The following is a 54,927-nucleotide window of genomic DNA, read 5'->3' on the forward strand; positions in this document are numbered from 1 at the left end:
CAACTTCATTTCCCTAAAGGAAAGCTTTACAGGGGCGTCTCATTTGATATGATGCGCCCCGCTTCCAGCAGGAAGCAGGCCAGTAAAAAGTATTACCCCGTGGTGGGGTTCCCGAGCGGCCAAAGGGAGCAGACTGTAAATCTGCCGTCATCGACTTCGAAGGTTCGAATCCTTCCCCCACCACCATCTCTCAGCACGACCTCAAAATTTGAATTACCCCTGGTGGGGTTCCCGAGCGGCCAAAGGGAGCAGACTGTAAATCTGCCGTCATCGACTTCGAAGGTTCGAATCCTTCCCCCACCACCATCACTTCCCCAACATAAAAAAACCGAGTCCGCCCTTGTAGGCCGGGTAAGGCGCAGACGCCACCCGGCGACAGAAACCTACATCGGAGGCAAGCGACGCCTGACCGGCGAACTCTTCACAATCGACGTATTACACTGGGCATGTTCCGCCAGGCCGTCCAGCAGCGCATCAAGCTGTTCGATTGACCGCACCACCAGCCTGATGACGAAGCAGTCCTCCCCGGTGACTTTGTCGCTCTCAATACACTCCGGCATCGCCTGAATATACTTATCCACCTTATGCAACAGCCCTGGCAACGGCCGTACGCGCACCAGCGCGTGCAGCGTATACCCCAGCGCCGCCAGATTCACCCGTGCACCATAACCCTGAATCACACCGCGCTCTTCCAGCCGCTTCAGGCGCTCTGCCGTACTGGGGGACGTCAGACCGATGCGGCCGCTGAGCACCTTCAACGACATGCGCGCATCCTCAACCAGGCAGGCTAAAATTTGTCGGTCGATATCATCGATAAGGCATTCCATTCTTTTCACCTAATTTTAAAAAGTCATTTACCTTTTCAACCTTATCTCACCCCTGTAAAACCCGACAGCGATTTTCGACAATAGCGTCATTAATCAGGAGGTGGATGATGCGTGATTTCCATAAAGGCGTGTGGCAAATGAGCCTGGCGATGTTAATTTCCGGCTCTATCGGCGCGTTTGTTTTGCTCTCCGGTCTGCCGGTGACGGAAGTGGTGTTCTGGCGCTGTCTTATCGGGGCTATGGCGCTTTTTATTTTTATCCGGGCAAGTCAAAAGCCCTTCAGCCCCCTCACCCGCACCACGCTGCTGCTGGCTATTCTTGGCGGCGTGGCGCTCGTGGTGAACTGGGTGCTGCTCTTCGCGGCCTATGAGCGTATCTCAATTGGTCTTTCAACCGTGGTCTATAACACCCAGCCTTTTATGCTGGTCTTGATGGGGATGTTTCTGGGCGAACGCGTCAGCCTGGTGAAATGGGGCTGGCTATTCCTCGCCTTTGGCGGCGTGGTGATCCTGCTCTCCAGCGAGCTGACCGGCGCGCATGGCAGCGAATGGCTCACCGGAATAGGTTTGGCCATGGCCGCGGCCTTCTTCTACGCGCTGACGGCAATCATTGCGCGCAAACTGAAAACAATCGCACCGCAGCATATTGCCTTTATCCAGGTGCTGACCGGCGTCGTGATGCTTTTGCCGTTTGCCAGCCTGCCGTCATTTTCCGGTGATTTCCCCTGGCCGATGCTGCTGACGCTCGGCATTGTCCATACCGGCATTATGTACCAGCTGCTCTACAGCGCAATTCAGAAGCTGCCTACGCCCATCACCGGCTCCCTGTCGTTTATCTATCCGGTGGTGGCAATTGTTGTCGATAATCTGGTGTTCGGACACGCGCTTAACCTGACGCAGCTGGCGGGCGGCGCGCTGATCCTGTTTGCTGCCGCGGGCAACAACCTGGGCTGGGGCGAAAAAAAACCCCGCGAGCGCGGGGTTAGTATCAAAACGGCGAATTAGCGACGGGCGCGTACAATCTGGTATTTGCGCGTCAGGTACTCCACCGGCGCGCTCCAGATGTGGACCAGGCGTGAGAAAGGAAACAGCACAAACAGCGTCATCCCCAGCACCAGGTGAACGCGGAAGATAAACGCCACGCCGTCCAGGTGCTCAGATGCTCCGCCGTGGAAGGTCACCACGGACTGCGCCCAGCCGACCAGCTTCATCATTTCGCTTCCGTCCATATGCTGCGCCGAGAACGGAATGGTCAGCAGACCCAGCGCGCACTGTACCATCAGCAGGGAGAGGATCAGGATATCCGCTGCGGTTGTGGTCGCACGCACGCGCGGGCTGAACAGACGACGCTTGAGCAGCAGCAGGCCGCCAACAAGGGTCATCACGCCGCAGGCACCGCCCGCGATCATCGCCATCTTCTGCTTCACCTCAATCGGCAGCCACGCTTCATACATCCAGTGCGGCGTCAGCATCCCGAGGAAGTGACCGGCAAAAATGCCCAGAATCCCGATGTGGAACAGGTTAGACGCCACGTGCATCCCCTTGCGGTCCAGCATCTGGCTGGAGGCGGCACGCCAGGTGTACTGGCCATAATCGTAACGCAGCCAGCTTCCCACCAGGAACACGGTGCCCGCGATATACGGGTAAATGTCAAAGAAGAACATATTCAGGAAGTGCATTAGTGCCGTCCTCCGTTAGAGATATTCAAATATTGCGGGGCAACCGCGCCGGCAAAACGGCGCTGGTGAGCAGCGATTTCAGACTCGCCGCAGTTCTGGTCAGCAAAGAATTTGACCTGCTCTTCTTCCCAGACCGCATCCAGCGCCTGTGGCGTATCGTCACGGGCCTCATCGGCGATTTTCTCCGCCACTTTTTCACTGTCGACAGAGGCGTTGGCGAGCTTCACCAGCAGATCGAACAGCACCGCGTAGCGGCTCTCACGCTGCTGAAGACGCGCGCCGAGCAGCGCCAGGATCGGCGCGATGTCCTGCAGACCGCCCAGCGCCTCTTCTTTTGGCAGCTGCGCCAGATATTCCAGATAGAGCGGCAGGTGATCCGGCAGCTCGCGGCTGTCGAGCTGCAGACCGTGCTGCTCGTACTGTGCCATCAGGTCGACCATCGCCTGACCGCGGTCGCGGGATTCACCGTGAACGTGTTCGAACAGCAGCAGCGAGGTCGCACGCCCCCGGTCAAACAGCTGGCTGTAGTCCGCCTGCGCATCAAGAAGATCGCGCGCCAGCAGATCGCGGAGGAAAACGCCCAGCTTCTGGGCATCTTCTTTATCCAGGTTTTCAGATGCCGCAAGCGCATCAAAAAGTTCCTGCTGGTGCTGCGCCAGCGCAGCATCCGGGTACTCGAGCAGACGCGAAACAATGACGAGTTCAATCATGAGTGCGGCTCCGTTTTACTGGTCACATCCATGGCGTCGATGCGGCGGCTGTTGAACAGGTTGAATTTGCTGTCTGACCCGTGGCAGCCGTCGCCAAAGGTAAAGCCACAGCCGTTTTTCTCCGGGAAGGCCTCGCGGGCCAGCTCACGGTGGCTGCTCGGCACCACGAAACGGTCTTCGTAGTTGGCAATCGCCAGATAGCGGTACATTTCCTGCGCCTGCGCTTCGGTCAGACCGACCTCTTCCAGCGCGCGGGTGTCGGTTACGCCGTCCACGGTTTCGGCACGCTTGAAGTGGCGCATCGCCAGCATACGCTTCAGCGCCAGCAGTACGGGCTGGGTATCCCCTGCGGTCAGCAGGTTGGCCAGGTACTGAACCGGAATACGCAGGCTCTCCACGTCCGGCAGAATGCCGTTGCTGCCCAGCTCACCCGCGTCAGCGGCAGACTGAATCGGCGACAGCGGCGGCACGTACCAGACCATCGGCAGCGTGCGGTATTCCGGATGCAGCGGCAGGGCCAGCTTCCAGTCCATCGCCATTTTGTACACCGGAGACTGCTGCGCGGCGTCAATCACGCTCTGCGGAATGCCGTCCTTCAGCGCCTGCTCAATCACTTTCGGATCGTTCGGGTCGAGGAAGACATCCAGCTGACGCTGATACAGATCCTTCTCGTTCTCGGTGCTCGCGGCGTTTTCAATCGCGTCCGCGTCGTACAGCAGCACGCCGAGGTAGCGAATACGGCCTACGCAACTCTCGGAGCAGACGGTCGGCATACCGGCTTCGATACGCGGGTAGCAGAAGATGCACTTCTCGGACTTGCCGCTCTTCCAGTTGAAGTAGATCTTTTTGTACGGGCAGCCGGTGATGCACATGCGCCAGCCGCGGCACTTGTCCTGGTCGATCAGCACGATGCCGTCTTCTTCACGCTTGTAGATGGCGCCGCTCGGGCAGGTCGCCACGCACGCCGGGTTAAGGCAGTGCTCGCACAGGCGCGGCAGATACATCATGAAGGTGTTTTCGAACTGGCCGTACATCGCCTTCTGCATGTTCTCGAAGTTCTGGTCTTTGGCGCGTTTTTCGAACTCGCCGCCCAGAATCTCCTCCCAGTTTGGACCGCTGGTAATTTTGTCCATGCGCTGACCGGTGATCAGCGAGCGGGGACGGGCGATCGGCTGGTGTTTACCTTCCGGCGCGTTGTGCAGATTCTGGTAGTCGTAGTCAAACGGCTCGTAGTAATCCTCGATGCCCGGCAGGTGCGGGTTAGCAAAGATTTTTCCCAGAAGCCAAGCGCGGTTACCCATGCGCGGCTGCAGCTTGCCGTTGATTTTGCGGATCCAGCCGCCCTTCCACTTCTCCTGGTTTTCCCAGTCGGTCGGGAAGCCGGTGCCCGGCTTGCTTTCCACGTTGTTGAACCAGGCGTATTCCATACCTTCGCGGCTGGTCCAGACGTTTTTACAGGTGACCGAGCAGGTATGGCAGCCGATGCATTTATCCAGATTCAGCACCATGCCGACTTGTGAACGAATTTTCATTTTACGCTCTCCTGTACCTGGTCATTACCTTCGCCGTCTAACCAGTTAATATTCTTCATCTTACGTACCACCACGAACTCATCGCGGTTCGATCCTACGGTGCCGTAGTAGTTAAAGCCGTAGGCCAGCTGCGCATAGCCACCGATCATGTGGGTCGGCTTCGGCGTAATGCGGGTCACGGAGTTGTGGATCCCGCCGCGCTGTTCGGTGATCTCTGACCCCGGCAGGTTCACGATACGTTCCTGCGCGTGGTACATCATGGTCATCCCGGCCGGTACGCGCTGGCTCACCACCGCACGCGCCGTCAGGGCACCGTTGCTGTTGAACACTTCGATCCAGTCGTTATCTTCAATACCCAGATCTTTGGCATCCGTTTCGCTCATCCAGACAATCGGACCGCCGCGCGACAGGGTCAGCATCAGCAGGTTGTCGCTGTAGGTGGAGTGGATCCCCCACTTCTGGTGCGGCGTCAGGAAGTTCAGCGCCTTCTCCGGGTTACCGTTCGATTTCGCGCCCATCACCGCTTTCACGGAGCGGGTGTCGATAGGCGGACGGTACACCAGCAGGCTTTCACCGAAGTCGCGCATCCACTGGTGATCCTGATACAGCGACTGGCGGCCGGACAGGGTGCGCCATGGGATCAGCTCGTGAACGTTGGTGTAGCCCGCGTTATAGGACACATGCTCGTCTTCCAGACCTGACCAGGTCGGGCTGGAGATAATCTTGCGCGGCTGGGCCTGAATATCGCGGAAGCGGATTTTCTCTTCCTCTTTATTCGTCGCCAGATGCGTATGGTCGCGACCGGTGAACGCGCTCAGCGCCGCCCAGGCCTTCACCGCGACGTGGCCGTTGGTTTCCGGGGCCAGGGTCAGGATCATCTCTGCCGCATCAATCGCCGTGTTCAGCATGGGCTGGCCTTTCGCCGGGCCGTCCGCTTTGGTGTAGTTGAGCTTGCGCAGCAGGTCCATTTCGCTCTGGGTGTTCCAGGCGATCCCTTTCCCGCCGTTACCGATTTTCTCCATCAGCGGGCCGATAGAGGTAAAGCGCTCGTACGTTGCCGGGTAGTCACGCTCAACCGGAATGATGTGCGGTGCGGTCACGCCCGGGATCAGGTCGCATTCGCCTTTTTTCCAGTCCTTCACGTCCAGCGGCTGCGCCAGTTCGGCGGCAGAGTCGTGCTGGATAGGCAGCGTTACCACGTCAGTCTCTTTGCCGAGGTGCCCCACGCAGACTTCGGAGAATGTCTTCGCGATGTCTTTGTAGATTTCCCAGTCGCTTTTTGATTCCCACGCCGGGTCAACGGCCGCAGACAGCGGATGAATAAACGGATGCATATCCGAGGTATTCATGTCGTCTTTTTCGTACCAGGTGGCGGTTGGCAGCACGATATCGGAGTACAGGCAGGTGCTGGACAGACGGAAGTCCAGCGTCACCACCAGATCCAGCTTGCCGTCCAGACCGTTGTCTTTCCACTCCACCTCTTCCGGCTTCACGCCGCCCTGCTTGCCGAGATCTTTCCCCTGGATGCCGTTTTCGGTACCCAGCAGGTATTTCAGCATGTACTCGTGACCTTTACCGGACGAGCCCAGCAGGTTGGAGCGCCAGATGAACAGGTTGCGCGGATGGTTTTTGCCGTTCTCAGGCTGTTCTGCCGCGAAGCGGATGGAGCCTTCCTTCAGGGATTTGACGGTGTAATCCACCGGCGACATGCCCGCTTTCTTCGCCTCTTGTGCAATGCGCAGCGGGTTAGTGCCCAGCTGCGGCGCAGACGGCAGCCAGCCCATGCGTTCAGCGCGCACGTTGAAGTCAATCAGATGGCCGCTGTAGCGGGATTTATCCGCCATCGGCGACAGCAGCTCCTGCGCGGTGACCGTCTCGTAGCGCCACTGGCTGGAGTGGTTATAGAAGTAGGAGGTGCTGTTCATGTGGCGTGCCGGACGCTGCCAGTCAAGGGCAAACGCCAGCGGCTGCCAGCCGGTCTGCGGACGCAGTTTTTCCTGACCCACGTAGTGCGCCCAGCCGCCGCCGCTCTGGCCGACGCAGCCGCAGAAGATCAGCATGTTGATCAGACCACGGTAGTTCATATCGAGGTGATACCAGTGGTTAAGACCCGCACCGACGATGATCATGGAGCGACCGTGGGTCTGGTCGGCGTTTTCCGCAAACTCGCGGGCGATACGCACGATCTGCGCGCGTGGAACGCCGGTGATCTGCTCCGCCCATGCCGGGGTATAAGCCTTCACGTCGTCATAGCCGGTGGCGCAGTTTTCATCACCCAGACCGCGTTCCAGGCCGTAGTTCGCCATGGTCAGGTCATAGACGGTGGTGACCAGCGCGGTAGTCCCGTCGGCCAGCTGCAGGCGTTTCACCGGCAGCTTGTGCATCAGCACGTTTTTCAGCTCAACCTTGTTGAAGTGCTCGGAACCTTCGCCGCCAAAGTACGGGAAGCCCACATCCGCAATCTCGTCCTGGCTACCCAGCATGCTCAGACGCAGTTCCGTCTCTTCACCGGTCGTGCCGTTACGCTGCTCAAGGTTCCACTTGCCCTTCTCGCCCCAGCGGAAGCCGATAGAGCCGTTTGGCGCCACCAGCTCGCCGTTGCTGTTATAGGCGACGGTTTTCCACTCTGGGTTATTTTCCTGGCCCAGCGCGTCCACCAGATCGGCGGCGCGCAGCGTACGGCCTGCGGCGTAGTAGCCGTCACGCTCTTCGAGCATCACCAGCATCGGCATGTCGGTGTAGCGACGGACGTAGTCGGTGAAGTACTGGCTTGGTTTATCCAGATGGAACTCGCGCAGCATGACGTGGCCCATCGCCATCGCCATCGCGGCATCGGTCCCCTGTTTCGGTGCTAGCCACAGGTCACACAGCTTGGCGATTTCCGCGTAGTCCGGGGTCACCGCAACGGTTTTGGTGCCTTTGTAACGGACTTCGGTAAAGAAGTGCGCGTCCGGCGTACGGGTCTGCGGCACGTTTGAGCCCCAGGCGATGATGTAGCTGGAGTTGTACCAGTCGGCGGACTCCGGTACGTCGGTCTGTTCGCCCCAGGTCTGTGGAGACGCTGGCGGCAGGTCGCAGTACCAGTCGTAGAAGCTCAGGCAGGTACCGCCGATTAAGGAGAGATAGCGCGCGCCGGAAGCGTAAGAGACCATCGACATCGCCGGGATTGGCGAGAAGCCTGCCACGCGGTCAGGACCGTAGGTTTTCACGGTGTAGACGTTGGAGGCGGCAATCAGCTCGTTCACCTCTTTCCAGGAAGAGCGAACGAAACCACCGCGACCGCGCGCCTGCTTGAAGCTTTTCGCTTTGTCGGCGTCCTCGATGATGGATGCCCACGCATCAACCGGATCGCTGTGCTGCACTTTCGCTTCACGCCACATTTTCATCAGGCGTTTACGCATCAGCGGATATTTGAGACGGTTGGCGCTGTAGAGATACCAGGAGTAGCTGGCGCCGCGCGGGCAGCCGCGCGGTTCATGGTTCGGCATATCCGGACGGGTGCGCGGGTAGTCGGTCTGCTGCATTTCCCACGTCACCAGACCGTTTTTAACGAAAATCTTCCAGCTACATGAGCCAGTGCAGTTTACGCCGTGGGTAGAACGGACGACTTTGTCATGCTGCCAGCGCTGGCGGTAACCGTCTTCCCAGTCCCGGTTGGTATCCAGAACCTGGCCGTGCCCATCGGCAAACGTTTCGCCCTTCTGCTTGAAGTAGCGAAACCGGTCCAAAAACTTGCTCATCGGGTATCTCCTGTATGGAGCCTGTGGCTCTCTAAATCGACATTGCTGATTTGCAGCGAAGGTAACGCCCTGAAAGAGAGGGAGAATTGATAACGATCAAGACGACGAGGGACTTTCAGGCGAGGGATTACACCGAATACCACCAAAGCGGTATCTTTATAAATTTCATATCTATATGAAATATAAGGTTATTTTAATTTCATCCTACAAAAGACCAGGCAAAATTTAACATCTCAGGTATTAAGGGGTAGAGCGCCCTGGAAAGCGATGGCGATCACAGTGTTGCCTGCGGATTTCCTGAGAAGAGCTTTCAGTATGTTGTAACTATTTTGACCCCAAAAAAACGCGGCCCGAAGGCCGCGTAAACGGATAATCACACTTACTTATTTTTTTTGGTATTACGGCCATATACCAGCCACGTAATCACAACGCAGGCGATATAGAAGATGAGGAAGACCTTCATTGCACCCGCCGGAGAGCCGGTCAGATCCAGTGAGATGCCGAACGCTTTCGGAATAAAGAAGCCACCAATTGCGCCAATCGCAGAGATAAAGCCCAGGGCTGCAGCCGTATCCGTTGCCGCTTCACGCATCGCCTGCTCTTCGCTTCCGCCCTGCGCCTTCACGCGGTCCATCGTCAGCTTGCGGAAGATCACGGAGATCATCTGGAAGGTAGACGCACTCCCCAGCCCGGCCGTCAGGAACAGCACCATAAACACGCCGAAGAAGGCGATGAAGCTCCCGCCCTGTCCGTCAGCAGGCAGCGTCAGGAACAGCAGCGCACAGAAGACTGCCATCACGACGAAGTTAACCAGCGTCACGCGGGTCCCGCCCAGACGGTCGGAGATCATGCCCCCCAGCGAACGCGCCAGTGCGCCAATGAAAGGACCGAAGAAGGCGAATTGCAGGATCTGCACGTCCGGGAACTGCGTTTTCGACAGCATCGCGAAGCCCGCCGAGAAGCCGATAAACGAACCGAAGGTCGCCAGATACAGCAGCGCCATCACCCAGAGGTGTCCACGCTTCAGCACCGGCAGCTGTTCGCTCAGCGACGCCTTCGACGCGGACAGGTCATTCATAAAGAACCAGGCTGCAAGGGTGAAGACCACGAGGAACGGCACCCAGATCCAGGCTGCGTTTTGCAGATAGAGGGAAGAACCATCCGCCTGCTCAACGCCACCGCCGCCAAAGGCTGCAAAAATGGAGACCGAGATCGCCAGGGGAGCGATCAGCTGCATCACGCTCACGCCCATATTGCCCAGACCGCCGTTAATCCCCAGCGCGCCGCCCTGCTTCGCTTTCGGGAAGAAGAAGCTGATGTTCGCCATGCTGGAGGCGAAGTTCGCCCCGGCAAAGCCGCACAGCAGGGAGATAATCACGAACACGCTGAACGGCGTGGAGGTATCCTGCACCGCGAAGCCGAGCCACACGCAAGGGACGATCATGATGCCCGTACTGAACGCCGTCCAGCGACGGCCGCCGAAGACCGGCACCATAAACGCGTAAGGGACGCGCAGCAGCGCGCCTGACAGCGACGGCAGTGCGGTCAGCATAAACAGCTGATCGGTTGTAAACGTAAACCCGACTTTGGGCAGGTTTACCGCCACCGCGCTAAACAACATCCAGACGCAAAACGCTAACAACAAGCACGGCACGGAAATCCACAGATTCCGGCTTGCTACACGATGGCCGCGCTGTTGCCAGAACGCCGGATCCTCTGGACGCCAGTCAGTAATAACGGCACCATTTTCCCTTTCGGGAGCGGATGAGTGACTCATAGACACCTCTGATTCTCGAATGATGCTGCAAACATTAGGGTTTTAGGGCGGCGGTAAGTTGATATAAATCAAAGGAAAAGTGGGAGGATTTGCGGTGTAAAATAAGGCCTCATCCTTAGTGAGTAGGCTAATTCGGTAAAAAAGACGTGGTTTTTCACGGCACTGACGGTTCCCTGCAGCGCCCACCTCTTTCCCCCTACTCCGTTGGCAATTTAGGGGTAATCCTTTATTGGTATGGGTATACTCCAGGGTATGCACCAGAATAGCGCCATTCCTGCAAGCAGGCCACGTCAGGAGCACGCCCACTCTATGTTAAAAAGATGCTTATCTCCGCTAACGCTCGTGAATCAGCTCGCCCTGATTGTTTTGCTGTCCACCGCCATCGGCGTGACCGGCATGGCGATCTCCGGCTGGCTGGTACAAGGGGTACAGGGTAATGCGCATGCCATCAACGAGGCAGGCTCGCTACGCATGCAGAGTTACCGTCTGCTGGCGGCGGTTCCGCTGACGCAGGACGATCGGCCTTTAATCGATGAAATGGAGCGCACGGCGTTCAGCCCCGAGCTGGAAAATGCCGCCATCCGTGCCGGTCAGCAATCCCAGTTGAAAGCCCTTCAGGGGTACTGGCACACCCAGCTGCAGCCGGGCCTGAAACAGGCGCGCAGTACAGAAGCCGTTGCCCAGGACGTGGCGGGGTTTGTCTCCCGCATTGACGCGCTGGTCTCAGCGTTCGACCAGACGACCGAATTACGCATCGACCGGGTGGTGATGGTGCACCGGGCCATGGCGCTGTTTATGGGGCTGCTGCTGATCTTCACCATCGTCTGGCTCCGCGCGCGTCTGCTGAATCCCTGGAAACAGCTGCTGGCGATGGCCCGCGCGGTCACCGCACGCGATTTTACCCAGCGCACGCACATTAGCGGGCGCAACGAGATGGCCATGCTCGGCCAGGCACTCAATACCATGTCGGCCGAGCTCTCCGAGAGCTACGCGGTGCTGGAGCAGCGCGTACAGGAAAAAACGGCCGGGCTGGAGCAGAAAAACGAGATCCTCTCTTTCCTCTGGCAGGCCAACCGTCGCTTGCACATGCAGGTGCCGCTATGTGAACGTCTCTCACCGGTGCTGAATGGCCTGCAAACGCTGACCCTGCTGCGCGATCTGGAGCTGCGGGTCTACGATGTGGAAGACGAAGAGAACCACCAGGAATTTACCTGTCAGTCCGATATGTCCTGCGATGACAAAGGCTGCCATCTTTGCCCTCGCGGCCTGCCGCCGCTGACCTCCGGCGGCACGACCCTGAAGTGGCGCCTTACGGACAGCCACACTCAGTACGGCATTCTGCTGGCCACCCTGCCAACCGGACGCCACCTGAGCCACGACCAGCAGCAGCTGGTGGATACGCTGGTTGAACAGCTGACGGCCACGCTGGCGCTCGACAGGCATCAGGAAAAACAGCAGCAGCTGATCGTCATGGAAGAGCGCGCGACCATCGCCCGCGAGCTGCACGACTCTATCGCCCAGTCGCTTTCCTGTATGAAAATGCAGGTGAGCTGCCTGCAGATGCAGGATGCGGAGATGCCCGACAGCAGCAAGCAGCTGCTCAGCCAGATCCGCAACGAGCTGAACACCTCCTGGGTGCAGCTGCGCGAGCTGCTGACCACCTTCCGTCTGCAGCTGACCGAGCCGGGCCTGCGCCCGGCGCTGGAATCCAGCTGTCACGAATTTAGCGCCCGGCTGGGGTTCCCGGTGAAGCTGGATTACCAGCTGCCGCCGCGCTTTGTCCCCTCCCATCAGGCCATACATTTACTGCAGATCGCCCGCGAAGCGCTGAGCAACGTGCTTAAACACGCTGAAGCAACGGCGGTCACGGTCACCGTCAGCCAGCACGACAATCAGGTGAAACTGACGGTTCACGATAACGGCCGCGGCGTGCCGGAAAATGCCGAACGCACTAACCACTATGGTTTAATCATTATGCGAGACCGCGCCCAAAGCCTGCGCGGTGATTGCCAGGTTCGCCGGAGAGAGACGGGCGGCACGGAAGTTGTCGTCACCTTTATTCCCGAGAAACCGCTTACAACTGCTCAAGGAGATACCCATGACTAATCAGGAACCGGCATCCATCCTGTTGATCGACGACCATCCGATGCTGCGTACTGGCGTGAAACAGCTGGTCAGCATGGCGCCCGATATCACCGTGGTGGGCGAAGCCAGCAACGGCGAACAGGGCATTGAGCTTGCCGAATCCCTCGATCCCGATCTGATCCTGCTCGATCTGAATATGCCGGGCATGAACGGACTGGAGACCCTCGACAAGCTGCGGGAAAAATCGCTTTCCGGACGCATCGTCGTCTTTAGCGTGTCGAACCATGAAGAGGATGTGGTCACGGCGCTGAAACGCGGGGCGGATGGCTATCTGCTGAAAGACATGGAGCCGGAAGATCTGCTTAAGGCGCTGCAGCAGGCGGCGGCGGGCGAGATGGTATTGAGCGAAGCCTTAACGCCGGTGCTGGCCGCCAGCCTGCGCGCTAACCGCGCCACCTCTGACCGTGACGTCAGCCAGCTCACGCCGCGCGAGCGCGACATTCTCAAGCTCATTGCCCAGGGCCTGCCGAACAAAATGATCGCTCGCCGCCTGGACATCACCGAAAGCACGGTCAAAGTGCACGTGAAGCATATGCTGAAGAAAATGAAGTTAAAATCTCGCGTTGAAGCCGCCGTGTGGGTGCATCAGGAACGCATTTTCTAAGGATTACTCCTCCGGCAGCAGCTTCCAGCGCGGGTCGTCATCAGGCAATGCGACCAGCGGCTGCACCACAGCAAGCGTGATCTCATTGGACGAGACGCGCTGGCCTTTCTCATCTTCTACCACTGCCGAGAGGTGCCAGCGGTTTGTCGCACCTTCCTGTTCATTCCAGGCAGGTATAATTACGCTCCAGCCGTCTGCGCTGTTACTTTTGGCCGGCGACGTCAGGCTCAATGCCTGCGTATCCCCCTGCCAGTGGATCTGACGGATGCCGTGCGTGCTGCGAACCTGCAGCTTCAGCATAACGGTCTCGCCCCCTTTCAGATCCCACGGCGGCGTGGCCAGCCAGACGGACAGCGTTTTACGCTGGCGGAATTCCATCACCGGCAGGCTAGTGCGCTCCGGTGAATCGTAGCGGCTGCCGCGCAGGGATCGCGTCGCGGCAACCTCATCGGCGGAAAGCTGCTTTGCCAGCGGCACGCCAAAGCGATAGTTGAGCTTCAGTCCGAGGTTATTCTGGCTCTCACCGCTTTCGCCCTGCTTGTGCCCGGCGGTCAACGTCACCAGCGGAACGGGGGTATAGTTAAGCCCCAGATTGACCGCAACCGGGTTGTGGTACCCGGTGCCGCTGTTGAACAGGTCGACGTTATCGCCAAAGTACTGCTCAACGCTGACGCTGGTGTTCAGGTGATGGAACCACGGCAGCCAGGCTTTAGCGGTCACGTCATATCCGCTCGCCATGCGCTGCTCCTGAACGTCAGATCGCGCGCGCCATCCGGCAAAGGGCTGATAGTAGTTCGCTGAGAGGCGCAGATTTTCCCCCCACGCTTCCGCGCCCAGCCCGGCACGCTGCAGGTTTTCATCGAGAAGATTATCGTAAAAGGTGTTGTAGCCCAGCAGCCATTTCCCCGCGACCCAGCGCTGACCGATTCCGGCGTTACTGACCAGGCCATCCGTCTGCTGCGTCAGGCCAAGCTGGCTCCAGCTGAGGTAACGGTTAGTATCATTCCACGGAATAAACCAGCTCCCGCTGCTGCCGTTAAATTTGCCGTCATTATCCACCAGCACGTTCACGCTGGCGTTTCCCCAGGGCGACAGCCAGGACTCAATCTGCTGGTTCACTTCCCCGCTTACCGCGTCGCGCACCTGACCAAAGGCAAACTGACGCGCCTGCTCGCCGGTCGTCAGCCCGTTGTCGGTCATGCTGGCTTCACCGAAGGCTTTCGCCATTTCGGCGAGGTGTTTCTCCCCTTCGCCCGTTGGCGCCGCCAGGCCGAGATCGGGCAGACTATCCCCATTATTATCAAAGGGGTGCTGCGCCTGATGCATAAAGGAATTCGGCGCACCGTGAACGGCTCCGGCCGTAAGAAGGGGGAGTAAAAACAGCAAACGAATGCGGGACGATACAACCATCAACGTCGTCAATAAGAACCTGTGTTTATGAATAAACTCTTATTATGTTAACGCGATAAGCCCTGAAATACAGTTCTGGCGGACATTTCAGGATTATCCTGAAACAGCCCTTTCAGCTCCGGCACGCAGGAACCACAGTTCGTACCACAGCGCAGCTTCGCCCCCAGCGCGGTGACGGAATCACACCCTCCGGCAATCGCCTCCCGTATCGCCTCTTCCCCGACGCTGAAACAGCTGCAGATAATGCGTCCCGGATCCGTCCCCCTCCCGACGCTCTGCCCGTTCAACAGGGCGTGGCGTTCTGCGGGCAGCACGGGGGGTGAATGAAAAGCGGCTTCAATCACCGTATGCGCCAGCGCCGGTAACGCGGTACCTTCCCAGAAACCCAGCATAAGCTGGCCTTCATGCCAGGCCAGCACGCTGCTGCGTTCACCGGTCTGCGCAACCTGCAGCTGCCAGCCCCGGCCGCTGGCGTGTTCCATTACCCACGACAGCAGCGGTTTATCGCACGCCACCGTCAGGCGTAAAGCTTTACGCCACCAGTAAACCGAAGAGGGCATTTCCAGCCCTTCGCGGGCATAGAGTTCTCCCTGCCAGACGGGCTGCCAGGGCTGGATTCTGACGGCGGTTTGTTTACTCTCAGGCTGGCCCGAAACCGGATCGCAGCGCCCTTCCACCAGCGCATTCACCTTTCCCTGGCGGGCAAACGCAGCGTTCCAGTGCATCGGGGCAAAAGCGTTCCCTTCACGCTGGGCGTCGCTGATGCGCACTCTTGCTACCATGACGCCGCGCGGCGAACTGATGCGCGCCAGCTGGCCGTCGCACAGGGAAAACCGAACGGCGTCTGCGGGGCAAACCTCAACAAAGGGTTCGGCGATATGCTGCATCAGTCTGGCCACATATCCTGTTCGCGTCATGGTATGCCACTGATCGCGGATGCGCCCCGAGTTGAGAATCAGCGGGTACAACGCGCTGACCGTCGCACCGTGCGACAGAGGGTTAACGGGAACAATGTTACGGCGCGGAAAATCCCCCCCAGGCCACTGCCAGGGCTCAAGCCGCTCCCACTCCTCACGGGTAAGCGTAGCCAGGTCATGAAGGTTTAACGCCCGCGCGCCGTCATTTTCAAAGGCCGTCAGCGCCGCATGCTCGCAAAAAATCTCGTGAGGATGCAGCCAGGCAAAGGCGTCGCCGTGCCCCAGCCGTTTCGCCACCTGCGCGACGATCCACCAGTCCGGCTTTGCCTCACCGGGCGCGGGCAGAAACGCGCGCTGGCGCGAAATGCGTCGCTCGGAATTGGTTACCGTGCCGTCCTTCTCTCCCCAGGCCAGCGCCGGAAAGCGAATATGGGCAAACCGGCTGGTGTCGGTATCATTCATCACCTCAGAGACAATGACCAGCGGGCAGCGCCCCAGCGCCTGACACACCGCGTGGCTGTCCGGCAGCGAGACGGCAGGATTGGTGCCCATGATCCACACTGCCTTCACCTCGCCGCGGACAATGGCGTCAAACAGCTCCACCGCCATCAAGCCCGGCGTCTGCGCAAGCCGTTCCGTTCCCCAGAAACGCGCCACCCGCGAGAGATCGTCCGGCTCAAAGTTCATGTGCGCCGCCAGCTGATTTGCCAGCCCGCCCACCTCTCTTCCGCCCATCGCGTTTGGCTGTCCGGTCAGCGAAAACGGGCCGCAGCCCGGACGGTTAAATTTTCCGCTGGCAAGGTGCACGTTAATGATGGCGCTGCATTTGTCGCTGCCGCTGGAGGACTGGTTGATTCCCATGGTGTAGAGCGTGATGGCCCGGGGCGCCGTCACAAACCAGTCGTAAAACGTACCGATATCCTGCGGCGAGAGGCCGCAAAACGCCGCCACGCGGGATATCGGCCACGCGTCCGTTCCCTGAATGATATTAAGCAGACCGACGAACAGCCCGGCGTCGCTGCCGGGAGTGAGCGCCAGATGCAGGTCAGCAATATCACAGGAGGCGGTTCTGCGCGGATCGATGACCACCACTTTCATCTCCGGATTGTTGTGCTTTGCCTGTACCAGGCGCTGATACAGCACCGGATGCGTCCAGGCCGCGTTTGAGCCCACCAGCACCACCAGATCGCTGTTTTCCACATCCTCGTAGCTGCACGGCACGACATCTTCACCAAAGGCGCGCTTGTAGCCAACGACCGCCGATGACATGCAGAGCCGGGAGTTGGTATCAATGTTCGCCGCGCCGATAAACCCTTTCATCAGCTTATTGGCGGCGTAATAATCCTCGGTAAGCAATTGCCCAGACGCATAAAACGCCACCGCCTGCGGCCCCCATTTGTCGATAATGTCCTGGAGGCGCTCGCCTGCGGCTCCCAGCGCCTGCGCCCAGTTCACCTCAGCACCGTCAACAACGGGGCGCAGCAATCGCCCCTGTAAGCCCATTGTTTCCCCCAGGGCCGATCCTTTCACGCACAAGCGGCCAAAGTTCGCAGGATGGGTTTCATCCCCCCGAACGCTGACCGTTTCACCGTCCACGCGGGCGACCACGCCGCAGCCGACCCCGCAGTAGGGGCACGTTGTCCGGGTTTCCGTCATGAGGCCTCCGCACGCATTACCAGGGCATCATTACCGACCCACACCTTGCCGTTCTCAATTTTGACCGGCCAGGCGCGCACCGCGGGTTCGCCGTTCTCCACCTGACAGCCGTCGCGCAGGCGGATACGCTGCTTGTAGAGCGGGGAAATCACCACCGGCTCCCCCGCCGCATCGCCAAGAATGCCGCGGGAAAGCACGTTCGCGCTGCTGCCAGGCTCCCGATCGTCGAGGGCGTAAACGGTTTTGCCAAAACGGAACAGCGCGATCGGCTTACGCCCGAGCCGCGCGCCAATGCCCGCCTGCTCGGGGATATCGTCGATGCCGCAGATTTCCTGCCAGCGTTTACCTTGATCCGCTGCGGTGTCGTTCACCATCGTGCGGAACAGCGCCAGACGGTTCGGATCGTTAAGCGTGGTTTGCCATTCGCACTGGTAGGTTTCCACCACCCGGGCCATCTCCTGCTCCAGCCCGTGGGCGATGCCCAGGCTGTCGTTGAGGATCACCTCCCGCAGGTAGTCGAGACCGCCTTCCAGGTTGTCCATCCAGGTGCTGGTGCGCTGCAGGCGATCCGCCGTGCGGATGTAGAACATCAGGAAACGGTCGACGGTGCGGATCAGCGTGTCATCATCGAGATCGCTGGCGAAGAGATCCGCATGGCGCGGCTTCATGCCGCCGTTGCCGCACAGGTAGAGGTTCCACCCCTTATCGGTGGCAATCACCCCCACGTCTTTACTCTGCGCCTCGGCGCATTCGCGGGTACACCCTGAGACGGCCATTTTGATTTTATGCGGCGCGCGCAGGCCTTTGTAACGGTGCTCGAGCCTGACCGCGAGGCCGGTGGAGTCCTGCACGCCGTAGCGACACCAGGTCGACCCGACGCAGGATTTCACCGTGCGCAGGGATTTGCCGTAGGCGTGCCCGGTTTCAAATCCGGCTTCCACCAGCGCCTGCCAGATCTCCGGCAGCTGTTCGAGCGTGGCGCCAAACAGGTCGATACGCTGGCCGCCGGTGATTTTGCTGTACAGGCTGTAGCGTTTCGCAATCTGGCCGATGGCGATCAGCCCGTCGGCGGTCACTTCCCCCGCAGGCATGCGCGGCACGATGGAGTAGGTACCGTCCTTCTGGATATTGGCGAAGTAGCGGTCGTTGGTGTCCTGCAGCGGCAGGTGTGCCGGTTTCAGCAGATACTCGTTCCAGCAGGAGGCGAGCACTGACCCCACCAGTGGCTTACAAATTTCGCACCCGTGTCCCTGACCGTAGCGGCTAATGAGCTGGTCAAAGGTGCGGATATGGTTGACGCACACGAGGTGGTAAATCTCCTGACGCGAGTACGCGAAGTGTTCGCAGATGTCCTTTTTCACCTCCACGCCCTGCGCCGCCAGCTGGAACTCCATCACCTGCTTCACCAGTGCGCTACATCCTCCGCAGCCGGTCGCCGCTTTGGTGCACTGCTTAATTGCGCCGATATCCGTTGCGCCCGCACTTACCGCCTGACAGATATCGCCTTTGCTGACGTTATGACACGAACAGATTTGTGCGCTTTCCGGCAGCGCTGCCACGCCGAGCGCTTTTGGCGCACTGCCTGACGACGCGGGTAATATCAGCGTTTCCGGCTCTTTTGGCAGGGCTATCCCGTTGAGCATCATCTGTACCAGCGTGGCGTATTCGCTGGCATCACCCACCAGCACGCCGCCGAGCAGCGTTTTGCCGTCGTGGCTGACCACGATTTTCTTGTAGATTTGCTGCGGGCCGTGCGTCCACTGGTAGCTCAGCGCCCCCGGCGTGCGGCCGTGAGCATCGCCGAACGAGGCCACGTCCACGCCCAGCAGCTTGAGTTTGGTGCTCATATCCGCGCCGGCGAAGGTTTTCTCCTCTCCCGCCAGCGCGGCGGCGGCCACCCGCGCCATCTGGTAGCCGGGCGCAACCAGCCCGAAGATTTTCCCTTCCCACAGGGCGCATTCACCAATGGCCAGCACGTCCGGATCGGAGGTCTGGCAACCGTCGCCAATGCCGATCCCGCCGCGTTCGCCGATAGCCAGCCCGCTGCTGCGCGCCAGCGCGTCCTGCGGACGAATGCCGGCAGAAAAGACCACCATGTCTGTTTCAAGCTGTTCACCATCGGCAAAGCGCAGCACCAGCCCGCCGTCCGCGGCGGCGATCTCCGTCGTTGCTTTACTGGTATGCACACCGACGCCCAGCGCCTCGATTTTCTTGCGCAGCATCGCCGCGCCGTCGTTGTCGAGCTGGACCGCCATCAGATTGGGCGCAAACTCCACCACGTGAGTTTCCAGCCCGAGCTGCTTCAGGGCATTCGCCGCCTCCAGCCCCAGCAGCCCGCCGCCAATCACGACACCGCGGCGTGAGCCCGCCGCGTGCGCCGCAATCTTGTCCAGGTCGTCAAGGGTGCGGTAGACAAAACAGCCCGGCAGATCGTTTCCCGGCACGGGCGGCACGAACGGGTATGAGCCGGTCGCCAGCACCAGCTTGTCCCAGTGGGTTTCGTGCCCGCTGGCGCTACGCACCACGCGCGCGTCGCGATCGATAGCGACAATCTGCTGCGACAGGCGCAGCTCAATGCCGTTGTCGGCAAAGAAATCCCCCTCCACCAGCGAAAGCGACGCCGCGCTGCGGCCGCCAAAATATTCCGACAGATGCACGCGGTCATAGGCGGCATAGCGCTCCTCGCCAAAGACAACGATCTGATACTGCTGATGCAAATTGCGGTTAACGCAGTCTTCGAGAAAATGATGGCCGACCATACCGTGCCCAACCACCACCAGAGTAGGTTTTGTCATAGCGTTCTGTCCTGCAACCTGCGGTTGCGTAGTGAAACGATCGAACAGCCAGTCCGCGTGCGCGGGCGCAGCCGTTGCCAGTAAATCGGTAAATGTTGCCGCGCTGCGGCAGTCCCCCATCAGCAGCACGCCAGCCAGCGCCCCCTGATGGATCAGTAAACGACGATAGTGACGGGTCAGCGGATCCCATGCGCTCCAGACCACATCGCCCTCCTGCTCTGCCGCGCGACCGAGGCTGAACAGCTCCACGCCGGTCACCTTGAGGCGCATGCCGTTGTCGGTCAGAACAAACGGCGCGGTGACGTCTCCGGCCAGCCGGGCGGCGAGGATATCCGCCTGCGCCAGACAGGGGGCGACCAGGCCAAACGTCTGGCCGTCAATTTCACAGCACTCGCCAATGGCGTAGACGTCCGGCACGGAGGTTTGCATCTGGTGATCCACCACGATGCCGCGCGCGCAGCGAATGCCGCTGGCCTGCGCCAGCACGACGTTAGGCTGCACGCCCGTCGCCAGCACCACCCGCGCGGCGGTGACGCTGCGTCCGTTCAGCAGCGTCACGCTATTCCCGTCAATCGCCGCGATGCCAGAGGCGAGCTCACAGCGCACGCCCCGCGCCGCCAGCGCCTCTTCCACCAGCACGCCCGCCTTCTCATCCAGCTGCTGCTCCATCAGCCACGGACCGCGATGAACAAGGGTGACGTTGTCCCCTGAGCGCGCCAGCGCTGCCGCCGTCTCAACCCCGAGCACGCCGCCGCCCAGCACTACCGCCGGACCGGCGATCGCCCGAATGGCCCGGATATCCTCCAGGGTACGGAACGTGAAGACATGCGGCGCATCGCAGCCGGGAATTGGCGGAACAAAGGGCGTTGATCCGGTGGAAAATACCAGCGCATCCCAGCCCAGCGTGCGGGCGGTGGTTTGCACTTCCCGCGTGTCCACATTCACGGCGAGCGCCTTTTCGCCCCGCAGCACCGTCACGCCCCGTTCCTGGTACCAGTCGTCATTCTGAAGACAGATCCCCGCCGCCGTTTTTTCACCGCCCAGCACCGGCGAAAGCTGGATGCGGTTATAGGCATGCTCCGGCTCGTCACCGATGACGGTAATAGTGAAACGATCGGCAGCACGCCCGGTGAGCGAGGCAATCAGCCGCGTGGCCGCCATGCCATTTCCGATAATGACCAGTCGCATCAAAGCCCCCTCGCTACGCCGCTTTCGGCTGCTTTTCATAGAGGAAATGCAGGATCTGCTGGCGCATGTGGTGATAGCGGCTGTCGTCGGCCAGCTGCACCCGGTTACGCGGGCGCGGCAGGTCAACGTGCAGGATCTCCCCGACGGTCGCCGCCGGGCCGTTGGTCATCATCAGCACGCGATCGGAGAGCAGCACCGCCTCGTCCACGTCGTGGGTAATCAGCACGATGGTGGTGTTCAGCGCCTGCTGGATCTGCATCACCGAGTCCTGCAGATGGGCGCGCGTCAGCGCATCCAGCGCGCCGAAGGGTTCATCCATCAGCAGGACTTTCGGCTTCATCGCCAGCGCGCGGGCTATCCCGACGCGCTGCTTCATGCCGCCGGAGATCTCCCCCGGGCGCTTGTGCAGGGCGTGCCCCATCTGCACGCGGTCGAGGTTGTGCTCAATCCACTCCCGGCGCTCCGCCTTGCTCATGCTGTGGCGAAACACGTGATCTACCGCCAGGGCCACGTTGTCGAAGCAGGTGAGCCACGGCAGCAGCGAATGGTTTTGGAATACCACCGCGCGCTCCGGACCCGGCCCGGCAATTTCGCGGTTGTCGCAAATCAGCCCGCCTTCCGTCGGCAGCGTGATCCCAGCGATAAGGTTAAGCAGCGTCGATTTACCGCAGCCGGAGTGCCCAATCAGGCTGACGGTTTCGCCCTCATGGATATCAAAGGAGACGTTCTGCAGCGCCAGAAATTCGCCGCTGGCGGTGGAAAAACGCTGGCTCACGGCCTGGACCTGGATTAATGGTTTCATGTTCGCTCCTTATTTTTCCTGCCAGCTAAAGCGACGGGCGATCAGCATCAGCCCCTGCTCCAGCAGCAGCCCGACCACGCCAATGATGACGATGGCGATGAGAATGTTTTCGACGTTGAGGTTGTTCCACTCGTTCCAGATCCAGAAACCGATCCCTAAACCGCCGGTCAGCATCTCGGCGGCGACAATCACCAGCCAGGCGATGCCGATGGAGAGGCGCACCCCGGTCAGCACCGCGGGCAGCACCGCCGGGAAGAGAATGCGGCGCATGATGGTCCACTCGGAAAGCTGCAGCACCCGGGCCACGTTGAGGTAGTCCTGCGGAATGCGGCGCACGCCTTCGGCGGTGTTGATCACCATCGGCCAGATGGAGCAGATAAAAATGGTCCAGCTCGACGCGGGCTCCGCTTTCTGGAACAGCAGCAGGCCGATGGGCAGCCAGGCCAGCGGGCTAACCGGGCGTAACAGCGCGATCAGCGGACCGAACATGCGCGAAAAAAAGGTGAAGCGGCCAATCAGGAAACCGAGCGGGATCCCGGCGAACGCGGCCAGGCCAAAGCCCACCGCCACGCGCTGTAATGAGGCGAGCACGTTCCAGCCGATGCCCATGTCGTTTGGCCCGTCGCGATAAAACGGATCGGCAAACAGGGTAATAGCGGAATCGAGCGTGCTGAGCGGCGTCGGGAAACCTTTGCTGTTAATCGCCGCCAGCTGCCAGAGCACCACCAGCAGTCCCAGCCCCAGAAAAGGCGGAATGATGCGCTGAAGGATCGCGTTAATCCGACGCGCAAACGTCGGCGTACGGCGGCGAACCTGCACCGGAGGCAGGACAATCACCTCTCCACTCTCCGGCGTCTCGTGTGATTTTGTCTTTTGCAGATGCTGCATAATCAGGCCCCTTTACGGTGAATGGCGAAACGGCTGGCGTATCCTTCCGGGTCGGTACCGTTCCAGACGGTGCCGTCCATCAAGGTGCTGCTGCGTAGTGGTGAAGTCGGTGTGGTAATGCCCCCCACCGCCGTGGCGGCATCCTGCCAGACCGCCGTCTGGTTAATGCGTTGTGCGATGCCCGCATAGTCCGGGGCGGCTTTGAGCAAGCCCCAGCGGCGGAACTGGGTTAAGAACCACATGCCGTCGGAGTGATACGGGTAGCTGACGGCCCCCTCGTTGAAGAAGCGGATCGGGTGCGCGTCCTGCCAGCGCTGGCCCAGGCCGTTGTCGTACTCGCCGAGCATGCGTCCGGTGAGATACTGCTCTTTGCAGTTGAGCCACGCCCGGCGGGAGAGGATCTGCGCGGTTTCGCGTTTGTTTTCCGGAGAGGCCTCAATCCAGCGCGCCGCCTCCAGCACTGCGCTCACCAGCGCCCGGGCGGTGTGCGGGTTTCTCTCCACCCAGTCGCGACGCGTCCCGAGGATTTTTTCCGGATGGTCGGCCCAGACAGACTGCGACGTGGCGGCGGTAAAACCGATGCGGTCGTTGATGGCACGCGCGTTCCACGGCTCGCCGACGCAAAAGCCGACCATGTTGCCAATGCGCATGTTCATCACCATCTGCGGCGGCGGCACCACCACCGTGCGCACGTCGTCAAAGGGGTGAATGCCCGCGCTGGCCAGCCAGTAGTAGAGCCACATGGCGTGCGTCCCGGTCGGGAAGGTGTGCGCGAAGGTATAGGTGCCAGGCGCCTGCTGCCCAATCCGCTTTTTCAGCCCGTCAAGGTCATGAACGCCCTTCTCTGCCAGATCGCTGGAGAGCGTAATCGCCTGGCCGTTCTGGTTGAGGGTCATCAGGTTAGCCATCTGCTGTGGCTTGCCGGCGATGCCCAGCTCCAGTCCGTACAGCAGGCCGTAAAGAATGTGAGCGGCATCGAGTTCGCCCGCCACCAGCTTGTCGCGTACCGCCGCCCAGCTCGCCTCTTTGGTGGGCACGATGGTAATACCGTATTTTTTATCAAACCCTTTCAGCGCCGCGATAACCACCGGGGCACAGTCGGTCAGCGGGATAAACCCGATGCGTACTGTTTCCTGCTCCGGTTTATCCGAGCCTGCCGCCCATGCGGCCTGCATGACACCCGGCAACAGCATTGCACCACTCGCCAGCATGCTGGCCTGCAAAAAACGCCGTCTCGACAAATCCGCCATGACCACTCCTGAAAAAAAACCAAAAAAAAGCGCCCACGGTGCCGAAGCACCAGTGGACGCCTTTATCCCGAAGACGGATGCACCGCCGTTGGCGCATCGTCAAAAATGGTTAATCTGATAATGCAAAGTGAATGCCAGGTTTTAACACACCGTTTCTTGCGGCGCTTACCGTTATTCCCTCGCCTTTACGCACCGCAAACAGGCATAAAATGCCCACTGACCGTGCAGCTACTCCTTTGGTGTTACCTGCCATACATTCTTCACCATGAGCAGCGCGCGGGCGATATCCACCATCCTTTGGTTTTTGTCCATCGCCATTTTGCGCAGCGCCGTCCAGGCCTGTTCCTCACTCATATTCTGGTGGTTCATCAGCACGCTCTTCGCTTTATCAATGATTTTGCGCTCTTCAAGCGTATCGCGCAGCGACGCAAGCTGACGTGAGAGCTGCTCTATCTCGCGCGCCTGCTGGCGAACCAGGGTAAGCAACGGTTTTTCCGGATAGCGGATCGGCGGGTCATCCTGTTCATCGCCGGGGAGCGCGTACTCATCGTCACGGTGAATGCATTCGTCCACCGCGACCATCAGATCGGCGATGATCGTCTCCTCCAGCGTGCGCAGATGCTCAAGGCGCGCGGTTTGCAGAGCAAACCAGGCCAGCGCGGTAAGGCCGTTATCGGCGGCGGGCTGGCGGGTACAGGCCACCCGCCGGAGCTGCTCCGTTTCACGATCGGGCTGACAGTGCATTGAAAAGGTGGTCTGAACGTCAGCGGAGCTGTGTGAGAGAAAGATCTCAAAGCAGGCCTGCTGCCCGTCAATGCGGTCAACCAGCCTCTGACGAGTCACATCATCGAAAAAACCCTGCGTGAAGCCAATCGCCCCCAGCGCCCGCTCCTGTCCCGCCAGCTCCTTGCCCTGCATCAGGCTATAAAGCGCGACAAAACGTCCTGCGATTTGCGGATCGTCAATGCTGTCATTAAGCTGCGGCACGATACTGAGCAGATGGCGAAGCATGCGGGAGTAGTGTTCCATCGCCTGGGGTGCCGTTACCGTCTGCTGAATCACACCGTCACGCAGCGCGGGAAGCGTCTCCAGGCTCAGGAGCGCGCCGCCGATGCGTTCACAGACGGCACTTCCCGGAATCGGCGACTGTGTGTCAAGAATGGCGTAAAGGGCTGCGAGGTTTTCATCCACCAGCGCCCGGCTGGCTTTGCATTCGGGAGCGTACAGCTTGCCCTGTGAGCAGAGCCAGACGTTGGACGCCCCGCGCTCGCACTGTAACATATGCACCAGTTGGCTAATGCCGTGCACAAGCACGCCCAGCTGTGCCAGCTTGCTGAACTGCTCCTGGCGCATCATCTTTGCGCGCGTGAGCCATTCGGCAGCGCCTGGCGAAATGCCTGCCATTAATGTCATGCTTACTCTCCCGGACAGCGAAACTCCGGAGAATTAAGCAATATTCGTGCCTTTATAAGAACAGGAGTCAACATGCAGAAGATTGTGATCGTCGCCAACGGTGCGGCCTACGGCAGCGAATCCCTTTTCAACAGCCTGCGCCTGGCGATCGCGCTACGTGAAAAAGAGAGCGACCTGGCGTTACGCCTCTTTTTAATGTCGGACGCCGTCACCGCCGGGCTGAAGGGACAAAAGCCGGCCGAGGGTTATAACATTCAGCAGATGCTGGAGATCCTGACCGCACAAAACGTGCCGGTGAAGCTGTGCAAAACCTGCACCGACGGGCGCGGTATCACCGGGCTGCCGCTGATTGATGGCGTAGAAATTGGCACGCTGGTTGAACTGGCCGAGTGGACGCTGTCCGCTGATAAAGTATTAACTTTTTAATAATAAACCCGTAAAAATATTATTTTCTTATGGACGCGGTTTCAGCATCAAGTTTACCTGCGGGGTTGCCGATAGGCATGGAAACAACACAGCAGGTATTTCACTTATGTTCAGATCGATTCGTGCACGCATCATCGCGGCGACGGCAGGCTGTCTGGTCGTCGCCCTTCTCCTCAACACCGTTATTAACTTCCAGGTCACACGCCAGGATAACCAGCAGTCACAGCGCGATATCCTGACCAGCACCAGCGCCAGCCATAACATGGCGATTGCCGACTGGGTAAAAAGCAAGATGACGGTTATCGCCTCTGCCCAGACCGTTGCGCTGAGTGACGACCCGGTTCCGGTGTTTAAACAGCTTGCGCAGGCGGGTGGATTCACCAACGTTTATGTCGGCTACGCCAGCAAAACGGCGAAATTCTCTGAGCCCGCGGGCGTACCTGCGGATTATGACCCGACCATTCGCCCGTGGTATCAGCAGGTGGTCAGCACGGACGGCCCGGTCGTCACCGCGCCTTACGTTGATGCAGGTACCGGTAAACTGGTGGTGACTTTCGCCGTGCCGGTGAAAGAGAATGGCGCCCTGAAAGCGGTGGTGGCGGGCGATGTGGCCATGGACAGCGTGGTGGCGAACGTGCGCGGGATCCATCCAACTCCGTCCAGCAGCGGCTTGCTTCTGAACAGTGACGGCAGCGTGATTGCGGCTAACGATCCGGCTCTGACGCTTAAACCGTTTGCTGAGACCATCAAAGGCATCGATTTTGCTGCGCTGAAAAGCGGTAATCTTGTCGACGGTACGCTGAACGACGTCGAAAAAACCTTCGTGGCAACCGCCGTGCCGGGCACAAACTGGCTGCTGGTCGTCGCCCTCGACAACGGTGATGCCACCTCCGGCATGCGTTCCCTGCTTAAAGCCTCGGCGATTTCGCTGGTGATCCTGGCGCTGCTGAGCGCGGCCATTGTTCACCTCCTGATTGCCCGTCTGCTGAAGCGCCTGTCGGACATTCGCGACGCGATGCACAACATTGCCAACGGGACTAACGACCTGTCGCAGCGTCTGCCTGACAGCGGTGAGGACGAGGTGGCGCAGATTGCCCAGGCCTTTAACGCCTTCAGCGATAAGCTGTCGGTGGTGATGGTGCAGCTCCGTGATGCCAGCGAGTCGGTGAAAAACGCCGCTCAGGAGATTGCGGCGGGTAACCAGGATCTCTCCGGACGTACCGAGCAGGCGGCGTCCAGCCTGCGCGAGACGGCCAGCGCCGTAGAGCAGATCACCGCCTCCGTGACGCAGTCGAACGAATCGGCGGCGGAAGCAAATGACCAGGCGAGCAAAGCCTCCGCGGCCGCGGCGCGCGGCGGCGAGGTGGTATCCCAGGCGATCAGCACCATGCAGTCCATCGAAGTCGCGTCGGCTAAAATTGGCGACATCACCAGCGTGATTGACGGCATCGCGTTCCAGACCAACATTCTGGCGCTGAACGCCTCCGTCGAGGCGGCCCGTGCCGGCGAGCAGGGGCGCGGGTTTGCCGTGGTGGCGGGCGAAGTACGTAACCTGGCGAGCCGCAGCGCCCAGGCGGCGAAAGAGATCAAATCGCTGATTGATTCCACCACCGACAGCGTGGCCACCGGCTCCCGCTACGTGCACCTGGCCGGGGAAAGCATGGACGAGATCCGCTCCAGCATCGGCAGCGTCTCCGGCATCATGCGCGAAATCTCTATCGCCACCAGCGAGCAGATGAAAGGCATTCACGAGATTAACCACGCGGTGACCCATCTCGACCGCATGGTCCAGCAGAACGCCGAGCTGGTCGTGCAATCCGCCGCCGCCGCGGGCGCCCTACAGAGCCAGGCGGGCGACCTTGCTGAAACCGCCGGCCATTTCCGCATTTAATTTTCTACTGGCACGCGTTTAGCGGGTAAAACGCGCGTCAGCTGAAATTTTGAGGGATTTTGTCATTTTTGTTTAATCGTTATGCCATTTTTTGATCAAAATCAGCATCCCTCCCCCTCCCCTTTGGTGTTATGCCATGAGTGAATTGTGAACAACATCACGCTCGGATATGGCTGCAGGGAGAGCGTTGTTTAAGACTACGGGGTAAAAAATGGCATTAGTAAAAACAAGTTTGAAACTGTTTGGCGGGGATACGGTAGTGGTGCGTTGCTCAGAGCGCTGCCGTATTCATCTGATGAGTGCGAAAGCACAAAAACAATCCCAGGCGGATATTCTCACCGTGCAGGATGATAACGCCTGGCTTACCGTGCCGTATACCGGCACCTGGGATGTGCTGATCGACAGCCACAGCCAGTCTCTGGAGCATTCTGTCAGTTACGTAGCAGCTTAAATTATGCGCCCGGCGAGCCGGGCGTATTATCAGGCAAAACCCCGTCGCAGCGTGCCGTTGAGCGGGTTTCCTTCCAGCAACGCCTTCACCTTCACCACCAGCTCATTCAGACAATCGTCCTTCATGCCGAGGCGGGTCAGCTCTTGATCGAGAGAGAAGAGATACTGCGCGTTGGTACCCAGCGGCCCGCTGGCGGCGGCAATTAACGGGGCAATCACCTGCGTGCGGGTGTCCGCTTCATACAGCGGATGGCGCGGGTCCATGATAAACACCAGCGCATTGACGGTGCGTCCGTCGTCAAGATCCAGCTTGCACCAGCTCGGCATGTAGCAGCCGGTGATCATCTCACGCTTCCAGAGCAGCGTAAGCTCCTCTTCCAGGGTGGCATCCGGGAGGCGATACGCCACGCCCGTGGTGCGTCCGCCCTCTTTCAGTGCAAGCATACGCCCGGGCTGGCACGCGCTGCCGCGTCCGGCCGTCAGGCGCAGGCAAAATGCGCGATGCCAGCCAGGCAGCGTGCCCGTTGCCGATTCGACAAATTCGAGCGCCGGGTTCCACATCAGGGAGCCGTAGCCAAAAATCCATACCGGGCCATCATCCGGGCGGCAGGCAAGCGTGGCAGCGAGCGACGCCGCACGTTGTTCAGCTGACCAGAGAAGCGATTCCTCAATAGCACCAAATGCCGTCTTACAATCTGCCTTCATTAAGAAATCACGCGTTAACACTTTCCACCTCCGCCACTGCATGCTTCCTTGCGACATCTGTAATTCGCCTTCCCGGCCTTAGGTGCTGGTCATTTTGCCAGCAGTTGAATAACGATAAGCAATTAGCGGACCAGTTGCAATACAACGGCAGTTCAACCGCCTGAAAAGTCAAAATGAAGGCAGCGAATTATTTCAGGGCTATTTCTTTTTATGCCATTTATCGTCGTCTCCTTTTTCATATTCATGTTTTACAGCGGCCCAGGCGACTTTGTGTGCCGTCTCTTCACGGCTGGCATCATCCCGGCGATCGTCCTTATCTTTGTACTGATCCCAGGCACTGTTAAACGCCTCTTTGTAGATATCCTGCGCGTGAGCGGGCAGCACGTTTTGCACATTATCGGGTAATTCGCGTTTCGTTTTATAAGGCATCACTCACCTCTCTTTTGGTTAAAGAGATAAGTGTGGACGACGATATGGCAGCGTGCCACCCACACTTCATTTATGAATGATCGAAAATATTAACTTATTGTTATTTAACAAATATTCGGAGAATATGGTGAATTACAGGAATCAGGCATGATAATTATTAAAAAAGGTAAAATTAAGTAAAAAATAAAGGGCATTTAACAGAGATCTGTTAATTTAATGACCTCAAAAATCTATCTATAATTACAAGCACCTGCATTGATGGAGAAGCACATGACAGCAACACACGAGGCGGTAAAGACCCGCCACAAGGAGACGTCTCTCATTTTCCCGGTTCTGGCACTGGCTGTGCTGCTCTTCTGGGGAAGCAGTCAGTCACTGCCAGTGGTGGTTGGTATCAATATTCTTGCCCTGGTCGGTATCTTAACCAGCGCCTTTAGCGTCGTTCGCCATGCGGACGTACTGGCCCACCGTCTGGGCGAACCCTACGGATCGTTAATTCTCAGCCTTTCCGTTGTTATTCTCGAAGTCAGCCTGATTTCCGCGCTTATGGCGACCGGCGATGCCGCGCCGACGCTGATGCGCGACACGCTCTACTCGATCATTATGATTGTGACGGGCGGCCTGGTGGGCTTCTCTCTGCTGTTGGGCGGGCGTAAATTCGCGACCCAGTATATGAACCTGTTCGGCATAAAACAGTATCTGATTGCCCTCTTCCCGCTGGCGATTATCGTGCTGGTCTTCCCGATGGCGCTGCCGGGTGCCAACTTCTCCACCGGTCAGGCGCTGCTGGTTGCGCTGATTTCCGCAGCCATGTACGGCGTGTTTCTGTTGATTCAGACCAAAACGCACCAGAGCCTGTTTGTGTATGAGCATGAAGACGACAGCGACGACGATGACCCGCACCACGGTAAGCCGTCGGCCCACAGCAGCGCGTGGCATACGGTTTGGCTGATCGTGCATCTGATTGCGGTGATTGCCGTCACCAAGATGAACGCCAATCCGCTGGAAACGCTGTTAACCGAACTGAACGCGCCGGTCGCGTTTACCGGTTTCCTGGTGGCGCTGCTGATCCTGTCCCCGGAAGGGCTGGGGGCGCTGAAAGCCGTCTTAAACAATCAGGTGCAGCGCGCCATGAACCTGTTCTTCGGCTCCGTGCTGGCGACCATTTCACTCACCGTGCCGGTGGTGACGCTGATTGCCTTTATGACCGGTAACGAACTGCAGTTCGCGCTGGGCGCGCCAGAGATGATTGTGATGGTAGCCTCGTTGCTGCTGTGCCAGATTTCGTTCTCAACCGGACGCACCAACGTGCTGAACGGGGCGGCGCATATGGCGCTGTTTGTGGCTTACTTGATGACAATTTTTGCGTAGCCTTTTTGCCCAGCGGCGCTTCGCTTGCAGGACCTACGGGTTTTGTAGGCCGGGTAAGCAAAGCGCCACCCGGCAATATGCCCCATAAAAAAACCCGCCGAAGCGGGTTTTTTTATTATTTGCTGGTATCCAGCTCATCGAAGCTCTTGACCAGATCGTCAATTGCTTTGATCTGTTTCAGGAACGGCTCGAGCTTATCCAGCGGCAGCGCGGATGGGCCGTCGCATTTTGCGTTATCCGGATCCGGGTGCGCCTCAATGAACAGGCCAGCCAGACCGGTTGCCATACCGGCGCGCGCCAGTTCGGTCACCTGAGCACGACGGCCACCGGACGCAGCGCCAAACGGGTCGCGGCACTGCAGCGCGTGGGTCACGTCGAAAATCACCGGAGACTGATTAGAGACGTTTTTCATCACGCTGAAGCCCAGCATATCCACAACCAGATTGTCATAACCGAAGTTGGAACCACGGTCGCACAGGATAACCTTGTCGTTGCCACCTTCGATAAACTTATCGACGATGTTGCCCATCTGACCCGGGCTCACGAACTGTGGTTTTTTCACGTTGATCACGGCACCGGTTTTCGCCATCGCGGCAACCAGGTCGGTCTGGCGAGCCAGGAACGCCGGGAGCTGAATCACGTCAACCACGTCTGCCACCGGCTGCGCCTGAGCGGCTTCATGCACGTCGGTGATCACTTTCACGCCAAAGGTCTGCTTCAGCTCCTGGAAAATCTTCATCCCTTCTTCCAGGCCCGGGCCACGGTAAGAGTTGATGGAGGAGCGGTTGGCTTTGTCAAAAGAGGCTTTAAACACGTACGGGATGCCCAGCTTCTGGGTCACGGTCACGTAGTGCTCGCAGATACGCATGGCGAGGTCGCGGGATTCCAGCACGTTCATGCCGCCAAACAGCACGAACGGCAGGTCGTTTGCTACCTTGATATCACCAATGCTAACCACTTTTTGTTTCATAGGATCGCCTTATTCAGGTGTGAATCGGAATTAAGATTAATGCAGTGTAATTTGCTTGTGCGAGATCGCGTTGATCTGCGCACGAATCATTTCGCTAATAGGATCTTCCGGACACTGCTCGACGAAATAGCTCAGATCGTTCAGCGCCACGTGCTCACAATCGAGCTGGGCATAGATCAACCCACGGTCGCGAATTTCGTACGGGTCTTCCGGATTAAACTGCAGCAGCACTTCGCTGGCGCGCAGGGCCAGCTCCATCTGACGCTCTTCCATTAACGCAGACTTCAGCGTATCCAGCAGCTTGCGGATCACTTCTGCGTTATCCGCCTCGTCGAGATCTTCGTTGAAGAGCTCAGCCACCGGGCTGATATTGCCTTTCAGCCACACGTCCAGCGTATGTTCATCCAGCGTATCGCCGTTGAAGGGATTAATGAGCCACATCTCACCGTCCAGCCACTCCGCACGCAGGATCATCTGCGTCGGAAAAATGACCGGCACCAGTGGAATATCCAGGCGATGCGCAACCCAAAGCAAAATAGAACCCAGCGCAACGGCGCTCCCCTGACGATTTTTTAAGACCTGGTCCAGCCATAATGCGTCAGACAGGCGATACACGCCCCGCGTGTCGCAGAAACCCCATTCGCCGTAGAAAAGCTCAAGCAGCTTCTCTAATTGCCAGTCCTGCGGGCGCGCCTGATTGATCTCTTCACGCGCCAGGCTGACCAGATTCTCCAGCTCATCGTAGACGTACTGCGACGTAAAATCGTCGCGGATCATCTCAGAAATCAGGATCATGCCATCGCAAAGCGGCACTTTATTAAATTCGAAATCGGCTAAGGACTTCATGACTTACCCCAGTAACGACCGAGCGTACAGCGACGCCCGGGCGAGATAAAACTCAAAACGATGTAGATGATAACGCCAAACCGCCTTTCAGTCAGCCTTACGCCTTTATCAGTACCTGCGCTCATAACCACTGCCCCAGCGTCAGGCGTTCGTTGCCGCCGTAGTCGCGGCAGGTTTTGACATCGGCGTAGCCCGCCTGGGTAAAGCGCGCCCGCACGGCTTCCCCCTGCGTCCAGCCATGCTCCACCAGCAGCCAGCCGCCGGAAAGCAAATGTTGTCGTGACGTTGTCACAATGTGATCAAGGTCGGCTAAACCCTCCCTGGCGGCGACCAGCGCCGTCAGCGGTTCGAAGCGCACATCCCCCTGCGCAAGGTGCGGGTCATGCTCGTCAATATAGGGCGGGTTACTGACAATCACTCCGAACGTCTGCTTCTCCAGCGCGCTGAACCAGCTGCTTTGCAGCACCGTCACGTTGGTCAGGCCAAGACGTTCCACGTTACGCTGCGCCAGCGCCACCGCGTCGGGCATCACATCTACCGCCGTGATCGCGCAGTCGGGCCGTTCGGTAGCGAGCGCCAGGGCGATGGCCCCGGTCCCCGTTCCGAGATCGAGAATGTGGCAGGACGATGCGGGTAAGCGCGCCAGCGCTTGTTCAACCAGACACTCGGTGTCGGGGCGCGGGATCAGCGTCGCCGCCGAGACGTAAAGCGGTAACGACCAGAACTCGCGCTCGCCGACCAGGTGCGCCACCGGCTCGCCGGTTTTACGGCGGGCAAGCAGCGCGGCGAGCCGGGCTTCCTGTTCCGCGGTCAGTTCAGTTTCGCCGAAGGCCAGCAGGTACGTGCGGGCTTTACCCGTCACATGCTCAAGCAAAATTTCGGCATCACGCTTCGGGCTTTCGCTTTCGGAAAGCTCACCGGCAGCCTCACGTAACCAGCGCTGAAAATCCATTATTCCTGCTCGGACAGTGCCGCCAGCTGGTCGGCCTGGTATTCCTGCACGATAGGCTCAATCAGCATATCCAGCTTGCCTTCCATTACTTCGTCCAGACGGTACAGCGTCAGGTTGATGCGGTGGTCAGTCACGCGCCCCTGCGGGAAGTTGTAGGTGCGGTTACGGTCGCTGCGATCGCCGCTGCCCAGCAGGTTACGACGCGTAGACGCTTCCGCCTGCTGGCGTTTCGCCATTTCGGCCGCGTGGATACGTGCGCCCAGCACGGAGAGCGCTTTGGCTTTGTTTTTGTGCTGGGAACGCTCGTCCTGACACTCCACCACGATGCCGGTCGGCAGGTGGGTAATACGGATGGCGGAGTCGGTGGTGTTAACGTGCTGCCCCCCCGCCCCGGAGGAGCGGAAGGTATCAATACGCAGGTCAGCCGGGTTGATGTCCGGCAGCTCCGCTTCCGGCAGCTCCGGCATCACCGCCACCGTACAGGCGGAGGTGTGGATTCGGCCCTGAGATTCGGTAGCCGGTACGCGCTGCACGCGGTGACCGCCGGATTCAAACTTGAGACGACCGTACACGCCGTCGCCGCTGATCTTGGCGATAACCTCTTTGTAGCCACCATGTTCGCCTTCGTTGGCGCTCATGATCTCCACGCGCCAGCGACGCGACTCGGCGTAGCGGCTGTACATGCGGAACAGATCCCCGGCAAACAGCGCCGCTTCGTCCCCGCCGGTCCCGGCGCGGACTTCCACGAACGCGTTGCGTTCGTCGTCCGGATCTTTTGGCAGCAACAGCACCTGAAGCTGCTGCTCCATCTCCTCAGAACGCGCTTTCGCATCCTGCAACTCTTCCTGCGCCATCTCGCGCATTTCAGGATCGTCGAGCATCATCTGCGCGGTTTCGATATCGTCCTGAACCTGTCGCCAGTCGGTAAAGCATTTAGAAACATCACTTAACTGCGCGTATTCACGTGAAAGTGCGCGAAAACGTTCCTGGTCCGCAATGGTCCCGGCATCGCCGAGCAGCGCCTGGACTTCTTCATGGCGCTCGTGCAGAGCTTCCAGTTTAGCGACGATAGAAGGCTTCATAGGCGTAAGTGCACCTTGTCTTAGAAAATGGGTATAGGGCGCTATTCCAGCCCGAGGCTGTTGCGCAGAATAGTCAGGCGTTCATCATCCCCGTCACGGGCAGCCTGCTGAAGAGATTTGGTTGGGGCATGGATCAGGCGGTTAGTCAGTTTCCACGCCAGATCCTGCATAATCGCCTGCGCATCGCCGCCCTGCTCCAGGGCCGCTAACGCTTTGGCAGTCAGGTCATCACGCACCTGCTCCGCCTGCCCGCGGTACTCGCGGATGGTCTCGCTGACGCTTTGCGCGCGCAGCCAGGCCATAAACTCACTGGTTTCCTGCTCGACAATGGTTTCCGCCTGCACTGCCGCCGCTTTACGCTGCGCGAGGTTGTGCGAAATGATGCTTTGCAGGTCATCTACGCTGTACAGATAGGCGTTAGCCAGCTTGCCGACTTCTGGCTCCACGTCGCGCGGGACGGCGATATCCACCAGCAGCATCGGCTGATTACGGCGGGACTTCAGCGCACGCTCCACCATCCCTTTGCCGATAATCGGCAGCGGGCTGGCGGTCGAACTGATAATAATGTCCGCCTCCTTCAGGCGTTCATCGATGTCGCTCAGGGCAACCACCTCTGCCCCCACTTCATCCGCCAGCACCTGCGCGCGTTCGCGGGTGCGGTTAGCGATAATCATCTTTTTCACTTTATGCTCGCGCAGATGGCGCGCCACAAGTTCGATGGTTTCGCCCGCGCCCACCAGCATCACGGTGACGGTGGAGAGGGATTCAAAGATTTGGCGTGCAAGGGTGCAGGCCGCGAAAGCAACAGAAACCGCACTGGCACCAATGTCGGTTTCGGTTCGCACACGCTTCGCCACGGAGAATGACTTCTGGAACATGCGCTCCAGTTCGCTGGCCTTCAGATGCCCTTTTTGCGAATCCGCAAAGGCTTTTTTCACCTGACCCAGAATTTGCGGCTCGCCCAGAACCAGCGAATCCAGCCCGCTGGCCACGCGCATCAGATGGCTGACGGCATCGTTGTCCTGATGCCAGTACAGGCTGTTGCGCAGCTCGTCTTCATTGAGATTGTGGTAGTCGCATAACCAGCGGATCAGCGCTTCGTGCAGGTTGTCCTGCTCTTCCACGCTTAAATAGAGCTCGGTACGGTTGCACGTCGAGAGCACCACGCCACCCTGCACCATCGGCTGTGCAAGCAGGCTATCCAGCGCCAGGTCGAGCGTATCTGGCGAAAACGTTACGCGTTCTCGCAGCGAAACCGGGGCTGTTTTGTGGTTGATACCGAGTGCTAATAGGGTCATGTTGAGCGGGAGTAGTACCAGCGTTAATAAGGTTAGCAGAACGCATCATACAGGATGCGCGAGATCAATAAAAGAGACAGCCCCCTTTCGGAGTAATAGGTTACACAACGCTTTGAGATAATTTGAACGTAGACGGTAGCCCCCTTCGACGCTAGCATTAACAGTTATAACTGCAACGTATCTCAAGGATTTGTCCTCATTATGACCCGACTGATTCGCCTGCTGCCCCTGGCGGCACTGGTTCTGACCGCGTGTACCGTCACCCAACCAAAAGGCCCGGGCAAAAGCCCTGATTCACCCCAGTGGCGTCAGCACCAGCAGGACGTCCGTAATTTGAGCCAGTACCAGACCCGCGGCGCCTTCGCCTATCTCTCTGATGAGCAAAAAGTGTATGCCCGTTTCTTCTGGCAGCAGACGGGTCAGGACAACTATCGCCTGCTGCTGCTGAACCCGCTGGGCAGCACCGAGCTGGAGCTTATCGCGAAACCGGGCGAAGCGCAGATCACCGATAACAAAGGCCAGCACTACACCGCAACCGATGCCGAAGAGATGATTGGCAAGCTGACCGGAATGCCTATCCCGCTCAACAGCCTGCGCCAGTGGATCCTTGGCCTGCCGGGTGACGCCACCGACTACACGCTTGACGATCAGTATCGTCTAAGCCAGGTGAACTACACCCAGAACGGCAAAACCTGGAAAGTGGTGTACAGCGACTATGACAGCAAGAGTAAACCGTCGCTGCCATCCAACATGGAACTGACCCAGGGCAGCCAGCGCATCAAGCTGAAAATGGACAACTGGATCGTTAAATGATGACCCACTGGCCCTCTCCGGCAAAACTGAATCTGTTTTTATACATTACCGGCCAGCGCGCTGACGGCTATCACACCCTGCAGACGCTGTTTCAGTTTATTGACTATGGCGACACAATTTCTATCGAACTGCGCCAGGACGGGCAGATTTGCCTCCTGACGCCGGTCGACGGCGTGGCGCATGAGGACAACCTGATCGTGCGCGCTGCGCGTCTGCTGATGAACGCCGCTGCGGAATCGGGTCGTCTGACTGCGGGAAGCGGTGCGGACATCCGTATCGAGAAACGTCTGCCGATGGGCGGCGGCCTGGGCGGCGGCTCATCCAACGCCGCTACCGTGCTGGTTGCCCTGAACCACCTTTGGGGCTGCGGGCTGTCGCAGGACGAACTGGCCGCCTTAGGCTTGAGGCTGGGTGCGGATGTCCCGGTGTTTGTGCGCGGTCATGCGGCCTTTGCTGAGGGCGTGGGCGAAATCCTCTCCCCGGTCAACCCGCCGGAAAAATGGTATCTGGTTGCTCACCCCGGCGTGAGCATTCCGACCCCGGTCATCTTTAAAGATCCTGACCTGAAAAGAAATACCCCGATTCGGTCAATAGAAACGTTATTAAATTGTGAATTCAGCAACGATTGCGAGGATATCGCAAGAAAACGTTTTCGCGAGGTTGATGCGGTGCTTTCCTGGCTGTTAGAATACGCGCCGTCGCGCCTGACTGGTACAGGGGCCTGTGTCTTTGCTGAATTTGACACCGAATCCGCCGCTCGTCAGGTGCTTGAGCAAGCGCCGGTTTGGCTGCATGGTTTTGTAGCGCGTGGGATGAACATTTCCCCCCTACAGCAGGCCATTCTGGCGCAGACTGAGTTTCGGTGACAACGTCACCCTGTTCCAGACGTTGCATCGCGCTCTTTAATACACCGCCTGGATAGCCTTTGCCTGGCCCGCACAGTTTACGGCGAACGCTATCCACCACTGGACGCATGCCTGAGGTTCTTCTCGTGCCTGATATGAAGCTTTTTGCTGGTAACGCCACCCCGGAACTAGCACAACGTATTGCCAACCGCCTGTACACTTCCCTCGGCGACGCCGCTGTAGGTCGCTTTAGCGACGGCGAAGTCAGCGTACAAATTAACGAAAATGTACGCGGTGGTGATATTTTCATCATCCAGTCCACCTGTGCTCCAACGAACGACAACCTGATGGAACTGGTTGTTATGGTCGACGCCCTGCGTCGCGCTTCCGCAGGCCGTATCACTGCTGTAATCCCTTACTTCGGCTATGCCCGCCAGGACCGTCGCGTCCGTTCCGCGCGTGTGCCAATTACCGCGAAAGTTGTCGCTGACTTCCTGTCCAGCGTTGGCGTTGACCGCGTACTGACCGTTGACCTGCACGCAGAGCAGATCCAGGGCTTCTTCGACGTCCCGGTTGATAACGTATTCGGCAGCCCAATCCTGCTGGAAGACATGCTGCAGCTGAACCTGGATAACCCCATCGTGGTTTCTCCGGACATCGGCGGCGTGGTACGTGCCCGTGCTATCGCTAAGCTGCTGAACGATACCGACATGGCGATCATCGACAAACGTCGTCCGCGCGCTAACGTTTCTCAGGTGATGCACATCATCGGTGACGTGGCTGGCCGCGACTGCGTGCTGGTTGACGACATGATCGATACCGGCGGTACGCTGTGTAAAGCGGCTGAAGCGCTGAAAGAGCGTGGTGCCAAGCGCGTATTCGCTTACGCGACCCACCCGATCTTCTCCGGCAATGCCGTAAACAACCTGCGCAACTCCGTCATTGACGAAGTTGTAGTATGCGATACCATCCCACTGAGCGACGAAATCAAGGCACTGCCAAACGTGCGTACCCTGACCCTGTCCGGGATGCTGGCCGAAGCGATTCGTCGTATCAGCAACGAAGAATCCATCTCTGCAATGTTCGAACACTAATCGAACACGGCCGAAAAACCCGCTGCGGCGGGTTTTTTTGTCTCTGGGTTTTATTTGTATGATTAATGCCTCCTTCACCTGCCATTCACATGACAGATGATGCGCATACGGATGATAGATAATTGTGAAAAACGTAGCCTCCTCACATGTTCTGCCCTTTCGCGCCCTCATCGACGCCTGCTGGAAAGAGAAGTACACCTCGTCACGTTTTATCCGTGACCTGATTGCCGGGATCACCGTCGGCATTATCGCGATTCCGCTGGCGATGGCGCTGGCGATTGGCAGCGGCGTTGCACCGCAGTATGGCCTGTACACCTCGGCCGTGGCCGGGATTGTCATTGCCCTGACCGGCGGCTCACGCTTCAGCGTCTCCGGCCCGACCGCCGCCTTTGTGGTGATCCTCTACCCCGTTTCGCAGCAGTTTGGTCTGGCAGGCCTGCTGGTCGCCACCCTGATGTCCGGCGTCTTTTTGATTCTGTTTGGTCTGGCCCGCTTTGGGCGACTGATTGAGTACATCCCCCTTTCCGTCACGCTGGGGTTCACCTCGGGGATTGGGATCACCATCGGAACCATGCAGATCAAGGATTTCCTCGGCCTGCAAATGCCCCATGTTCCGGAGCACTATTTACAGAAAGTGGGTGCGCTGTTTATGGCGCTTCCGACGGCCAACCTGGGCGATGCCGCCATCGGGATTGTGACGCTCGGAACACTGATCGTCTGGCCTCGTCTGGGTATCCGTCTGCCCGGTCATCTTCCCGCGCTGCTGTTGGGCTGCGCGGTGATGGCTGTCGTCAATATGTTCGGCGGCCATGTCGCCACTATCGGCTCGCAGTTCCACTATGTTCTGGCGGACGGTTCGCAGGGGAGCGGCATTCCGCAGCTGCTGCCGCAGCTGGTGCTGCCGTGGGATATGCCCGGATCCAGCTTTACCTTAAGCTGGGATTCCCTGCGCGCCCTGCTGCCCGCCGCGTTCTCGATGGCGATGCTGGGGGCGATTGAATCCCTGCTCTGCGCCGTCGTTCTGGACGGGATGACCGGCACCAAGCACAAAGCCAACAGCGAGCTGGTTGGTCAGGGGTTAGGGAACCTCATCGCACCGTTCTTTGGCGGTATTACCGCCACGGCAGCCATCGCCCGTTCTGCGGCCAACGTGCGCGCAGGTGCAACGTCACCCGTTTCGGCAGTTATCCACTCCCTGCTGGTGATCCTCGCCCTGCTGATCCTCGCCCCACTGCTCTCCTGGCTACCGCTTTCCGCCATGGCCGCCCTGCTGCTGATGGTGGCCTGGAACATGAGTGAGGCGCACAAGGTGGTAAACCTGCTGCGTCGGGCGCCGAAAGACGACATCATCGTGATGCTGATCTGCATGTCGCTGACCGTGCTGTTCGATATGGTTATCGCCATCAGCGTCGGGATCGTGCTGGCTTCCCTGCTGTTTATGCGCCGTATTGCGCAAATGACGCGCCTCTCCCCGGTTAACGTGGAGGTGCCTGACGATGTGCTGGTTCTGCGCGTGATTGGCCCGCTGTTCTTCGCCGCGGCGGAAGGTCTGTTCAGCGATCTGGAGTCTCGCATCGCGGGCAAACGGGTTGTGGTGCTAAAATGGGATGCCGTACCGGTGCTGGATGCGGGCGGCCTGGACGCCTTCCAGCGCTTTGTGAAACGTCTGCCTGAAGGCTGTGAGCTGCGGGTGAGTAACCTCGAATTCCAGCCCCTGCGCACCATGGCGCGTGCAGGCGTGCAGCCGATCCCTGGCCGCCTTGCTTTTTATCCTAACCGTGAAGCCGCGTTAGCGGATCTGTGAGCCGCCTGATGCAGAGAAACGTCTCTGCATCATCACCCCGATCGCCTGCTGGAGCCATGCAAGCACGGCAGGCGTCATCCAGGTTCCCTTCATCAGATGCGGCTCCTGCTGCATGGCCGTACGAAACTTTTGCTGGGTCTCCGGGTTGGTGCCCGCGTACGACTGGAACAGCGCCAGCCAGTTTTCGGCAAGCTTTTGGGCATCGTCAGAGGCGGGGGCGAGATTTTCCCGCTGCGCCTGATGCAGCTTCGCCACCAGCGGCGGCCACTCCATCATGCGATCAAAGTAGTGCTTCCGCGTAAAGGCCATCTCTTCGGGAGTAAGGTACTTCTCCCATATGCTGAGCTTGGATTCCGCAAACGCGCGCGTAATGTAATCCGTCATCTCCGGCGTGATGCCGGTCTGCACCTGCATCTGTGGCTCTACGCTGTGCATCTCGTTCAGCCGGGTAAGAAACTCCGGTTTGCCCGCCGTGTCCTGCTCCAGGCGCTCCATCCAGCGCGTCGCCAGGTCCTTCGCCCTCTCGTCCGTAACGGGTATATGGTACTCCAGCAGCGCGTTGGCCTCTGCCACCAGCCCTGACCAGATAGCCGACAGCGCGTCCTTCTGCACCGCAAACGGCAGCTGCTGTAACTCTTCTTTGCTAAACCAGCGATCGTACATATTCATTAACTCCAGAGTCTGTAGCCAGGATTCCAGGTCCGGCGTCGCATCGTCGAGAAGCCCGGCACGCAGTTCGACCAGCCGGTCGCGCAGCGTATGTATGCTACGCAGCTGTTTATCCAGCAACGTGATTTGCGCATCGAGTAACTCGGTTAACGACAGCGACTCCTGTTCAAGGAAATCCCTGATTTCAGCAAGTTCCAGCCCCGCTTTTGCCAGCGCCTGGATCATATGCAGGCGCTGAACATCCGCCAGGTTGTAAAGCCGGTAACCTGCCGCGCTTCTGGCAGAAGGCAGCAACACTCCTGTTTGCTCATAGTGATGCAATGTGCGTACGGTGATACCGGCCCGTTTCGCCAGTTCACCCACCTGAATCAACATAACTGCTCCTTTTCTTTGCCAGTGCCGCCACTCTGGTGCCTTACGTTACGTGAGGGTCAACCCTTGATGCAAAAAAAAAACGACTCCCAGGGAGTCGTTTAGGTATTCTTTCGTCATGGCACTAGCTGTGCTTATGCTGATCTCGACGGCAGCGTTTATCGTAGTGGCGCACCCACCAGTATTTATCGCAGACTTCCTCATGTCCGCTCACGCGCGCCCCGGCGAGCCACAATACCGCACCGAGGAAGATGCTCAGTACCGCGCCATGCGCGAAGTATTGCGGAAGATCAAGCTGCGGCAGCTGGTTTAATATGGAATAACCTACGCCGACGACCATCACAAACAGCCCCAAACCCATCAGCACGTTACCGAGTAGCGAAGCGTTTTTGCGTTTCATGTGTCACCTCCGGAACTTTGGGTTGTCAGGGGAAAAGCCCCTAATCCTTGTGTGTAAAGTATAGACAACGCTCCTTTTATGAGTTGCGTGAATGATCACAATTACAGATAACGCCCAGACAAAAGTTTACAAATAACACGTTGAACAGCTTGAAATTCTAATTGTTCAGGTAAGTAATTATTCGTATTTCGCTGCGACGATCGCAGAATTTTGTCAAGCGGCGCGCCAGACAGTAAACTACGCGCCAGATCTGGAACCCATTAGGAATTGAATCGTGACGATTAAACTGATTGTCGGCCTCGCCAACCCGGGCGCAGAATATGCGGCTACCCGCCACAATGCCGGGGCATGGTACGTCGATCTGCTGGCCGAGCGGTTACGTGCTCCCCTGCGTGAAGAACCTAAATTCTTCGGGTATACCTCACGTATCAACCTTGCTGGCGCGGATGTTCGCCTGCTGGTCCCCACCACGTTTATGAACCTGAGCGGTAAAGCCGTGGCGGCGATGGCAACGTTTTATCGCATCAATCCGGATGAAATTCTGGTCGCCCACGATGAGCTGGATCTTCCCCCTGGCGTGGCAAAATTCAAGCTGGGCGGCGGGCACGGTGGTCACAACGGTCTTAAAGACATCATCAGCAAGCTGGGCAATAACCCGAATTTCCACCGTTTGCGCGTGGGAATCGGCCATCCGGGCGATAAAAACAAAGTTGTCGGTTTCGTGCTCGGTAAGCCACCGGTTTCTGAGCAGAAACTGATTGATGAGGCGGTAGACGAAGCGGCGCGCTGCACGGAAATCTGGCTGCAAGACGGCTTAACCAAAGCGACAAACCGCTTACACGCTTTCAAAGCGCAATAATCCGCCCGATACGGCTTTTTTACCGCGCGTCATGCGGGTTACGTGTATAATAGGCGTAGTTATTTACTTTTCATCAATCGGTTATCGTTAACGGATTGATTATCAAGATATTAAGGTGATTTAGAAATGGGATTCAAATGCGGTATCGTCGGTCTGCCAAACGTGGGCAAATCCACCCTGTTTAACGCGCTTACCAAAGCGGGTATCGAAGCGGCGAACTTCCCGTTCTGTACCATCGAACCGAACACCGGCGTGGTGCCAATGCCTGATCCGCGTCTGGACCAGCTCGCGGAAATCGTGAAGCCGCAGCGCATTCTGCCCACCACCATGGAATTCGTGGACATCGCGGGCCTGGTGAAAGGCGCATCCAAAGGCGAAGGTCTGGGTAACCAGTTCCTGACCAACATTCGTGAAACCGAAGCGATCGGCCACGTAGTGCGCTGCTTCGAGAACGACAACATCATCCACGTTAACAACAAAGTGGATCCGGCTGACGACATCGACGTCATCAACACCGAGCTGGCGCTCTCTGACCTCGACACCTGCGAACGTGCAATTCACCGCGTGCAGAAGAAAGCAAAAGGCGGCGACAAGGACGCGAAAGCGGAACTGGCTGCGCTGGAAAAATGTCTGCCACAGCTGGAAAACGCCGGCATGCTGCGCGCGCTGAAAAACCTGACTGACGAAGACAAAGCGGCGATCAAATACCTGAGCTTCCTGACCCTGAAGCCAACCATGTACATCGCCAACGTTAACGAAGACGGTTTCGAGAACAACCCGTACCTCGACAAAGTGCGTGAAATCGCTGCGGCGGAAGGTTCTGTGGTTGTTGCCGTGTGTGCTGCCGTTGAATCCGACATCGCCGAGCTGGACGACGCCGACCGTGAAGAGTTCATGGCCGAACTGGGTCTGGAAGAGCCGGGCCTGAACCGTGTGATCCGCGCAGGCTATGAGCTGCTGAACCTGCAGACCTACTTCACCGCTGGCGTGAAGGAAGTGCGTGCGTGGACGATTCCTGTGGGTGCGACTGCGCCTCAGGCGGCCGGTAAGATCCACACCGACTTCGAGAAAGGCTTTATTCGCGCACAGACTATCGCGTTTGAAGACTTCATTACCTACAAGGGTGAGCAAGGCGCGAAAGAAGCAGGCAAGATGCGTGCAGAAGGGAAAGATTACATCGTTAAAGATGGCGATGTGATGAACTTCCTGTTTAACGTTTGATTGGTTTTGAATGAAAAAAATCCACGCTTTGGCGTGGATTTTTTTTACATGGTAAAGAGAATGATTTCGGCAGTCGCAAGTTTTAACGTCTGAAAAGGGTGCTGGTCTGGTCAGGCAAGTCTCTCACCTTTAGCAGGTATGCCCCCTTTGCGTACGCCAGTTTCAGGCACTCTTGTCGCTGTAATTTTAATGTTAAATGTGAATTTGGTACGAAGGTCCTGATCTAGACAACGCGTTACGCTTCATATCCCAAGAATAAAACCAATTATGCCAGCCATTTTGTATTACTGTAAAATTACATACAACAACCACTTCCTTTGACTGGTTTAATGTTAAGTAATAGAAAATAGCGCCTTCAGGAGATGCAGACCAAAATAGTTTTTCACTCTGAGCGTTGAAGATGGTCAAAACGGTTGGTAACGGCTTTGTTTCGCTTAACACAAACACTAATTAGCGTGTTGAATCGACCATTGCGTTGTCTAAAAAGGGTATGCTGAAAATATATTTTATCCTTTAGCGATCAAAACGCTTCTATGATCAATTTCATTTTTTATCCAGAACATTTCATCTTGAGGTAACGATCCATTACTGCAAAAATCAACAAGTTCACCTTGCCAACCATCAGGAACATATTCTTGATAATGCATACTCTCAACATATTCCGAATATAATCTTTTATTATCAAAGTCTATAAATAAATCCGGCATAAGTTCATATATATCCCACCAAGTTGTTTTTTGCGAAAGCCTATTATAAAACTCCTCAGCCATGTCATTCTTATTGTATGGATAACCATCGTTAATTAAACCATCAATGAATATCTGCGCGTTTTCTTCATTTACTACTGGTATGTCATATCTTTCCTTATGGATATTCTGTAGGTTTATTTCCACCCCACTTTTCACAAAATCCTCTACCCATTTAACTCTGTCTAAGACCCACATTTCCTTGAATGCAACGAACCAATAAAATCTTCCTTCATACTTAACTATCACAAGGAGTTCGTCATCTTTATTGATATTCATATAGTAACCTATCTTACATTCCCGGAGCCTGGAATCGCTACTTCTTCAAGCCATTCTGCCCATATTGATGGTAATTCATACGACCTACCTGGCGTAGTCGGATCCACGCGTAATGTTTGATTTTTTTTATACAGTAACGAACTTATCCTCTTTTGCGCAGATAGAACTCTAGATATTTTTTAGGTCTATCCTGAAACGCACGCTCTTTGCCGTAGTTATAAGCATCGTTAAAATATTTATACGCTTCCTCGAATTGATTTAACTCATAACAGACCATGCCGAGATCGATTAAGGGTGCAGTGTCTATATCCGATCCACGTGTCCGTAATGTCGTCTCTCCCCATTTCTTTGCCTCAGCGTAATCCGCGAGATCAAAATATGCGCTGTACATGCAGGCAGAGATCCAGTTGGCAAATTCAGATTCGAGCTTTGGTTCAGGAAGAGCTTGCCAGGCTTTTTGGTATTGCTCTAAAGCCTCGGCGTATTTTTGGTTGCCGTGAAACTCGTTTCCTTTTTGTACAAGAGATGTAACTTTTTCATCAAATTTATCGAAACCGTTTTTCATATTTTTATTAATTATCAATCGAAAAGAGACCTCCTTGCCTATATAAAAGTGGATTTAAGCGAAAAATGTTGTCAGAAGCAAGGAGGGTTCTAAAAGTGTTAGTTTTTATTATTAACCTAGTCAAAAAAGAATTGCTTAAAGCCTTCTGCCTCAACATCCTTTAGCTTGTTTTTTAGCATTAAATCGATATCTTTCAGAAAGTCCTCTCTAAAATTAAAATCATCAGCTGTAACATCACCATCATATTTACTTTGTTCTATCTCAATGGCAGAACAAAAAGAATCCAAAAAGTCAGCTAAGGAACTGGAAATGATGAAATTTCTTTTTTGGATACTACCATAAACTGGAGAGGTTATATTTTTGGTATCACAAAAAAGAACATCTCCATTTCTTTCAGCAAAGATTACATAATCATCGTGCCAAGCCGTATCATTTTGAACTCTCCAGCCTGATAACATTTCTTTTAGCTCTTGGGGCTCAACAATCTGTATAAAGAAGGCACCATCAAATGTTGGGTGGTCATTTAAAATCAAATGGCTATAAAAAAATCGAATTTCACCATTTAAATTTACAGGAAAAGAAATTTCATTCTCATCGTCTGTATATACTATCTCTCCCATATTTAAATCAATCATTTTGAATTTGTTAACAAAGTCTTGGATAGTATTTTTTATATGCATTATTCCTCTTTAAGAGTTAACATTATTGGCTACTCTTAAAATTACTATGACCCATAGTTGAAAAATGTACCCATAATCCAAAGAACTTCTTCGCGCCATTAAAAAAGAAAAACAAAGAATCAATAATGGCACGACACCCTTCAATATTAAGGTAGTTTATTGCCCTTTCTTTTACGATTTGAGTCTATTTCGTAGAAATAATCTTCACAGAAAACGTCTAAAGCATTTTCCAGTGGAACAAGTTTCACCCCCCGGAATCCTTTACTTTCTATAACTTCCTTGACCTCTTGTTTAACAATAATAAAACCACCTAACAATGTGTCGTTCAACGAAAGTATATCATATTCAAGCGCATCATCATTGAATTCAATTTTAAAAGGTATGATATCTCCGAACTTATCCTCTTCGAGAATAGATTTATCCTCATCTATAACATCGCCGCCTGGAAAATATACATATTTAAAATCATCCCGAAGAACTTGACCATTCCCAATCGAAACTGGTGTTATATCTCGGCCAAAAAAAACATTGTGCTTATAATTTTCAAAAATTGAAAATAAAGACTTATCCATCAAGTGTCCAAAGTCTTTTTTATAATAGTCAAATTTCAAAGCCCCAACATTTTTATTGCACAACAAATAAATACGGTCTGGGCATGCATCGTCTGTTATTCGATAAGGGAAGGAAAATGCAGAGCCTTCTATTTCCCAGTTTTCATCGATTTGTAATCTTTCATCAACCATGCCCTGTAAATTTCTTGGCATGAGTGATGATTCAAAGTCATTCATGATCACATAATAGGACATTAATTCATTCTCCTGCATTTTGTTGTGGGAACATGTCCCATCCAAATTTTATTCTTCATATCAATCTGGATCCGCCTTATAGCTATCCTCGCCCCTTTAGCATCCAATCTTCCAGAATTATATCGTTGCTCAACACGAGCAATGCGCTGACGGACAATGTCACTATAGTTATGATGATTACTACTATGGAAAACATCCATACCTTTCCCTGCATCTTGTTTCATCGCTGATGCACTACCTGGAACATGAATACCATTAAATGCAGAGTTCATGTCTTTTCCGATACCAATATTATTGAAGAATGATTGGTTCTCTTTCCACACCTCAACGGGTATAACATGGTGAGCAGAAAGTCTATCACCAACTTTACCAGCCATAGCTTTATCTAATATACCGCTATTAGATAGCCCCCACGGATCCACCCACCCCAGCGCATTCGGCGCATACTGGTAAAGATTTATCCCCCCCGCCAGCCCTATCGGGTCCTGCTGCGTAAATCTTCCGCAGTCCGGGTCATAATACCGGAACAGATTGTAGTGCAGCCCTGTCTCACGGTCCAGGTATTGCCCCTGCATGCGCAGGTTCTGAGAATATCCTGATACCTGCGTCTCGCTTTCCCGCAGCAGCTTGCCCCAGGCGCTGTTTACCCCTTCCCAGCGCACCTGCCCTTCGATATCTGTCATCCGCTCCGGCGTGCCGTTGGGCTGGCAGTGGAACCAGAAGATCTCCGGAGCATCAACGCCGTCAATACGCGCCAGCGGGTCGTAACTGTCCTGATCGCTGTAAACGTAGGTCAGCGGCACATCCCCGTGCACTTCCTGCAGCAGCCGGAACCCTTCCCAGACAAACCGGGTGGTGACCGGCTTGCCGGTTGGCAGTCCGCCCAGCATCTGGCGGCGCGTTTTGCTGATGCGGCGACCGAGCGGATCGTAGCGGAAGCTGACCTGCGTCTGCGGTTTGTTGCGGTCCCGCGGCTGGCTGATGACTTCCGTCAGGCGATGTTCGCCGTCGTAGCGGTAGTGCCAGCGCGTCTGGCCGTTATCCTTCTCCACGGTGCGGCCGTGGATGTCATAACGCCAGCGAATGCCGTTCAGCTGCGTCAGGCGGTTGTGCGTGACCTTCTCAGCAGATCCTTCGAGCGGGTTACCGGCTGCATCCCAGCGCCACTGCTCCTGGCCAGGCAGCGTGCCGTCCTGAACGAGCAGGCGCCCGGCGCTGTCGTACTGCCAGCGGTACCAGCTGAACGGGTTATCGTCCCGCTCTTCGCGCACCAGGTTATTGCGGTAGTCATAATCCCAGCGGCGGGACCAGCGGCGCGGCGACGGGCGCTGGGCGTTGCCGGTAAAGACGTCACGGCGATGCAGTCGGCCAAGGCGGTCGTATTCGCTGCGGGTGGTCAGCAGACCCTGGGTGCGGCTGGTCTCGCGGTGAAGCTCGTCGCGGGTAAAGTCGGAGACCGAGAGCTTATCAAGAGCAATGCTGAGCAGATGCCCGCTGCCGTAGTAGAACTGCTTCAGCTCGCGACCATCGGGCAGCGTGACGGAGGTGCGGTTGCCCAGCGCGTCATACTCCCACGCCAGCTCGCCGTGCTCGCCCGCTTCGCGGGTGACGCGACCGAGTGCGTCATACTCAAAGGCAAGCTCCTGCTCTGCCTCGGTGGTCCACGCGTCGGCTGAAAGCGCCGGATGCAGCCCAATCCGGCTTAATAGCCCGGACGGCGTGTAATGGTAGCGGGTCTGCCCTTCCAGCGTGGTGCGGGCGACCAGCTGGCCGCTCGCGCTCCTGGCGAAGGCGTGGGTGATGGCCTCCGGATGGCCGGCGGCAAAGGTGCGCGCAATCGTGCGCCCGCAGGCATCATAGCGATACTGCGAGGCCACGCCATCGAGCCCCACCTCTTCCAGCAGCAGCGAGTCTGGCCCCCAGCGGAACTGATACGCTTCGCCGTTCTCGTTTTCCAGGGCAATCAGACGCCCGCGGCTGTCCCAGCGGCGGCGCACCTCTTCACCCTGCGTATTTCGGGTGGCGGTTAAGCGCCCCGCCTCGTCGTATCTGAACTCGCTCTCTTTCCCGTCGGCGCCCGCATGCTTCACCGGCAGGCCACGTTCGTTCCATTTGAGCGACTCCGTCCAGCCTTCCGGGCGGTCGAGCTGCACCGGACGCCCTGCGGCGTCGTAGCGGTAACGCGTATCTTCACCGTCGGCGCCAGTCTCAGCCACCAGCCAGCCCAGCGGGTGATAGCGATAGCGGGTAATACGCCCGGAACAGTCCGTCGAACGGACGATCTGCCCGGCCTCGTTGTACTCCTGATAGCGGCTGTTGCCTGCGGCATCGACCTCTTCTACAACCAGGCCAAACTCGTCCCGTCGCAGCTGCGTCGTCTGCCCCATCGGGTCCACCACGCGCTTCAGCCCGTGATGTTCGTCGTACCAGAACCGGGTGGCGCTGCCGTCGGCTTCGATAATGGCCGCGGGAAGCGCGCGGTGCTCCAGCCAGGTGGTGGTGCGGGTATTGCCGTCGGCATCGGTCTCCTGCACCCGGTTGCCCATCTCGTCGTAGACGAAGGTGACGGCGTTGCCGAGCGGATCGATGCGACGCGTGAGAAGCTCGTTATCATCCCACTCGTAGCGCCAGTTTTCACCGCGCTCGTCTACGTAGCGGACAATCAGATTCTGCGCGTTCCAGTAGTGGCGGCGCGTCTGACCATCGTAGTGCTCGACGGTCGTCAGCCCGGCGGCTAAATCATAGCTAAAGCGGCAGCCGTCGCCGGTGCTGGTGCGGTTTTCCACCACGCGCCAGTGATCGAATTTTTTCCAGCGGTATTCGCTCTCCAGCCCGCCCGGCATCCGGTGCCAGACCATCAGGCCGTGGTCGTTGTAACGGTATTCACGCGTCACCACGCCGGAGGCATCCGTCGCGCTCGCCAGCTGGCCGCGCGCGTCGTAGCCCCACTGCATCAGCGGCCAGGTTTGGTTGCCGTCGAAATGGCTGGCTGCGGTCACGCGCAGCGGGAAACGTTCATCGTCATAGCGCAGGGAGACGTCGATGGCCCGCGGCTCATCATGGATACCAACCAGCCTGCCGTGTTCGTCCCACGCCGTCAGCAGCGCATTGCCGTATTCATCGCTAAGGGAGGCCAGACGCAGGATTGAGGGGTTCGCCCGGGTGGGTTTATACAGACGCCACACCGCGCCGTCATCGTCGGCAATCGCCACGTCGCCGTTCTCATTGCGGCGGATAATGATGCCTTCGCTGATGCTGTAAAACGCGCGGTCGACAGGCGGCAGTTCAAAGCTCAGCTCGCGCCCGGTTTCATCGAACCAGGTCGCATTGTTATCTTCCAGCGAGAGATAGCTGTCAAAGGTCGTTGCCCAGCCCAGGCCGAACAGCCCTTCGCGGGTGGTCAGGCTGTTGTAGCTGCGCTGCCAGCGAAGCGGGAAGCGCCCCGGCAGCGAGAAGTCGAGCTCGTCGTCGTCGTTCAGCACCTTCACGCCGGTGGCGGCATGGACCGGATGCGAGGAGCCAAACACGGCGTTGACCGCCATATCCGCCAGCATCCCGCCGCCGGCCGCGGCCAGCGCGCAGGGCATGTTTTTCAGGATCTTGCCCGGACGCCCGCGCAGCAGGGAGAGCGCAATCATCCCCAGCGCCAGACCCGGCGTTTTACCGCTTTTGATATCACGGACCGTAAGCGTGTCCCCGCCGATGATCACGTTCGGGGAGACGTCGTCGGAAACGGTGCCTTCGCAGGTGGTGCGATCTTTCGCACGCACCGCGGGCTGCCCGTTGATAAAGACGCTTTTGGAGCCTTCCGCCAGATACTGCGGCCCGGAGTGCTTTTCACACGCCACCTTATCTTCTTCCAGCGGCGAGGTTCCCGCGGCGGCTGAGGCCACGCTCGGCTGCCACATTTCGCTGCCAAACTGTCCGGCGGCGGAAAGCAGCATGCCCGCGTAATCGGCAAAGCTGCCCGGCGACTGCGGCTCAGGGGACGGGGTATCGGCGGGCGTGAGCGTGCCTGCCGCGCGCGCGGCAGGGATTGCGTTGGTCAGTACGTTGTTCGAACCGGTGGTGATTTTACCCGCAGGCGACGGCGGGAAAAGCGCATTGCCTAACCCTTCCGCGGCGTTGCTGATATCGTCGGTGATCCCCGCCACGTTCGCCAGCACGCCACCGATAATCCCGCTTAACAGACAGCTGGACCCAATCGCCGCCACGCCCGCTGCGGCGGCTCCGGCACCGAGGAGTGGCGCGGCGGCCGTAGCCGCCAGCCCCACTGCCGCACCGATCACCGCATAGGCGGCACCTTCCGCCACAATGCTGGTGATATCAGCAAAAATGCTGGAGTGAATAATCTCGTCGCCCTTACGGGCCGCGTTGTTATCGCTCATGCCTTACACATTCCGGTTGTCGTTTAGCGTCAGACTCTGCTTAAGCGCGCTCCAGCGCACCTCGTCCTCTTTGGTAAAGGCTCTTAATGCCGAGAGGGTAAAAATCATCAATATCGGTTTGCCCGGCGTCTGCACGGCCAGCTGTTTTTGCCACAGGCGCTGTCCGTTACGGTCAAAGGTGGTCTCGACTTCCAGTCCGCTAATTTTTCCGTCAGGCCCGGCGTTTACGTTCCGGAATTCGCTCTGGGCGATCTCACCCATCTGAGGACGCAACACATCCCACTGGCGGTGAAACTCTTGTTCGTAGTCGCTGCCATCGGGAATCACGCCGCGGCTGACCACCACGGACAGCCCGCTTTCGTCATCGCGAATAATGTTCATGCTGTTATCCTGCCAGGCAGCAGGAAAAAGGGAAAATGAACCTTCCTGGAGGGTGTATTTCATAAGTGAACTCGGGATGATTAATATTGAGAGAAACAAAAAGGCCAATCCATGTTGGCCCTTTGGCTGGCTGTTTTATTATTTACGCCATTGACCTGATTGTTCGACTAAAACATGGCTGCCTTTGCTGACAACCAATTTCACGGGTGCATACGTCACGGTATAAGCGATCTCGCCATTCTTGTAGGTTGAGCCGATTATTTTACCTGCGGAGTCGTGCAACGTTTTTCCCCTTAAGGAGATCGTACTGTTATCGCTTTTGCGCACGCCGAGATAGACCATCTGATCACATTCGCTATCAAAATGACCGCACTTATTTATAAGAGAAATAGCGAACCTTTCGGTGTCCAGTTTTCTGGTTTCAGCGTTTTGAACCGAAGCGGCTTTACGTAACGTATAACGCTGCGGAGCATAATAATTTCCTTTTTGAGGAGGAGTAACTAAACGCCATTCCATCTCACTCCCCTTTATTTCCAGAACAGCCCGTCCGCCTGCGCCGCCAAACGATGAGTTGAACTCAACGTTCGCACGGTTTCCTGCGATCGTACCGCTAAGATTTCGCTCATCATCTTCCGGGCAGTCGATGCGGTTTCCTCTCTGGGAGATATAGCAATAAGACCCGGTGATACGGTTGCCTGATTCAGCTAACTGCAGGGTTAACGTCGAGTCGTTGCCAACCCCGCCTGCCCAAACCCCGTCAAACGCAGGTCTCGATTGGCTGTTCGCTGCAAACTGCATCGTATTGAACCTGGCGGCCCATTGCTGAATATCGGCATTAATCGGCTGACTATTATCAGAGGACTGGTAATGGATAACGTTTGATTCTGGAACCACCCAGGCCGCGAAGATTTTGCCGTCAGGATTGATAACCAGCGCTGAGGCATTTTCCTGGTAGAGATCCTTTAGCCAGCCCTCAACAAACAATCCTCCACCTGGAGTGGTATGCGGTTCACCGAAGACATCAAAGTTATCAATAAAGGCCTGGTAATGATTTCCCAGCGTTTTCCTGAGAATGTCCGTCACTTCGCTATCATTAACGATGCGACTTACCGTATTGAGCTTATTGTACTGCGATAATTCAAGTGCCGTAGAGGTTTCAACGACGCCAGCCAATAAAGCCGCGCACAATGCGGATGCTAAAAATTTATTGGGCATAATTTACTCTGAAGAACCATTATCGTAATTCATTGTCATTTTCACAACGTTGCCGCCCTTCATCCCAAAAGAGAGTACTTTTTTACCCAACGCATAGGAAACCCACTGTGTCCCGGAATCATTTTCAACAAGGCCATTGCCGTATGCGTTGTTCAGCTCTCTAGTTGTTGAACCCACATGGATACCCCGCGGCGTTGCGAAGTCTTCGGCAGTCAGCGTAATCTGCGACACGATATAATCATCAACGCTTCGTTCAGCTTTATCCCACCAGAGATTGGAACTGAATATTTCTAACCCAGTCCTTTGATGCTGGTAGAATTTATAGTTCGTTCCGTCAAAAGGAACCTCACCGACAAAGCTGCCTTCCCACGGCACATCAATTTTACGGGCACTATCAGGAGACCATCGGTCGCCCAATGCGACAGGCTGGTCTTTGATCTGCACAGAAAAATCCCGTTTTGTCAGAACGGGAGGCATCACCTGAGCCAAAACCACATTGCTGCCGAGACAGGTAAACATCAGGGCAGAAAAAAGAAATGTCGGCGTGTGTTTTTTCACGTTAATCGTCATTTATTGAATGTGTATTGCTATTATCATCCAGAAGAAACCGCCAGGACATGAGTGCAGTATTTCTTAGTCTGCGCTAATGACGACTGAACCCAGACAGTGAGGATTTTTCACGGTGAAACTGAAGCTCACCTTTTGTCCATTCATATCTTTTCGGGCTGTATAGCTGGTCGCTTCGTTCTCCGAACGGCCGCGCGGATAATCAGTTAACCTCAACTGCGGATAGCGCTTTTTAACGGTATCAAGCGTTATGCATTGACCTGAGGAGGGTGAAAAATTCAGTAAAGGCGCCATGCCGTCGTTATCTTTGCTTAAACGTAACTCAATTGCGGTTATGTTCGTCCCATCAGCGAGTTTGATATCGTCGGCATTGTAGAAATTGATATATTCATTTTGCCTGGTCATCTTAAACGATAACGGCGCATTACTAAGGGTTGTAACGGATAAGGTCTTAAGCGATGCGCTCATCCCGGAAATAAACATCCAAAGATCCTTTTTCTGAGCGTCTCCTTCAGCCATTCCCGTCGTTAATAATGCGATAAGTACCGCACCGGCCTTACTCATCTTTTGGCGTAAATTTCGCCTGCACCGCCGCATCAATATCCCCTTTATGCCCCGATCCCGGCGCCGTCGTGCCCGGCTTGGTTCCCGACGTGTTCAGATGAAGCTTACCGCCCGTGGTGATATAACCATCCCCTTCGACAAAGAAGTTAAACTCTTTGCCGATCAGGTTAATCTTGCCGTTAGCATTCAGCTCAATGGCACTCTCACCGGAGACCAGCCGCAGCTTCGTCCCGGAAGCAATGACGTACTGCTCCACCGCCGCATCCAGCTTGCCTTTCCCCGTCAGGATCTCGGTGCCACCTTTCACAGCCTGGGTCTGATTCGCTTCCACGCGATGCAGTTCATTTTTCTTCACGTAATGGCTGCGCGCTCCGCCGACGCTGTGCGTTTCATCATTTTTAACGCTGGTGTCCATGTTGCGCTCGGCCTGGATCCATACCTGCTCTGCGCCAGCCTTGTCCTCAAACCGCAGGGCGTTGGCATTGTCCACGGAACCGTCTTTTGTGCGGCTCATAAAGCCCATCTGCGTCGCCGCAGCCGGCAGCGCCCACGGCGGCATGCTCGCGTCGTTGTACACGCGCCCGGTAATGATCGGACGGTCCGGGTCGCCGTTGATAAAGTCCACCACCACCTCATCGCCCACGCGCGGGATTTGCACCCCGCCGTAGCCCTGGCCCGCCCACGCGCTCGACACGCGCACCCAGCAGGAACTGGTGTCATCGCCCTTCGCCAGACGGTCCCAGTGGAACTTCACCTTCACCCGGCCGTATTTGTCCGTCCAGATACTCTCGCCCTTCGGCCCCACCACCTTCGCGGTCTGCGGGCCGTAGGTGCGCGGCCACGCCGTGGTCTGCGCCGGACGGTAGACCACCGCCGACGGAATGACCGTGAAATCGGTCCGGTGAAT

The 54,927-nt window shown here is 57.2% G+C and carries 45 protein-coding genes and 2 tRNA genes; 15 read left to right on the forward strand and 32 right to left on the reverse strand.

Annotation, left to right across the window (positions count from 1 at the left end):
* The first annotated feature begins 101 nt into the window (after positions 1–101).
* Both ACOTXI_RS16180 and ACOTXI_RS16185 read left to right on the forward strand, forming a co-directional pair.
* A tRNA-Tyr gene (locus tag ACOTXI_RS16180) sits at positions 102–186 on the forward strand.
* Between the two features lie 35 nt (positions 187–221).
* Positions 222–306, forward strand: a tRNA-Tyr gene (locus tag ACOTXI_RS16185).
* A 77-nt stretch (positions 307–383) separates the two neighbouring features.
* On the opposite strand, the gene ACOTXI_RS16190 is transcribed toward ACOTXI_RS16185, so the two are convergent.
* Positions 384–827, reverse strand: coding sequence for an Lrp/AsnC family transcriptional regulator (locus tag ACOTXI_RS16190; protein ID WP_008502998.1), 444 nt, complete (start codon positions 825–827; stop codon positions 384–386).
* Between the two features lie 107 nt (positions 828–934).
* Between ACOTXI_RS16190 and ACOTXI_RS16195 the strand changes: the two genes are divergently transcribed.
* Positions 935–1,831: a DMT family transporter gene (locus tag ACOTXI_RS16195; RefSeq protein WP_008502999.1), complete on the forward strand. Its 897-nt coding sequence runs from the start codon at positions 935–937 to the stop codon at positions 1,829–1,831.
* Here ACOTXI_RS16195 and narI read toward each other — a convergent pair.
* From narI to ACOTXI_RS16220, 5 genes are all read right to left on the reverse strand, one after another.
* The gene (gene narI / locus ACOTXI_RS16200; protein ID WP_021240339.1) at positions 1,828–2,505 is read right to left on the reverse strand and encodes a respiratory nitrate reductase subunit gamma; all 678 of its coding nucleotides are present in this window, start codon (positions 2,503–2,505) and stop codon (positions 1,828–1,830) included. The two genes, ACOTXI_RS16195 and narI, sit on opposite strands and share 4 nt — an antisense overlap.
* Positions 2,505–3,215, reverse strand: coding sequence for a nitrate reductase molybdenum cofactor assembly chaperone (narJ, locus tag ACOTXI_RS16205; RefSeq protein WP_008503001.1), 711 nt, complete (start codon positions 3,213–3,215; stop codon positions 2,505–2,507). Before narJ ends, narI begins: the two co-directional genes overlap by 1 nt.
* The gene (gene narH / locus ACOTXI_RS16210) at positions 3,212–4,747 is read right to left on the reverse strand and encodes a nitrate reductase subunit beta (protein WP_021240341.1); all 1,536 of its coding nucleotides are present in this window, start codon (positions 4,745–4,747) and stop codon (positions 3,212–3,214) included. The genes narJ and narH overlap by 4 nt, the downstream gene beginning before the upstream one ends.
* A complete protein-coding gene (locus ACOTXI_RS16215) occupies positions 4,744–8,487 on the reverse strand; it encodes a nitrate reductase subunit alpha (protein ID WP_008499534.1) in 3,744 nt (1,247 codons plus the stop codon). Before ACOTXI_RS16215 ends, narH begins: the two co-directional genes overlap by 4 nt.
* A gap of 379 nt (positions 8,488–8,866) precedes the next feature.
* Positions 8,867–10,264: a NarK family nitrate/nitrite MFS transporter gene (locus ACOTXI_RS16220; protein ID WP_032652255.1), complete on the reverse strand. Its 1,398-nt coding sequence runs from the start codon at positions 10,262–10,264 to the stop codon at positions 8,867–8,869.
* A 309-nt stretch (positions 10,265–10,573) separates the two neighbouring features.
* On the opposite strand from ACOTXI_RS16220, the gene narX reads away from it, so the two are divergent.
* Entirely contained in the window at positions 10,574–12,370 is a 1,797-nt protein-coding gene (gene narX, locus ACOTXI_RS16225) for a nitrate/nitrite two-component system sensor histidine kinase NarX (protein ID WP_058653329.1), read from the forward strand.
* Entirely contained in the window at positions 12,363–13,013 is a 651-nt protein-coding gene (gene narL / locus ACOTXI_RS16230; RefSeq protein ID WP_008499531.1) for a two-component system response regulator NarL, read from the forward strand. The genes narX and narL overlap by 8 nt, the downstream gene beginning before the upstream one ends.
* A gap of 3 nt (positions 13,014–13,016) precedes the next feature.
* On the opposite strand, the gene ACOTXI_RS16235 is transcribed toward narL, so the two are convergent.
* The 7 genes from ACOTXI_RS16235 to nasR form a co-directional block, all read right to left on the reverse strand.
* Positions 13,017–14,423: a YchO/YchP family invasin gene (locus tag ACOTXI_RS16235; RefSeq protein ID WP_058653331.1), complete on the reverse strand. Its 1,407-nt coding sequence runs from the start codon at positions 14,421–14,423 to the stop codon at positions 13,017–13,019.
* 47 nt (positions 14,424–14,470) lie between these two features.
* Entirely contained in the window at positions 14,471–16,996 is a 2,526-nt protein-coding gene (locus ACOTXI_RS16240; protein WP_058653333.1) for a nitrate reductase, read from the reverse strand.
* Positions 16,993–20,979: a nitrite reductase large subunit NirB gene (gene nirB, locus ACOTXI_RS16245; protein WP_072205788.1), complete on the reverse strand. Its 3,987-nt coding sequence runs from the start codon at positions 20,977–20,979 to the stop codon at positions 16,993–16,995. The genes ACOTXI_RS16240 and nirB overlap by 4 nt, the downstream gene beginning before the upstream one ends.
* Before the next feature lie 13 nt (positions 20,980–20,992).
* Positions 20,993–21,781 (reverse strand): ABC transporter ATP-binding protein, encoded by a 789-nt coding sequence (locus ACOTXI_RS16250; protein WP_021240347.1) that lies wholly within the window; start codon positions 21,779–21,781, stop codon positions 20,993–20,995.
* 9 nt (positions 21,782–21,790) lie between these two features.
* Positions 21,791–22,669 carry a nitrate ABC transporter permease gene (ntrB, locus tag ACOTXI_RS16255; RefSeq protein WP_058653335.1) on the reverse strand — a complete coding sequence of 293 codons (879 nt, stop codon included), beginning with the start codon at positions 22,667–22,669 and terminating at the stop codon, positions 21,791–21,793.
* Positions 22,670–22,671: 2 nt separating this feature from the next.
* On the reverse strand, positions 22,672–23,919 hold the full coding sequence (locus tag ACOTXI_RS16260; protein ID WP_058653336.1) for a CmpA/NrtA family ABC transporter substrate-binding protein: 1,248 nt from the start codon (positions 23,917–23,919) through the stop codon (positions 22,672–22,674).
* A 228-nt stretch (positions 23,920–24,147) separates the two neighbouring features.
* Positions 24,148–25,332 (reverse strand): nitrate regulatory protein NasR, encoded by a 1,185-nt coding sequence (gene nasR / locus ACOTXI_RS16265; protein WP_058653338.1) that lies wholly within the window; start codon positions 25,330–25,332, stop codon positions 24,148–24,150.
* A 72-nt stretch (positions 25,333–25,404) separates the two neighbouring features.
* Between nasR and ACOTXI_RS16270 the strand changes: the two genes are divergently transcribed.
* The 3 genes from ACOTXI_RS16270 (at position 25,405) to ACOTXI_RS16280 (ending at position 28,100) form a co-directional block, all read left to right on the forward strand.
* On the forward strand, positions 25,405–25,758 hold the full coding sequence (locus ACOTXI_RS16270) for a DsrE/DsrF/TusD sulfur relay family protein (RefSeq protein ID WP_008499522.1): 354 nt from the start codon (positions 25,405–25,407) through the stop codon (positions 25,756–25,758).
* Positions 25,759–25,864: 106 nt separating this feature from the next.
* Positions 25,865–27,649 carry a methyl-accepting chemotaxis protein gene (locus ACOTXI_RS16275; protein WP_008499521.1) on the forward strand — a complete coding sequence of 595 codons (1,785 nt, stop codon included), beginning with the start codon at positions 25,865–25,867 and terminating at the stop codon, positions 27,647–27,649.
* Positions 27,650–27,860: 211 nt separating this feature from the next.
* On the forward strand, positions 27,861–28,100 hold the full coding sequence (locus ACOTXI_RS16280; protein ID WP_008499520.1) for a DUF1883 domain-containing protein: 240 nt from the start codon (positions 27,861–27,863) through the stop codon (positions 28,098–28,100).
* A 29-nt stretch (positions 28,101–28,129) separates the two neighbouring features.
* Here the strand turns inward: ACOTXI_RS16280 and ACOTXI_RS16285 are convergent, their stop codons facing one another.
* Entirely contained in the window at positions 28,130–28,825 is a 696-nt protein-coding gene (locus ACOTXI_RS16285; protein ID WP_008499519.1) for a gamma-glutamylcyclotransferase, read from the reverse strand.
* Positions 28,826–29,002: 177 nt separating this feature from the next.
* Positions 29,003–29,233 (reverse strand): putative cation transport regulator ChaB, encoded by a 231-nt coding sequence (gene chaB / locus ACOTXI_RS16290; RefSeq protein ID WP_008499518.1) that lies wholly within the window; start codon positions 29,231–29,233, stop codon positions 29,003–29,005.
* Between the two features lie 270 nt (positions 29,234–29,503).
* On the opposite strand from chaB, the gene chaA reads away from it, so the two are divergent.
* Positions 29,504–30,604: a sodium-potassium/proton antiporter ChaA gene (gene chaA, locus ACOTXI_RS16295; protein WP_008499517.1), complete on the forward strand. Its 1,101-nt coding sequence runs from the start codon at positions 29,504–29,506 to the stop codon at positions 30,602–30,604.
* 115 nt (positions 30,605–30,719) lie between these two features.
* Here chaA and kdsA read toward each other — a convergent pair whose 3' ends face one another.
* The 5 genes from kdsA to hemA all read right to left on the reverse strand — a co-directional run bounded on the left by kdsA (position 30,720) and on the right by hemA (position 35,752).
* Positions 30,720–31,574 carry a 3-deoxy-8-phosphooctulonate synthase gene (gene kdsA, locus ACOTXI_RS16300; RefSeq protein ID WP_008499516.1) on the reverse strand — a complete coding sequence of 285 codons (855 nt, stop codon included), beginning with the start codon at positions 31,572–31,574 and terminating at the stop codon, positions 30,720–30,722.
* Positions 31,575–31,610: 36 nt separating this feature from the next.
* Positions 31,611–32,420: an invasion regulator SirB1 gene (gene sirB1 / locus ACOTXI_RS16305; RefSeq protein ID WP_008499515.1), complete on the reverse strand. Its 810-nt coding sequence runs from the start codon at positions 32,418–32,420 to the stop codon at positions 31,611–31,613.
* A gap of 121 nt (positions 32,421–32,541) precedes the next feature.
* On the reverse strand, positions 32,542–33,372 hold the full coding sequence (gene prmC / locus ACOTXI_RS16310) for a peptide chain release factor N(5)-glutamine methyltransferase (protein WP_008499514.1): 831 nt from the start codon (positions 33,370–33,372) through the stop codon (positions 32,542–32,544).
* Complete coding sequence (gene prfA / locus ACOTXI_RS16315) at positions 33,372–34,454, reverse strand: peptide chain release factor 1 (protein WP_008499513.1); 1,083 nt, start codon at positions 34,452–34,454, stop codon at positions 33,372–33,374. The genes prmC and prfA overlap by 1 nt, the downstream gene beginning before the upstream one ends.
* A 41-nt stretch (positions 34,455–34,495) precedes the next feature.
* On the reverse strand, positions 34,496–35,752 hold the full coding sequence (gene hemA, locus ACOTXI_RS16320; RefSeq protein ID WP_008499512.1) for a glutamyl-tRNA reductase: 1,257 nt from the start codon (positions 35,750–35,752) through the stop codon (positions 34,496–34,498).
* Between the two features lie 201 nt (positions 35,753–35,953).
* Here hemA and lolB point away from each other — a divergent pair, with 201 nt between their 5' ends.
* The 4 genes from lolB (at position 35,954) to dauA (ending at position 40,308) form a co-directional block, all read left to right on the forward strand.
* Entirely contained in the window at positions 35,954–36,565 is a 612-nt protein-coding gene (gene lolB / locus ACOTXI_RS16325; protein ID WP_008499511.1) for a lipoprotein insertase outer membrane protein LolB, read from the forward strand.
* Complete coding sequence (gene ispE / locus ACOTXI_RS16330) at positions 36,562–37,431, forward strand: 4-(cytidine 5'-diphospho)-2-C-methyl-D-erythritol kinase (protein ID WP_058653340.1); 870 nt, start codon at positions 36,562–36,564, stop codon at positions 37,429–37,431. Before lolB ends, ispE begins: the two co-directional genes overlap by 4 nt.
* A gap of 125 nt (positions 37,432–37,556) precedes the next feature.
* A complete protein-coding gene (gene prs, locus ACOTXI_RS16335) occupies positions 37,557–38,504 on the forward strand; it encodes a ribose-phosphate diphosphokinase (RefSeq protein ID WP_003856663.1) in 948 nt (315 codons plus the stop codon).
* Between the two features lie 124 nt (positions 38,505–38,628).
* Positions 38,629–40,308, forward strand: a complete 1,680-nt coding sequence (gene dauA, locus ACOTXI_RS16340; RefSeq protein ID WP_008499507.1) for a C4-dicarboxylic acid transporter DauA — start codon at positions 38,629–38,631, stop codon at positions 40,306–40,308.
* Here the strand turns inward: dauA and ACOTXI_RS16345 are convergent.
* Together ACOTXI_RS16345 and ychH are read right to left on the reverse strand one after the other, a co-directional pair.
* On the reverse strand, positions 40,294–41,352 hold the full coding sequence (locus tag ACOTXI_RS16345) for a MerR family transcriptional regulator (RefSeq protein ID WP_008499506.1): 1,059 nt from the start codon (positions 41,350–41,352) through the stop codon (positions 40,294–40,296). The two genes, dauA and ACOTXI_RS16345, sit on opposite strands and share 15 nt — an antisense overlap.
* A 121-nt stretch (positions 41,353–41,473) precedes the next feature.
* Positions 41,474–41,749, reverse strand: a complete 276-nt coding sequence (gene ychH, locus ACOTXI_RS16350; RefSeq protein ID WP_008499505.1) for a stress-induced protein YchH — start codon at positions 41,747–41,749, stop codon at positions 41,474–41,476.
* A 274-nt stretch (positions 41,750–42,023) separates the two neighbouring features.
* Between ychH and pth the strand changes: the two genes are divergently transcribed.
* Together pth and ychF are read left to right on the forward strand one after the other, a co-directional pair.
* Positions 42,024–42,608 carry an aminoacyl-tRNA hydrolase gene (gene pth / locus ACOTXI_RS16355; protein WP_008499504.1) on the forward strand — a complete coding sequence of 195 codons (585 nt, stop codon included), beginning with the start codon at positions 42,024–42,026 and terminating at the stop codon, positions 42,606–42,608.
* Between the two features lie 126 nt (positions 42,609–42,734).
* Positions 42,735–43,829, forward strand: a complete 1,095-nt coding sequence (ychF, locus tag ACOTXI_RS16360; RefSeq protein ID WP_003856650.1) for a redox-regulated ATPase YchF — start codon at positions 42,735–42,737, stop codon at positions 43,827–43,829.
* A 506-nt stretch (positions 43,830–44,335) separates the two neighbouring features.
* On the opposite strand, the gene ACOTXI_RS16365 is transcribed toward ychF, so the two are convergent.
* The 10 genes from ACOTXI_RS16365 to ACOTXI_RS16410 form a co-directional block, all read right to left on the reverse strand.
* The gene (locus ACOTXI_RS16365; RefSeq protein ID WP_008499502.1) at positions 44,336–44,854 is read right to left on the reverse strand and encodes a hypothetical protein; all 519 of its coding nucleotides are present in this window, start codon (positions 44,852–44,854) and stop codon (positions 44,336–44,338) included.
* A gap of 142 nt (positions 44,855–44,996) precedes the next feature.
* Positions 44,997–45,419, reverse strand: a complete 423-nt coding sequence (locus ACOTXI_RS16370; RefSeq protein WP_008499501.1) for a hypothetical protein — start codon at positions 45,417–45,419, stop codon at positions 44,997–44,999.
* Between the two features lie 116 nt (positions 45,420–45,535).
* Entirely contained in the window at positions 45,536–46,099 is a 564-nt protein-coding gene (locus tag ACOTXI_RS16375; RefSeq protein ID WP_008499500.1) for a hypothetical protein, read from the reverse strand.
* 146 nt (positions 46,100–46,245) lie between these two features.
* On the reverse strand, positions 46,246–46,905 hold the full coding sequence (locus ACOTXI_RS16380; protein WP_058653343.1) for an Imm43 family immunity protein: 660 nt from the start codon (positions 46,903–46,905) through the stop codon (positions 46,246–46,248).
* Complete coding sequence (locus tag ACOTXI_RS16385; RefSeq protein WP_058653345.1) at positions 46,905–51,293, reverse strand: RHS repeat-associated core domain-containing protein; 4,389 nt, start codon at positions 51,291–51,293, stop codon at positions 46,905–46,907. Before ACOTXI_RS16385 ends, ACOTXI_RS16380 begins: the two co-directional genes overlap by 1 nt.
* Positions 51,294–51,296: 3 nt before the next feature.
* Positions 51,297–51,737: a DcrB-related protein gene (locus tag ACOTXI_RS16390; protein WP_008499497.1), complete on the reverse strand. Its 441-nt coding sequence runs from the start codon at positions 51,735–51,737 to the stop codon at positions 51,297–51,299.
* Between the two features lie 75 nt (positions 51,738–51,812).
* A complete protein-coding gene (locus tag ACOTXI_RS16395) occupies positions 51,813–52,889 on the reverse strand; it encodes a hypothetical protein (RefSeq protein ID WP_008499496.1) in 1,077 nt (358 codons plus the stop codon).
* Between the two features lie 3 nt (positions 52,890–52,892).
* Positions 52,893–53,447: a hypothetical protein gene (locus ACOTXI_RS16400; protein WP_230964495.1), complete on the reverse strand. Its 555-nt coding sequence runs from the start codon at positions 53,445–53,447 to the stop codon at positions 52,893–52,895.
* Between the two features lie 75 nt (positions 53,448–53,522).
* A complete protein-coding gene (locus tag ACOTXI_RS16405; RefSeq protein ID WP_072205790.1) occupies positions 53,523–54,020 on the reverse strand; it encodes a hypothetical protein in 498 nt (165 codons plus the stop codon).
* Positions 54,013–54,927: type VI secretion system Vgr family protein (locus ACOTXI_RS16410; protein WP_421766139.1), on the reverse strand; the 915-nt coding region annotated here is incomplete at its 5' end. The genes ACOTXI_RS16405 and ACOTXI_RS16410, both read right to left, overlap by 8 nt.

The sequence above is a fragment of the Enterobacter cloacae complex sp. BZL2005 genome, from assembly GCF_049238885.1.
GTDB classification, from domain to species: Bacteria; Pseudomonadota; Gammaproteobacteria; order Enterobacterales; family Enterobacteriaceae; genus Enterobacter; species Enterobacter roggenkampii.

Coding starts and splice junctions, on each gene's coding strand:
- ACOTXI_RS16235 (WP_058653331.1), bottom strand. CDS start 14,423: ATGGTTGTATCGTCCCGCATTCGTTTGCTGTTTTTACTCCCCCTTCTT.
- chaA (WP_008499517.1), top strand. CDS start 29,504: ATGACAGCAACACACGAGGCGGTAAAGACCCGCCACAAGGAGACGTCT.
- lolB (WP_008499511.1), top strand. CDS start 35,954: ATGACCCGACTGATTCGCCTGCTGCCCCTGGCGGCACTGGTTCTGACC.
- ACOTXI_RS16365 (WP_008499502.1), bottom strand. CDS start 44,854: ATGAATATCAATAAAGATGACGAACTCCTTGTGATAGTTAAGTATGAA.
- ACOTXI_RS16385 (WP_058653345.1), bottom strand. CDS start 51,293: ATGAGCGATAACAACGCGGCCCGTAAGGGCGACGAGATTATTCACTCC.
- narX (WP_058653329.1), top strand. CDS start 10,574: ATGTTAAAAAGATGCTTATCTCCGCTAACGCTCGTGAATCAGCTCGCC.
- nirB (WP_072205788.1), bottom strand. CDS start 20,979: ATGCGACTGGTCATTATCGGAAATGGCATGGCGGCCACGCGGCTGATT.
- ychH (WP_008499505.1), bottom strand. CDS start 41,749: ATGAAACGCAAAAACGCTTCGCTACTCGGTAACGTGCTGATGGGTTTG.
- ACOTXI_RS16370 (WP_008499501.1), bottom strand. CDS start 45,419: ATGAAAAACGGTTTCGATAAATTTGATGAAAAAGTTACATCTCTTGTA.
- ACOTXI_RS16220 (WP_032652255.1), bottom strand. CDS start 10,264: ATGAGTCACTCATCCGCTCCCGAAAGGGAAAATGGTGCCGTTATTACT.
- nasR (WP_058653338.1), bottom strand. CDS start 25,332: ATGACATTAATGGCAGGCATTTCGCCAGGCGCTGCCGAATGGCTCACG.
- prfA (WP_008499513.1), bottom strand. CDS start 34,454: ATGAAGCCTTCTATCGTCGCTAAACTGGAAGCTCTGCACGAGCGCCAT.
- ACOTXI_RS16195 (WP_008502999.1), top strand. CDS start 935: ATGCGTGATTTCCATAAAGGCGTGTGGCAAATGAGCCTGGCGATGTTA.
- ACOTXI_RS16260 (WP_058653336.1), bottom strand. CDS start 23,919: ATGGCGGATTTGTCGAGACGGCGTTTTTTGCAGGCCAGCATGCTGGCG.
- ychF (WP_003856650.1), top strand. CDS start 42,735: ATGGGATTCAAATGCGGTATCGTCGGTCTGCCAAACGTGGGCAAATCC.
- ACOTXI_RS16380 (WP_058653343.1), bottom strand. CDS start 46,905: ATGTCCTATTATGTGATCATGAATGACTTTGAATCATCACTCATGCCA.
- ACOTXI_RS16215 (WP_008499534.1), bottom strand. CDS start 8,487: ATGAGCAAGTTTTTGGACCGGTTTCGCTACTTCAAGCAGAAGGGCGAA.
- ACOTXI_RS16190 (WP_008502998.1), bottom strand. CDS start 827: ATGGAATGCCTTATCGATGATATCGACCGACAAATTTTAGCCTGCCTG.
- ACOTXI_RS16375 (WP_008499500.1), bottom strand. CDS start 46,099: ATGCATATAAAAAATACTATCCAAGACTTTGTTAACAAATTCAAAATG.
- sirB1 (WP_008499515.1), bottom strand. CDS start 32,420: ATGAAGTCCTTAGCCGATTTCGAATTTAATAAAGTGCCGCTTTGCGAT.
- ACOTXI_RS16275 (WP_008499521.1), top strand. CDS start 25,865: ATGTTCAGATCGATTCGTGCACGCATCATCGCGGCGACGGCAGGCTGT.
- narI (WP_021240339.1), bottom strand. CDS start 2,505: ATGCACTTCCTGAATATGTTCTTCTTTGACATTTACCCGTATATCGCG.
- ispE (WP_058653340.1), top strand. CDS start 36,562: ATGATGACCCACTGGCCCTCTCCGGCAAAACTGAATCTGTTTTTATAC.
- narH (WP_021240341.1), bottom strand. CDS start 4,747: ATGAAAATTCGTTCACAAGTCGGCATGGTGCTGAATCTGGATAAATGC.
- ACOTXI_RS16345 (WP_008499506.1), bottom strand. CDS start 41,352: ATGTTGATTCAGGTGGGTGAACTGGCGAAACGGGCCGGTATCACCGTA.
- chaB (WP_008499518.1), bottom strand. CDS start 29,233: ATGCCTTATAAAACGAAACGCGAATTACCCGATAATGTGCAAAACGTG.
- ACOTXI_RS16240 (WP_058653333.1), bottom strand. CDS start 16,996: ATGACGGAAACCCGGACAACGTGCCCCTACTGCGGGGTCGGCTGCGGC.
- kdsA (WP_008499516.1), bottom strand. CDS start 31,574: ATGAAACAAAAAGTGGTTAGCATTGGTGATATCAAGGTAGCAAACGAC.
- ACOTXI_RS16405 (WP_072205790.1), bottom strand. CDS start 54,020: ATGAGTAAGGCCGGTGCGGTACTTATCGCATTATTAACGACGGGAATG.
- ntrB (WP_058653335.1), bottom strand. CDS start 22,669: ATGCAGCATCTGCAAAAGACAAAATCACACGAGACGCCGGAGAGTGGA.
- ACOTXI_RS16390 (WP_008499497.1), bottom strand. CDS start 51,737: ATGAAATACACCCTCCAGGAAGGTTCATTTTCCCTTTTTCCTGCTGCC.
- ACOTXI_RS16280 (WP_008499520.1), top strand. CDS start 27,861: ATGGCATTAGTAAAAACAAGTTTGAAACTGTTTGGCGGGGATACGGTA.
- hemA (WP_008499512.1), bottom strand. CDS start 35,752: ATGACCCTATTAGCACTCGGTATCAACCACAAAACAGCCCCGGTTTCG.
- narJ (WP_008503001.1), bottom strand. CDS start 3,215: ATGATTGAACTCGTCATTGTTTCGCGTCTGCTCGAGTACCCGGATGCT.
- ACOTXI_RS16270 (WP_008499522.1), top strand. CDS start 25,405: ATGCAGAAGATTGTGATCGTCGCCAACGGTGCGGCCTACGGCAGCGAA.
- ACOTXI_RS16395 (WP_008499496.1), bottom strand. CDS start 52,889: ATGCCCAATAAATTTTTAGCATCCGCATTGTGCGCGGCTTTATTGGCT.
- narL (WP_008499531.1), top strand. CDS start 12,363: ATGACTAATCAGGAACCGGCATCCATCCTGTTGATCGACGACCATCCG.
- prmC (WP_008499514.1), bottom strand. CDS start 33,372: ATGGATTTTCAGCGCTGGTTACGTGAGGCTGCCGGTGAGCTTTCCGAA.
- ACOTXI_RS16250 (WP_021240347.1), bottom strand. CDS start 21,781: ATGAAACCATTAATCCAGGTCCAGGCCGTGAGCCAGCGTTTTTCCACC.